Below are 57,671 nucleotides of genomic sequence, written 5' to 3'. Positions count from 1 at the left end.
AAAACGTTTTGGGCTTTGCCGGTTCGGGCCATCTTTCCTCGCCGAGCAGCTGCCGTATATTGATTTCTATGGTGCGTGCAATGGTCGTAACCGGAATATCGCTCGGCCGGTTCCGGAACGGATCCTGCAAGTTATAGGCCGTCTTGTCCGCTAAGAAAAACAAAGCCGAAATCAATACCAGCAGGGGAATTTCAAATACCGCATGCACATCCTGTATGGCGATGGAAAGGGTAATGAGAAACAGGTAAATCGCCGCATGCAGGAACAGCCGGTACGTCACCGGAAACACCGTGGTATTGATGCGTTCGGCGCGCCCCATGGAGTCTACCAACCGAACCAGCGTTTTGTCGAGCTGTACACGGCAGAACACGTCCAATGCCCCCGCCTCGGCCAATTTCTTAATGGACAGCGCCTGTTGTTGGATGATTGCCAACGCCTTGTTCTGATGGTGTACAAGCTGGTCGATGTCTTCCTGCCGTAAACAGCCGGTATTGCGCGTTAACGGATTCAAGCCACGCAAGGAATCGCCCAACGCGTAGCACCAGGCAATTTGCCGGTGTCCCATTTCCGTAATCACCGCTTGGTGTTCGGCGCCCAGGTAGCTTTGCAATTGCACCACCAACGTCCGGGAGTCGTTCACGATGGAACCCCATATTTTTCGCGCCTCCCACCATCGTTCATACGATTGGCTCATTTTAAACGAAAGCAAAATCGAAATGGCCGTCCCCAGAAATGCCGGAACCCCTAAAGGCATTTCAGGTAGCCGTTCCGATAATAAGTGGGTAAATGCGTTAAATGCTAATCCGATAATAAAAACCAGTCCTACTTCAAGCCGGACCTTCTTAAACATGTAACGAAATGGTATGCCTCTGGTTTTTATCAGCATAAGCGATTCGGGTTTTTCTGACAACTATCCCGTTAACAACATTCGGGCCAGAATGTTTTCCCGCTGTAAGCGCATAAAAAAGCCCCGAAACGGGGAGAATCGGGGCTTCCAAACTAACCAATTATAAACCTAAATTATGAAAAGACAACTTTAACTACTGTCACTATGATAACGGACGATTATCCGGTTAATTATGCAGTAATTGTCAAAATTCTGTTATATAAGATTTCCGACCGCCGCTTGTTTATCTCGGCATGCATGACCATTTGGTCAGGCGCCGAGTCAGAAACTCTTCCCTGCATCGAAATACTCAATTAGTCCGTATACACGGTTGTTCAGCATTTTCATTTGCGCCAGCAGCGGCAGATAGGGATTATAACGGCTGTCTACGATTCCTTTGTTTGAGTCCCGGTTTGATGGATCCGTCGTCAGATCTTGGGGGTCATTATCCTGGTAGGTAAACCAATGCCAGCCCACGCACGCTTTGCTTTTGATTAGTTCCAAGGCAAAATTCTGGTAAAAGTACCCACGGTCTGCTTGCGTGGGTACATTCCAGCCCGCGCCGGTACGGTTGGGCAGGCCGGAGTCTTCGCCTTTGGTGTACCATTCGGTGATTAGAAAGGGCTTGCCCGACCAGGCTTCCCAATTAGCCATTTGCGTTTGGTCCGGCTCCCACTTCCGGTAATGGTTAATGGAGATCACGTCCATGTACTTGCCCGCTACCTTAAAAATTTCCGGGCTGCTCAGTTCTTCTTTTTCCTGGTTAAAGCGGCATCCCAGATACAGGTGGTTGGGGTCGTATTTACGGATAGCCCGGGTTACCTTCTGCATGTAGGTTTCAAAATAAAAGGCATTGAAAGCGGCGCGGTCTTCGTCTGTAATATCAGCCACGGTCGCATTCTTGCCCCTGCGTCGGTCGAACCATTCCCGGGCCGCTCGGTAACCAGGTTCTTCGGTTCCAAGCTTGGTGAGATGCCGGTCCAACGCATCGTTCTTCCAGGGCAGTTCATTGTCTGTATAATAGCCCAGCAGGTACTTATCCTCGGCGTATTCAGCTATAGGCTTTATCGCGTCTTCCACATAACGGTCAAATTCGGGGTCAAATACCATTACCAGGTCAAACCGGTAACCCTGCCATCCGGCCTCCTCATATTTGCCGCCGAATTTCTTCAGGTGGTCGGCTTTATAGCTGCCCATGGGGTTAACGATGATGGTATATACCAAAGGAATTTGCTGCTCCCGCAGAAGCCCGTGGTCGGACCAAGCGCCTGTACCGTTAAAACCGTGGCTGATAAGCAACTGGCTTTCCTGGTTGGCCCACTGTGCCCGGATCCCGTATTTGGCTACCAGCGACGATTGCTGGGTCACCGATCTACCGGGCCGGAATACGGCCACGCCGCGGTGGATAAACGGATACCCTTCAGGGTCCACCAGCCACCAACGATTCCCTTTTTTCTCCACCCTGAAAAATCCGGTGCCTTGCGAAGTTGCTATTTTCCATCCACCGAAAACACCGGTCTCGGGATTTTCCTTGATGATGGCCGGCAGCCGGTCTACGGTTTTTGCGGTGTATTCGATCCATTGCATACTGTCTGCGTTGGGCCGTGCTTTTACCATGCGATAGCGAGGACCGTCCGCTTGTTCGCTTCGAGAAGCCGTACAGGATGCCAGGCCAATCAGGCCTAGAAAGAAGCCGGCCATAACGGCCGGTCTTGAAGGTATGTGCTTGATCATTGTTGTTTCAGCTCCACTTTTTCAGACATGAAAACGTGGTCTACATAAAAGGTATAATTATCGTAATTCCGTACATCCCCAGGAGCGCTCCTGATTAACAGGAAGTCCGTAATTTTAGCCAGATTCAGGGTGTTAGCCTGATCCCTTGCCATAATGTCGGCTACCGGAATAGAAACCAGGTGCCAACGGCCGTCGCGCTTGAACCCATATTCTTCGCCCCCTGCGGTAAACTCCAAAACAGCGTTGCCGCCGTCGGCACAACGTATGCGCAGTAGGATGTTCGCTTGGCTCTCGGATTTGAGCGCGACGTTGTAAAAGCCGTTTTCGAAGGCCGACAGGTCGATGTTCCGTCCGCTACCTTCCTGCAATGCGGCCATCGCCCAATCGGATTCCCCAGAAGCTTCAAATTTATAGGCTTGCACCCCTTCCAGCGCTTCGGGAATAACCGTGGGCGCAAAGTGGTTCATGTTGATGGCCCGCACGGAATTGATGCGGCCGGCGGTGGTTTCCATTTCGGTGAACAGCCCAAAGGTGGCGCCGAAATCATATTCCGGAATCACCAAATCCGGGTCTTTTTCCACCTCTACGTCAAATACGTATTGTCCCCGCTGATTATCGATAAACACGATATTGAGTACTGCCTTGAAGCTGCCGCCCCGGGGGTAGGTCACTGTAACCACTGAGTCAGATGAAGTTGCCGGATCGCCGCCTTCAAAAGTCCAGTTACGGCGGTGCACTTTGGTAGACAAATCCGTAAACGTAATGCTTTCTCCAAACTTGATGCCGGTGGCAGAGGCCGTAGCATCTGCCACGCCCGGCTCGTGTAGCACCACGCGGTACTGATCGGCCTTTTCGCAGCCGCCCAAGAGAAGGAGCGCCATGCCGAACAGGGCGTTGGTAACCCGCAAGTTCAATTTATTGAAACCTTTCATAATTCTCCAATTGTGTTAGTTATTTTTCAAGCCTGCGAGGAAACCGCGGTAGGCTTCTTTTTCTTGATAGTGCTGATCAAAAAGCAGGGGATATTCCTTGGCATGCCAGTAGTCGGTTAGCCAAGTGTATTTGTCGGTAACCCCCCAAGTGGTGATGGCAAATTTCTGGTCAGCCGGCAGGCTTTCGTACGACTCAACGATAAACCGGTACATGTCCGCCTGCTTTTGAGCCTCCGCCTGGGTAAACGCATAGCTTTCCGACTGCTGTACGTTCACGATGATATCCAGTTCCGAAAGATGTATCAACAGGCCTGTAGACGCCATGTCTGTCAATCCGTTTTTAATGGTGTTTTTGTCGGTCGTTACCCGGTAGTGGAACTGGTCGCCGATACCGTGAATCGGGATGCCTTCATTTTTGAACCGGCTAACCATGCGCTTGATGGCGCTTCGCTTCGCAGATGCCAGCACTACGCTGTAGTCATTGTAAAACAATTTGGCGTCGGGGTCTGCTTCGTGCGCATATTTAAAGCACCGGCCATAGAAACCGATAGGATCGTTGAACGTGGCAAACACCGGGCAATCGGTCGATCGCAGCGTACCGTTGTCGTTGAAGATTTCGTTGGCCACATCCCAGCTTTTTACCCGGCCCTTGTACCGGCCTACGGTGGTTTGGATGTAGGCCCTCACCCGGTCTTCAAACGCCGTGGAATCGTAACCGGCGTTTTTGAACCATCCAGGGAACGATTTATACCATACCAGCGTGTGGCCATGCACCTCCAGGTCGTTGTCCTTGGCGAAGTCAACTACCCGGTCGGCGTTACTCCAGTTATACCCGGTAGCTGATGACCAGATGAGTTCCATCTTCATTTCCCATTCAGCGGTCACTTGACTGAAGTGGCTCTTCACGGTATTCGCATAGGCAAGTTCAGCTAAGTGGGCCGTTTTGATGGCGGCTCCGATGCCGAAATTTGCCTTTTCTTTCAAGATAGATGGGCCCGGTTGCTCTTCGGGCGGTTCGGTATCCGGGCGTGGACCGTCGCCCTTGTCGCTGCAAGCGGCCTGTGCCATCATCAGTAGCAGGAGCGTACATGCTCGCATGGAAAGTAAAAAAAGTCTCTTGTTCATGGCGCTTATGTTTTTAGTCGTAAAAGTCGTTTTGAGGAAATACGCGCATCAGGTCTATCTGCGATTGGGGGATAGGCAAGCGCACCATGTGCGGAGCCATCGGGTAGATCGCCACATTGCCGGAGTTGGAGCCCATCTGATAGTATTTGTTCACCCGTTCCACCAGCACGCCAAGGCGCTTCAGCAGGAACCAGCGATTATTTTCGAAAGCTAGCTCACGCGCAGACTCCTCCAGATAGTTGTCCAGGTTGAACGACTCGAAGGGAGGTACATTGGCGCGTTCCCGCACTTGGTTAACATACTCCAGCGCCTTATGGTTAAATGGATCTTGGCCGCTTCGCCGCCAATGCGCTTCGGCCCCCAGCAGCAAGGTTTCTGCATACCGGTAATATACGATGCTCTTGTAGCTGTTGTTGGTGCCCACCCGTTTCTCTTCGTCATGGTATTTTTTCAAGCTCCAGTGGTAGCGCCTGAAATCGTCTTCATACAACGCTGGGTCCAGCGGCTGGCCGAAGTTGGGCGAATTTGGGTTGTTAACGATAAGCCGCAGCGGATAATAGTACGTGTGGAAGCGGAGGTCGTTTTCCTCGTCATAGAGCGAACGCAAATAGTCATTGGGGTATGACCATCCGAGGGCTTCACCGCCGTATTCCACCGACCGGATCATTTCACCGCTGGAGAGTTCATACACACGGCTGGTAAACATGCTGCTTATCCATGTGGGGCCGCCGCCCGGCAGGTCGTCGTTGCCGCCGGTTTGCTCGTCGCGCACATATACAAACAGCGATTCCTTGTGGTTCGGGTTCTGGCCAAACACGTCGGCAATCTGGTTGCGCGGCAGCAGATCGTGTGTCGTGTTCTGGATAACGGCATCGAAATTCAGGACCGCTTCGTCCCACTTTCCCTGCCACATGGCGCTCTTGCCGCGGAGGTGGTGGGCAACACCCTTCCCATACCGCCCGAACTCCACTGCCCAGTCCAGGTGCTGCACGGCAAAGTCAAGATCCGCATCAATGAGTTTGAATACCTCCACCGGGTCGGCGGGCTTGTATTCCTTTTCGTCAAACGCGTTTTCCGGCGTGGTGGCAATGGTGTCCAGCAGGATATTGTCATACATCCTAATAAGGTCAAAATACAGTTCGGCACGCACTATCCGGGCCTGTGCGAGAATTTGATTACGCCGCGCCGTTGCCATATCTACCTTTGGCGCGTTCGTGATAATCGCATTGGCGCGGTCAATGATTTGGTAACCCATGGTCCACTTGCGGCCGGGGAACCCTATCGGCGTGTGGTTCGGGCCGTACGGTGTATGCCAGGTTCTGTTGAGACCCAGGTCTGTTGCGACCAGAAAGAAGGCTACCGATTGCAGCGCCGAACCTTCGCCCTCGGGCAAATTGTAGCTTCTCATGCGGTTATACAGCGCATTAACACCGCTTTCAAGTCCTTCAGGCGTCTGGTAAATATGGTCGATTGACACCTCGGTGATGGGTGCCTCGCTAAGGAAGTCGTTGCAGGAAGTGAGCAACGCTATCCCCAGCAGTTGTATGGTTAATAATCTAAGCGTCTTCATCCGTATAATAGGTTTGCTGTTAGAAATTCACTTGAATACCGCCCACAATGGAAATGGCTTCAGGGTAATCGTTCGGGTTTTTCTCTGGGCTGTATGACTTAAAGTCTGTCAACGTAATCAAATTGTGGCCTGTGCAGTAGATGCGCAGGTTGCTCAGCTTCATTCGGGAAAGCACTGGCCTGCTGAATGTATATCCCAACGTGGCTGTGTGGAGCCTTACGTATGATGCGTCTTGCAAGCCCATTGTCCAGATATAAGGCCGGTCGTTTGATTCCTGTGGTCTAGGCCAGGTACCCGTTGGGTTTTCCGGTGTCCAGTAATCCACTTTCACGCCGTTGAGGATACCCCGTAGTGATCCCCCCATGCTGTAATCAAACAGAAACTGGTTGTTGCGTGTTACGCCCTGCACCGTTACCACGTCGGCAGATACGTCGAAGCCTTTGTAGCGTACTTCAACGTTAAACGTTCCAAACCAGCTGGGGTCGCGGTCCACGATAACACGATCAGCATCCGTGAGCCTCCCGTCGCCATTAGTGTCCCGTATCTTTACATCGCCGGGCTGCGCATTTGGCATGTGGCTGTTTACGATGTCTTCGCCAATCTGCCATATCCCCTCAGGGAGATACTGGTAATATACATTTTTCGAGCGGCCGATAAACCAGCCATTGGCCACATCATCTACCTCCTTGCCGTGCTCATCGCGTTCGCCATATAGGCTAATAATTTTATTCCGGTTTCTGGAAAACGATACACCGGCGTTGACGGTCAAGTCGCTTTTATCCACCACGATGCCGTTCATCGTTAGTTCCACGCCTTGGTTTTCCACCTCGCCGATGTTGCGCAGCATTCGCGAATAGCCAACGTCCGCTTTCAACGACAGCTGCGCCAGCAGATCGGTGGTACGCGTGTTATAGAACTCAAATGTGCCGGCAAGCCTGTTTTTGAAAAAACCGAAGTCAAGGGCAGTATTCACCGTTGTCGAGGTTTCCCACTTCAGGTTCGGATTAGGCAAGAAATCGCCAGGCACATAGCCAATGCGTTTCACGCCATTGAAAAGGTAGTCGCGTTGCACCGCGGTGCTCAGGCTCTGATAAGTGCTTATCGCCTCGTTGCCCACGCTGCCGTAGCTGGCCCGTAGCTTCAGGTTGGTAATTTCCGGAATGGCTTCAATGAACGACTCGCGATAAAGGTTCCACCCCACGGCCACGGCTGGGAAATAGGCCCACTTATTGTTTGCTCCAAAAACCGTAGATCCGTCGGCGCGGGCCGATGCGGTCGCATAATATTTGCCGTCATAATCGTATTGCAAACGCGCGACGAACGATACGAGTCCTCGGTCATTTGCCCCCACGGTAGGCAGGTTGCGTTCAGCAGTGGGCAAACCATAGATATCCAGCAAGTCGTTGGGGATGTTGCTGGCGTCGTTCCTGAACCGTCTGTATTTCCGCTGGCTAATGCTATGCACCAAGGTGCCCCCCAGGTTGTGCTTTTGGATGTCGGTATTGTAACTCACAATATTTTCCAACTGCCACTCCATTTCGTCTTCATATTGAATCGCCCCGTTGCCCATGCCTCCCCGGCGGTAGCCCAGCAGGGATTCAGCAGTCGAATAGTTCAATGTTTTGCGGTTCCATGACCGCCGGCTGGCGTTGATCCGGTAGTTTAGTCCACTGAAGGGAGTAATGTCCGCGAAAATGTTCATGATATCGTTCCGGTCGTGGCGGGTGTTTGACACCTCCGCCAAATCCAGCAGTGGATTCACGCTTTCCTGTACACCGGTGGGGTAGATGCGGTACGTACCGTCGTCGTTGTATATTTTGCCCAGTGGCGACGTGGTGATAGAACGGAGCAAGGTTTCGCCTGTGCCGGGGTTATTGTTTTTAGACAGTTGCCACGACGTGTTGGCCCCCAGTTTCAGCCATCCGTTAATGGTCTGATCTACGTTAAGGCGGATGGTGCCGCGCTGGAAATCGGTTCCCGGCACCACCCCTTCACGCATGGAATAGTTAAACCCCGAATAGAGTTGGGTTTTATCTGTTCCGGTGGATACGCTCAGGTTGTGGTTCTGGGTAGATGCCACGCGCAGTAGCTCTTTTTCCCAATCTACAAACGCGCCACTCTCGAGCACTTCCCGCTCGATAGTGGTAAATATAGCTTCGTCAGGCAGGTAATTGTTGTTGTTATCCGCTCGGTAAGCCTCGCGTTTCAGTTGAGCAAACTCTTCGCCGCTATACACATCAAAGTTGCGCCTTACGGTTTGTGCGCCGTAGAAGCTGTTCAGTGCCACCACCGCCTTGCCCGCACTGCCCCGCTTGGTAGTAATCAGGATAACGCCGTTGGATGCCCGTGCACCATATATGGCCTGCGCGGCCGCGTCCTTCAGGATCTCGATGGAGGCGATGTCATTGGGGTTGATGTCATTAATACCGCCGATAGGCACCCCATCTGCGATGACAATGGGCGCATTGCCGGCGGTCAGCGATCGGCTTCCGCGGATAAGGATGTTGGACGAGCTGCCCGGTGCGGCATCCGCCACCGTTACATATACCCCCGCTGCTTTACCCCGGAGCATCTCGCCCAGGTCATTGGAGGGCACTTTGTTTACGCTTTCGGTATTCGCCGATACCACCGAGCTGATCACATCGCTTTTCTTCTGAACACCATAGCCCACCACCACTACCTCGTCCATATCAATGGCGGATGACGGTTGCAGCCGGACATCTACAAGCGTCCTGCCGTTTACCGGCACTTCTTGGGTTTCCATGCCCATGAAGGAAAACACCAAAACCGCTTGGTCAGTTGCAACCGCAATGCGGTAGTTGCCCGTGCCATCAGAAACCGTCTGGTTGGACGTTCCCTTTTCCAGGATGCTAACGCCCGATACGCCGTGCCCGTCACCATCGGTAACCCTGCCGGAAACCGTGAAGGTCTGGGCGGGCAGGATATGTCCGATGAGCAGCGAACCCAGGAGAATAAAAAAATGTTTCATCATAATTTGTTTAACTTGCACTTAGTTGGTTACACTCAAGTTATGGCACACAACTCCGCTGGCAATAACTTGCTTAGGGTACAAGGCCATAATTGGTTTGGCAAAGGTAAATAGGCAAGAATCCGCGAACGAAAAATCATGTAACAACTAAGCCATGCTGATGTAACAAGGGTAAAAAAAAGGTGATAAAGCCTATTCGGCCGTATTTACGCGGTCGGTGGATTGATGATTTGTCCGCTGGTAGTCTGACGGTAGCAAGCCGAATTGTTCTTTGAAACATTTCCTGAAGTGGTCGGCATTTTCGAAGCCCACCAAGGCCATGGTTTCCTTTACGCTCACGTTGTTATCCCTAAGGATAGCGGCAGCCTTTTTTATGCGCATTATGCGTACAAACTCCGCCGGCGAAAGGCCGGTGAGTGCTTTTATCTTCCGGTGAAAATGCATCCGGCTCAACCCTACTTCGCGGCTCATCTGTTCAATGGTGAAGGAGCTGTCGGCCATATGCCGTTCAACGTATTCCTTGGCTTTCCGCAAGATTTGGTCGTCCAGCGAATTGACAAGCACCGTGCCCGGGTCGAACAGCGATGCCCGTTGCAGTTGCGCACGTATGGCTTCACGCTGCTGGATAAGGTTTTTTATCCGCAGCAGCAGGTAATTGCTGCTGAACGGTTTAGTAATATAAGCATCAGCGCCGGTCTCATACCCCTCATATTTATGCGCAAAAGTTGCCCTGGCCGTGAGTAGCACCACGGGGATGTGGCTGGTGCGGACATCCGTTTTCAGTCGGCGGCACAGTTCAATGCCGTCCATCACGGGCATCATGATATCGCTGATAATCAGGTCTGGAATGGTCCGTAGCGCCAGTTCCCATCCCTTCTGGCCGTCAGCAGCCATTTCAATGCGGTAGTGGTCGTCCAGCAAGCTCCTGATTAACCCGCGCACCTCATCGTTATCCTCCACAATCAGCAGCCGCTGCTGTTCACCTTTAGGCTGTCCGGCTATTATGGCCGGCGGGAGGGACGTCTTTTCGGCCTGCAATGGCAACGTACGGTCAACCGTTACGCCCGCTGTTCCAAGTCTGCGCAGCGGTAGTACCACGGCAAATCGGTTGATGCCGTCGGCGCAGGCAACCTCCATATAGCCGTTGTGCAGCTCAACCATCCGCTTACTCAGCTCCAAGCCGATGCCGATGCCTTCCGGATACTGGTTGTCAGCCCTTTCAGTTTTCGAATAGTAGCGTTCAAACAACCGGTTGGCAACCGATGGCGGGATTGGAGCTCCCGAATTGCTCACTTCAATCCGTACGGAGCGGTCCGTTGCATCCGCAGCAGGTGTTACGCCGGTTGCTGCGCTAATAAGTCGCATATGTACCGACACCTGGCCCCCTTCAGCAGTGAACTTAAACGCGTTTGACAGCAGGTTGTACATTACTATCTCCAGCTTGCTGGAATCAAATGCGGTGATGAGCCGTTCCGGTTCCGAGGCATAATCAAAGCGGATGCGCCGGGCTATGGCCAGCGGCTTAAATGTCAGTACCACCTCTTTCAAGAAAACCGCCAAATCGTCATCCGCCGCCTCCAACTGCACGTGTGCTTCCGTTTCCAGTCGACGCAGGTTCAGCACCTGGTTCACCATCTCCATCATCCGCTGTCCGTTGCGCCGGATCATCGCCAGTTGATTGCTCAGCCCTTCGGGGAGGCCGCGCTGGTGCATCAGCCGGTCCAGCGGAGTCAGGATGAGGGTGAGCGGTGTTCGTAATTCATGCGAGATATCCGTAAAAAACTCCAGTTTCGATGCCAGCATGCGCTGTTCCTTTTCGCGCATCAGCTTTTCCACATAAAGCTGGTTTTTCCATTTCGCGCGCCGATGAAAAAACAAGAAGACGGCGTAACTCAACGACAGCGCGAGCAAAGCATAGACCACGTAGGCCGTTTTAGTAAGCCACCAGGGTGGAAGCACCACAATCTCCAGCACGGCAAACTGATCTCCCCATGCCAAGGGATCCGTGCTGGCCTGTATCTTTACCTCATGCGTGCCAATGGGCAGATAAGTGAAGTTAATGGAGCGCTGTTTGCCCAAATCTACCCAGCCGTGTTCCAGACTGCTCAGGGAATACCGGTAAATGGTGGCCTCCGGATTGACGAAGTTAACACCCGAAAAGGCAATGGATACGTTCCGTTGATCATACCGTAACGTGATGGCCGAATCCGGATACCGGGTCATATCCCCCAGGGCGATGCTCGCCGCCGCCGGGTTTTTTGAGTGGATCTCAAAACGGGTAAAAAGCACATCGGGGAAGTAAGGCTGCTTTGTTATCATTTCCGGCGAAAAAATGTTGAAGCCATTGATTCCGCCGAAAAGCAACTGCCCCGAAGCCGTTTTCAGTGCGCAGCCCGGGTTGAACTGTGCGCCTTGCAGTCCGTGGATTTCCGAAAAGTCGGTCGAAATGAGCGTCGGTTGGCCTGTTGCATTTTCCCGGTACTCCACCTTGGAGAGCCCCGCGTTCGTAGCGATCCAGAAATCACCGTTATCATCTTCCAAAACCGCGTTAATGGTATTGCTAGCCAGGCCGTTGCGCTGCCCGAACCAATAAAGCCGGTTATCCTTAACCAAAAAAAGCCCTGAACTTTGGGTGCCTATCCACAGCCGTTTTCCCGTGTCTTCAATAATCCAGTTTACAAACAACAGTTCCTGTTCAAACCCTTTCAAAAGCTTACTGAGGTCTATGGGTTTTCGGGTCACACGGTCGATGCATTTCAGTCCCGAACGTGTGCCAATCCACAGATGGCCCTTGCTGTCTTCATGGATGTAGCTGACGATGTTTCCTACCCCCGGCACATCCGTGAATATGCCGGTAGCTGGATCGAACACCTGCAATTCCCCCATGTTCATGCCAATCCACAGGAGGCCATCGCCGTCCATATACAATGCATGAACCTGATTTTGGTTCAGGGAATTTCGCCCCGGTTCATGGAAATACCGATAGAATTTTTTTGCACGGATATCGTAGTAATTCAGCCCGTGATAGGTGCCAATCCAAAGATTGCCCCGCTTATCGGTCACCATGGCCTTGATAATTCGGTTTGATAAACCCGACGCTTCCGTGGTTCCATAATGCGAAAAAAGCCCGCTTGCCCGGTTGAAATGATTAAGTCCCCTGCCTGTTGAAATCCAGATATTGCCTTCGGCATCCTCCAAAAAACCATTGACATCGTTCTCGCTCAGGCCATCGTCACGTCCAGCGCTGCGTTTATGGTGTTCAAACAGGTTGTGCTGGGGGTGGTAATAGTTCAATCCGCCGCTGTACGTTGCTATCCAATATCCGCCAAACCGATCTTTAATCACGTCATGGATGGAGCCGCGGCTGATGCCTTCCGGCTTTTGGATGGAATACCGGATATTGGTAAACGTTTCGTCGGCCACATCAAAAATCGATAGGCCGCTCAGCGTGGCTAGCCACAACTTTCCCTTATCGGCAAACAACTTCCTCACCTGGTTGGAAAGGATTGTGGAATTGCCCGTATGGAAGTGTTTCCCGATGCTGAACACCCCGCCGGCATACCGGAACGCATAAATACCGTGTTGCTCGGTAGCCACCCAGTACGTGCCTGACGCATCCTGCCTGATATCCCTTATCTCAAATGTATCGCCCTGCTTTTCAAGTGCCGGATCCACCAGAATGCGCCTGAACCAGCCGCTTTCCCAGACATACAAACCACCCTTCGTGCCCAGCCAGATCAGCCCATCGGCATCCCGGAATAGCGCGATGATATTATTCGGATTGCCGTTGGCATCAGACAGGTAAACATGCCGAAAAGCCCCGCTATCCGTATCAAAAACCGTCAGTCCGTTAGAAGTGCCTATCCATAAGCTGCCATCGGTGTCCTCCACCATCGCCTTCACATAGTTGTTGCTTAAGCCCGTTGCATCCGGCGGAGCCGAGTACGATCGGAAGCCCTGCGTCGCGGGGTTATACCGGTTCAGCCCGTTGGCCGTGCCCACCCAGATTTCTCCCGCATTGCTTTCAAAAATCACATTGATGTGGCTGTTTGATAAACTTAGCGAGTCATTCGGGCTATGTCTGAACGTTTCGAACTGGTAGCCGTCGTACCGATTCAGCCCTTCTCGCGTGCCTACCCACAGCATGCCCCGTGAATCTTCCAGCAGGCACATCACCGAGTTGAATGACAGGCCATGGCTCATGTCCAGTTTATGAAATGGAAGATCGGCTGATGGACGGTTAGTGGCGCGGGCGGTTGCATAACCAGCACACAAACCTAAAACCAGCAGAAGCCAAGCGGCAAAATCATATAGGTTTTTCAGCATTGGTCTTGTAATCGACCGCTAATTTACGAAAATATGCACAAACCCCTGAGTCCGCCGTACCGGGCCCCGAACAGCTAAGTTAAAATGAGGAAAGCGACATTCGATCTGCATCGTCAGTATGCTCTTGGTGAGCCAGCATGGTCTCCGCGCCGACACCATCTTTCAATATTTTACTGTTGGCCATGTACGCATCGTTATCCGCATAGATAAAGAGCAGGGAGCCGTTTTTAATGGTATCTATAATGGGTTTATTTAATGCCCGGGGCAATGCGGGGCAGCCATAGCTTCTGCCTAACCTGCCGGTGGCCCGTATCACGCTTTCACTGCAATAATCGGCACCGTGGATAACCACGGCCCTGGCCATGGCTTGGTCATTAATGCCCGGCTCCAGACCCGCCAGCCGGAGGGAATAGCCATTGCCTCCTTGATACGTGGCATCGGTCAGGTAAAAACCTAACGAACTCTGGTATGAGCCGTGTTTATTGGAGAATCGGGTAGCATATTTCTCTCCGCTATTCCGACCGTGCGACACGATGGTATGAAACAGCAATTTCTTGTTTTTCATATCCAGCACATACATCCTTTTCTCAGTAGAAGGGAGCGTAAAATCAATAACCGTCAGTATATTCTTGTTTTTAGCCGGGATGGTTTTATAACCTACCATGGCCTGCTCAAACGCTTCATATTTGAGTACCGATTCAAGCTGTAAACTATCGTAGAGTTTTTGGGTTTCGGATACTTCCGGTAACGGGTTGATGGTATCTGGTTGTTGGGTGTTAACCCGCTTGTTTTCTGTTTGTTCCGTAGTGGGGTATTGGTAAAAGCCCAAGCCTGTCAGGACCGCGACAATCACCACCGTCAATAACTTATTCATACACACATTCCTTTGCTTCAATTACAAAGGTAAGGATAATAATGTGATTATCAAAATGTTGGAAAACTGTCAGTCAATGACAATGATTAGCGACTGCAGCGTTTTCGCCCAATCATAGATAAATTTGGCGTGAGACGATGCATTGCGCACACACATGTGCGACCGCGGTATGGTACCCAACGTCGCGCTGTATTCTATGATGGGGGCTTCCGGATGGTTGGTAGGTACCCCATGGATGTATCCTCCGTTGTTAAACCGGCTGGCGTGCGGCGCATAGCCTTTGATAACGCTGGTGCCGTCCTTCACATAATACATTTTCGGTTTCTTTTCCTGGAGGACAAATATGCCTAACGGCGTTTCCATGGAATAAGGCGGCTTATGCACCCCTGTTGTGGCAGGGTTCATGCTCAGCACCCGCCACGATTCCGGCTCCGTACGTTCAATGGTGCAGATGTTCTGGTTGGTTACGTCCACCACCACAACCTGGTCAAACTGTACGCTGTCGCCCAAGGTCTTCACATACCGTTTAGGCACTTCCCAGGTGCCTTCAAATGAGATGCCGGCTATCTTCACCATCGGAATCGTGTCGCTGCTCAGCAGTTCCACGAGCGATCCGTCACGTCCATAGATGGCCGGTCGCTCATGGCGGCCTTCTTCGTATAAGGGAGCAGATTGGTAGCGTTCGTTGCCTGCCGTGTCTGAAACCCGCTTATAAGCGTTACGCACAAAGTTGGCTACAACGGGTGCCTCGCCGTTCCGGTTCTTGTAATTCTGTAATATGGCGTAGCGCTTTTTCCCCCGCTGGAAGTTCTCCACATAGGCCAGTTGCTCCTTGATTTTTTCCCATTGGAACACGCGTACCGTGTCCTTATAGGGATATTCATCTTCCAACGCATATTTTTCAAACGCAATGGCCTTGGTAAGGTCAATGTCTTTGGCTGTCCGCGGACGTTTGCGTTCTTCCTCTTCGGCTTTCCTTACCTGTTCCAAAGAATCCGCCCGGCGTTTTTCGGCTTCATCCTCCAGGTTGGTGGCTTTCTCTTTGCAGGAGTAAACAAATGGTATAACAAGTAAAACGATCAGAAAATATAAAAGCTGTCTCATATAGTGCGATTAACAGGTTAGCGATGATTGTGTTTAGACCAAGGCAAAGTTTAGCTGCATAGCATTGCTGTTGAATTAATTAAACCGAACCGGCAACGCCTGCAAACTGGGTCGGTTACCAAAAATACAAAATAAACCGTTTTGTTTCGTATATTGTGTCACTAAGTGGTCAATATGGCAGGCATAACAGGTCAAGGAAGCTTATTTCCCGTTGAGCGCCCGGGGCCGCACGGATTTTCCTATGAGGCAGGTTTCCTGTCGGAAGCCGAAGAGGAGGGACTGCTGGAAACTATCGCGCACATCGCGGTGCGCCCCCTGGTTTTTCAAGGCTTTGAAGCCAAGCGCAAGGTGAAGAGCTTCGGTTATGACTATCACTTCGACAGCCGTACCATTACCCAAGGGCGGCCAATCTCCCAAGCGTTCGCACCGTTGTTGGAGAAGGTTTCGGCGCATCTACAGCTGCCGGTTGAAGACCTGAAAGAGCTGTTGGTTACGGAGTATCCGCCGGGGTCGGTAATCAACTGGCACCGGGATGCGCCGCCGTTTGATGTCGTCATCGGTGTTTCCCTGCTGTCAGACTGCCAGTTCCGGTTCCGGCCGTACGCTAAAAGCGAACAACGGCGCTCAAACATTATTGCCGTTCCCGTCATGCGGCGATCACTTTATGTGATACGCGGGGAGGCCCGCAGCGAGCGGGAGCACAGCATCGCGCCGGTGCAAGAAAAACGCTATTCGTTAACGTTGCGTACGCTGAAGGCAATATAACGCGTTGCCGCATATGCTGGTGCTTTATTTTCATTCCCGCTTAAATTCGATGGCGTAGGTAAAGCTTTCGGCGCGATAATAGCCAATATTGTACTCTACCGGCAGGGAGGATTTGTCGTAAACCCGCCGCTTTCGGACCAAGATGGGGGCTCCCTCGTTTATACTCAGCTTTTCGGCGATGAAGGCTGATGCGCTCTGGGCCGATATTTCTTCTTTGGAGGTTTCCACTGTGATGCCGAAATCTTTTTCCAGTAACTCATACAGGGGGGTATTGAAGTTTTCATTTCCGGTAAGGCCTATACTGGGATTGAAATAGGAAACAAAATAGACAAACGGATTGTCTACGCTGCCCCGCAGCCGCTCCACGCATAAAATCCGGCTGCCTTCTTCCAAATCAAAAAATTGGCTCACTTGGCTGGGCGGCGACTGCTTCCGCGATACGTGCAGCTCGTAATTGCAGACTTCCAGTCCCTGGGCTTTCATCTCCTGGGAGAAACTCATCCAGTTGCGCGCATTGCTGAGCACCACTTTGGGAGCCACAATGGTGCCGTAACCCCGTTTCCGAACAAGGACGCCTTCGTAGACCAGCCGGTTAATCGCTTGCCGCAGCGTGTTCCTCGAAATATGGAGCGTTTTGGCTAGCTCTATCTCTTTGGGTAGTAGTTTCCCGTCTTCGTATTCTTTGGAAGATACCAGTTTCCTTAGCTGAGTCTCCGCTTGGACATGCAGCGGTATATTGCTTTTGCGATCAAGTTTTTGCACCATGGTTAAGTAACTGATTAATGCGATGGTTGTATTATGTACTTACAAATGTACGATTTTCACCGTACATATAGTCGCCCGATTAACATCCTGCAAGCTTAACGGACACTATTTGGTAGAATGAATAAATTAATATGTATATACATATAAAGGAGATTGCTGACGGATGATATGCTTTTTCATCGGTTTTTTTGAAAATTTTTTGGAGAATTGACAATTATTCCTGTACATTTGTTCATACATACTTTTCCAAACAATACGGAAGATATGAGGGCCAATTGTTTGCTATTGCATTAAATATCAATTTTTAGGGTTGATTAACTACTGATTGCTGTCAGGATTATACCAAATAACGCAATGTTTGTTGATTGTTTTAATTTATGTATATACATATAAACTTTTTACTGAATAACTATGTCAATTGAATTAAAGGGGGTCGTTGAGTCACCAGCGACAACAGGGCTGCCGAGTACTACAGCGTTGCGGAACACGAAGCAGGAGATCATGCCGGCCCGACTCGGGCCGAGGGGCGTGAATGGCTATGATATCTATCCGGCGCACGCCTTAGGCAGCGGGAAGATCCACGAGGGTTATGGCACGTTGGCGGAATGGGTGATTAACCAGAAAACGGTAGTGATTGATGGTTATGTGGGTAATTTTTGGGATCGTATAGCGACCGGCTTAACCGCTGAGCTGGAAAAGCGGGGTGCGAAAGTAAACCTGTGCCTGATGGACGATTTCCTGAAACCGGAGGCGGATATCGAACGGTTGGTGAAACCGTATCTCGGTAGCAACGACTCGGTGTGGGGTACCAAAACCTCGCTCCACCTGAAGGATTTTTACCGGTGGGATGCGCTGGCCGGTATCCGGCCGAATCCAGACTGCACCGTCAACATCGTGATGGGTACGGGGGCAGCGTTGACAGGGTGGGACGTACCGTTGATTTATATTGACCTGCCGAAAAATGAATTGCAGCACCGCATGAATGCGGGCGCAATCACGAATCTGGGCAAGTCGTCGCCCGATAAGCCGGCGGCGATGTACAAACGATTTTATTTCGTGGACTGGGTGGTTTGCAACCGGCATAAGGAGTCGTTGCTGCACCGCGTGGATATACTGGCGGATGGCCAGGGAATCGATTGGATAACTTGGGCGCACGCCCCGGCGGTTTTCAGCGGCTTGAAATCGCTTGCCCATACAGTGCTCAGGCCGCGCCCGTGGTTTACACCGGGGTCATGGGGCGGCCAGTGGATAAAAAGGCACATCCCGCAGGTTAACCAGGATGAGCCGAACTATGCGTGGTCGTTTGAACTCATCGCTCCGGAAAATGGGCTGGTGTTCGAGAGCGATGGTTTCCTGCTGGAAGTGTCGTTCGACTGCTTGATGATTCTTGCGGGAGGGGAAGTACTGGGTAAGCACCGCGCGCGCTTCGGTAATGAGTTTCCCATCCGGTTCGATTTCCTCGATACGTTTGATGGCGGCAACCTGTCCATCCAGTGTCACCCGTCGTTGCCGTACATCCGTGAGCACTTCGGCGAGGCAATTACGCAAGACGAGACCTACTACATCCTGGACTGTGCGCCAGATGCGAAGGTGTACCTTGGTTTCCAAGAGGATATCGATCCCGATGCATTCCGGCGGGAACTGGAAAATAGCCTCAGGAACAATACGGAAGTGGCCATCGAGAAGTACGTGCAGACGTTTCCGGCGGCAAAGCATGATCTGTTCTTGATTCCCAACGGTACGGTGCATAGCTCAGGGAAAAATAACCTGGTCCTTGAAATCAGTGCAACGCCGTATATCTTCACGTTCAAGATGTACGACTGGTTAAGTAAAGACCTGAATGGCAATCCGCGTCCTATCAATATCGAACATGCGTTCCATAACCTGCGGTTCGACCGGAAAGGGCGGCGCGTGCAGCAGGAGCATGTCTCCAAGCCGTATGTGCTGGAAGAAGGAGAAGGCTGGAAGACCATCCACCTGCCTACGCATGAGGCGCATTTTTATGATGTGCACCGCATCGAATTTATAGACGAGGCGACCGTTGAAACCCGGCAGGCTTGTCACGTGATGATGCTGGTGGAAGGCACGGAGGTGCTGGTGCGGATAGGCGACCATACCACGGCGTTCCGGTATGCGGAAACCTTCGTTATCCCCGCGGCGGTTCCGCGGTACACGCTGGTGAATGCCGGGGGAGGCACGGCCAAAGTAGTGAAAGCGTTTGTCAAGGACAGTTATGGGCCAGCAACATAAACTTCCGGACGTCCTGTGGTTCGCATGTGCCGTAGCGGCACTGGGAGGCTTTTTGTTTGGGTTCGACATGGCGGTGGTCTCCGGAACATTGCCATTGGTTACCGAACAGTTCTCGCTTTCGGCGTTCCAGCAGGGTTGGTTTGTCTCCTCGGCGCTGGTGGGCTGCATTGTGGGGGTGGCGGTATCTGGTGAGCTGGGCGACCGGTATGGCCGGCGGCGGGCGCTTCTACTTGCTGCGGTGTTGTTTTTAGTGTCTGCCGTGGGCTCCGGATTGTTGCCCAGCTTTTCGTCGATAGTCTGGGCCCGGCTGTTGGGCGGCGTGGGTGTGGGCATTGCGTCCAGCATGGTTCCGCTATATATTTCTGAAATTGCCCCGGCCCGCATCAGGGGCCGGCTGGTAACGTATTACCAGTTGGCCGTTACCTTCGGAATCCTGATGGCTTACTTGAGCAACGCGTTCTTGCTGCACCGTACATACGATACGGGCGCCCAGGCATCCGGATGGCTCGGCGTGGCGTTTGACGAAGAGGTATGGCGGGGTATGTTTATGGTAGAGGCGCTGCCCGCGTTGGTGTTTCTGCTGGGGCTGATGGCCATCCCGGAGAGTCCGCGATGGCTCATACAGCAGGGGCATACGGCCGCCGGGATGGCGCTGCTCGGCCGGTTTGTGGGCGAGGCGGAGGCGCAGGCCGATGCGGAAAGCAGGCAACGGCAAAGCCGGCAGCGGCAGGCGGCTTACCGAGAATTGTTTGCGCCGAAATGGCGCGGCGCACTATTGCTGGGATTACTCCTGCCGCTGTTTTCGCAGTTCTGCGGGATCAATGCAATCATTTACTATGGCCCCAGTATACTAAAGGCAACAGGTGTAAGCTTAACGAACTCGTTGCAGAGCCAGATCGTTTTTGGCGTGGCTAACCTGCTGTTTACACTGGTAGCGGTCTGGAAGGTGGATAAGTTGGGAAGGAGGCCGCTTTACTTGGCCGGTACGGTGGCGGCGGCATTGAGCCTGATGGTTGTGGGGGCCTGCCTGCATGCGGAGCTTACGGGCGGGCTGCTGCTGGGCGCCGTCATCGTCTTCCTGGCAAGTTTTGCTTTTTCGATAGGGCCGCTGAAGTTCGTCGTGGCTGCCGAGATTTTTCCTGCCGCCATCCGGGGAAGGGCCATGGCGCTCAGCATCATGGTGATGTGGGTAGCCGATACCATTATTGGGCAGCTCACGCCGGTATTGCTGGAGGGTATCGGCACTGCCTTTACGTTCTGGTTCTTCGCTTTATGGTGTGTGCTCGCCTTCATCACTGTATATCGACTCTTGCCGGAAACCAAGGGCAAATCACTGGAAGATATCGAAAGGCGGTGGCTTGAAAACCGATAATAACCGAAGAAAACCAAATGAACCATTAAAAACCAAATTAAAACCATTATGATAGTTAACATTCGTTTTTGCAGGATCAGCTTTTCCATTATGGCGATCTGCTTCCATGTGGTTGCGGCTTACGCCCAGCAGCCAGAAGGAAGGCAAGTGCAAGGGGTGGTCCTCGATGAAAGGCGGCAGCCGGTGCCTGGGGCATCGGTAACCGTAAAGGGTGGAGATGCACGCGGCACATCCACAGACGATGGCGGGCGGTTCAGCCTCAGCCTGTCGCCAGGAGCACAAATCTTGGTGATCCACAGTGTCGGGTTTGAAACGCAAGAAGTTCAGGTATCCGCCGGACAAACATCCGTAACCGTGCAGCTGCAACCTGCCCTGTCTGACCTCGATGAGGTGGTGGTGGTCGGATACGGCACCCAGCGAAAAGTAAACCTCACGGGGGCTGTTTCTTCCGTCGATATGAAAAACCTGGAAAGCAGACCGGTGGTCAATGTCGTGGAAGCATTGCAAGGCACAACACCGGGATTAACCATCCAGCAAAGTAATTCGCAGCCCGGTAGCCGCCCGTCTATTCACATCCGCGGCATAAACACCCTGAATAATAATGATCCGATGGTTATCGTAGATGGCATCATTGCCGATATTCAAAATGTAAATATCAATGACATTGAAAGCATATCGGTTCTGAAAGATGCCGCATCAGCGGCAATCTATGGCTCGCGTGCATCGAATGGTGTTATTCTCATTACCACCAAACGGGGAAGCAAGGGTGCCGCACGCGTAGGATACGATTATCAGTATGCCGTCCAAACGCCAACCTTTATGCCACAGATTGTGGATTCGTGGGTTTATGCTGAATTGCGGAACGAAGCATTGTTCAATTCTGGTCGGCCGCTTCAGTTTTCTGCTGAGCAAATAAGCGGTTTCCGAACAAACGGGCCTAACGCCAATTGGATGAAAGAAATATATCGCCCAAGTTCACCTCAACAGATGCATAACCTTTCCCTGTCTGGAGGCAACGAGAAGACCACTTATTTGGTCTCGGGTGCTTTTACTGATCAGGAAAGCATGCTCCAGGGGCCTGATTACGGACTCAAGCGTGTTAATTTCCGCGCCAATATAGAAACGGAGGTATCCGAACGCTTTAAATTCAGCGTGCTGGCAGCTTATGCCCGCAATACATTAAGTGACCATGCCTATTGGACCGAATGGATTATTGAGCAAGCAACGCGTATGCCATCGATATATCCTATCAGAGATGCTGATGGCAATTATACTTATCCCAGTGGCAGTAATTCCAATTCCCTGGCCCGATTGGAACAGGGGGGTAGGCGCACCAGCTGGAACGACGATTTGTCCAGCATTTTAAACGCTGAATTGAAAATCATCGATGGATTGAAGTTGCGGGGCATGGCGGGAGCCCAGCTGTATTATAACCGGCTGAAAGAAAACCGCAAAGCGATACCGGGGTCAGGGGATCAGGAGAACCGGATGACAAACAGCTCCCAGCGTATCCAGAATATCACGGCCAACCTCCTCTTATCGTATGACAAAACATGGGGCAACCATACGTTTAACGGGGTCGGGGGATATGCTTATGAAGGAGGGGCTGATAATCGCTTCGAAACCTTCCGGCTTGTGGATGAATCAACGTATGATATCATGGGCGGATCGCAGACTTCCAACACCGGAAATCAGGAGTGGCAAACGGAATGGTCTATTTACTCGGCATTTTTCCGTGCGAATTATGATTTCGCTGACAAATACCTGTTGGAATTCAACCTGCGTAACGATATTTCATCCAAGTTCCGGAGCGGTAACCGGTCGGCGTGGTTTCCTTCCTTATCGGCCGGATGGAAAGTCTCCGAAGAGGGCTTTTACCCGGAAAGCTTCAAAGCTGTCCTGCCTTTTGCGAAGATCAGGACATCCTGGGGGCTTGTTGGCAATAACCGCATCGCCGATTATCAATACCAGGCCACGGTGAATGTTTCACAAGGATATAATTTCGGGGAGACTATCTATCCGGTAGCTTCCTTTGGCGTAGCGAATGCCGATCTGCGGTGGGAAACGACACGAATGTTCAATATCGGGGCAGATTTGGGCTTCCTGAACAATGCGCTAACCTTTTCGGGCGAATATTATGTAAATGATACCTACGACATCCTGATCAATATCCCTGTCCCGGGCGTATTTGGCGGTGGCGCCCCTATCCAGAATGCCGGACGCGTACAGAATAAAGGGTGGGAGTTATCGGCACGGTATCAGTTGCAAACGGGACAAGTGAATCATACCATCTCCGGTAATTTTTCAGACAGCAGAAACAAGGTTATTGATTTGAAAGGCACCTATTGGATCAATGGCTCTGATGTGAACACGATTGTACAGGAGGGGTATCCCATAGATTCTTACTATGCTTTCCGGTGGGATGGTTTTTTCCACACAGCAGAAGAAGTAAGCCAGGGGCCTCATCTGGACGGGATTACCCCCAAACCGGGAGACATACGCTATCTTGACAAAAATGGGGATGGTCTTATCAAGGAAGATGACGACCGCTTCGTACTGGGCAATCGGTTCCCCCGCTTTTTATATGGGTTTAATTATGCCGCACAATGGAAAGGTCTTGACTTTTCGATGTTTTGGCAGGGGGTGGGCCGACGCATGGTATGGCTGAGGGGAGAGTCGGTGGAAGCCTTTCACAACAACAATGAGGGGCCGGTGTTCGATTTCCATATCAACCGCTGGACGCCGAATAACCCTAATGCAACTTATCCACGTTTGACCGTAGGGGCAGAATCGGCAAACAATGCAGCTAAATCAAATTTTTGGATTGAAGATGCCGCTTACCTGCGCCTCAAGAACATACAGCTTGGCTACACCTTACCGGTACGGTTGACCGAGAAATTATCCGTAAACCGGTTCCGTATCTATGCAAGTGTCCATAACGCGCTGACCCTTTCGAATATGCGGGTAGGCTGGGATCCCGAAACGGCTGATGGATCAGGGCGCATCTATCCGGTAAACCGGACGTATTCGGTTGGACTGAATGTTAACTTTTAAAAAGTAATCACATGAAAAGGTATTTATTTCGCTATACCATAGCAACTGCTATCACAGGCATATTTTTAATATCCTGTCATGATCTTGACCTTTCTCCATACGATAGAGAAACGGATATCGATTACTGGAACAAGCCGGAATCGGCGCTCTATATGGTCAACAAGTGCTATCAAGGACTGAATAATGCCGAAGAGCTGCTGTATTCCGATGCGATGACGGATAACGCCTATACCAAAGTGTCAAATTCGCACAACCAGGCAATAGGCAATGGAACTTATTCTACCGCCGACAACTATGTCCGTTCGGTGTGGGACTACCGGTATTCCGGCATCCGCGATTGCAATTTATTGTTAAACAATATCCAGTCGGTGCCCGGACTGACCGATGAGCTGCGCAACCGTTATATCGGAGAGGCTACGGTTATCAGAGCCTATCATTATTTTGAACTGTATTCCAAATTCGGCGATATCCCTTATTTCACGGAGGTCATTTCCATTGATGAATCACGAACCATAAGGCGCACGCCTAAGTCGGAAGTGGTTAACCATGTACTGAACGACTTATCTGCGGTTATTGACAATAACTATCTGCCTCCTTCATACGGCGCGAACGATGTGGGGCGAATAACCCGCTGGGCGGCCATGGGGCTTAAAGCTCGCATACTGCTGTTCGAAGGCGCATCGAGGTATCCGGAGGTTGTCTCCATCACCAACCGGATTATCACGGAGGGCGGTTTCTCACTGTTGGAAAATTACGGCGATCTGTTCACGGTTCAACATGAAAATAATCCCGAAGTGATCCTGGATGTGCAATACAAGGCAGTAGACCGCGAGCATTCGGTGCAGTACCATTTTCTGCCACCATCATTAGGCGGATATTCACAGCTCTCTCCGCTTCAGGCGTTGGTTGACAATTACATCACGCTCGATGGGTATACCATACCAAATGCCCCGGCAACGAGCTATGACCCGAACAATCCCTTTGCCAACCGGGATCCGCGGCTGGCGGCAACCATTGTTTACACAGGAAATTCGTACACGCTGGCCAACGGCGCCACCCATGTCGTGGATAGCCGCAAAGGTGTAGCGCCAGATGGTTTTGACTTCTCTTCGGATGCTTCAGCCACAGGATACTATATCAAAAAATACTGGGACAATACCTACCGGGCTAATCTCATGTCGGGCCTTAACATCATACTGATACGCTATGCGGATATTTTATTGATGCATGCCGAAGCCTTGGCGGAGCTGGGCCAGCTTGATGCAGCAGCATGGGATCGTACCATACGGTTGATCCGCAGCCGGGCCGGATTTACTGATCCCAGGGCGCTGGATTTCCCGGCAACAGGCAACCTGGTAGATATCGTTCGCCGCGAACGCCGGAGCGAACTGGCGCTCGAAGGGTTGCGGCATAAAGATATTATACGTTGGAGAACCGCAGAACAGGTGCTCAATGGCTGGTGCCATGGTCTTTACACCGGAGATGCGGCCGGCACAGACAACGGTTATGTGCGTGTTGAAAACCGGACGTTCGATCCAGCAAAGCATTACTTGTGGCCCATCCCTCAAAACGAACGGGATTTGAATAGAAACCTCACCCAAAATCCAGAGTGGTAACCTTAAATGAACATATTATGAAATACGTATCATTAGCAATCAAAGCAGTGGTCCTGCTTTTCTGCAGCAGCTGTTCAGACGACTATCAGCTTGCTACAGACTTCGCGGTTCCGACTGAATTGTCGTCGCCGCAAAAAGTTGAAATAGACGTAGCATCGCCAAACCATATCGTGCTGTCATGGAACGGAGGGGGAGCCCATGACGGTTCTTATGTAATATACGAGGTCCTCTTCGCGAAAAAAGGCAACAGTTTCTCCGAGCCTGTGGAGCGGTTACAAAGCGATTTCGGCGCAAAACCTCAGCTAACGCTAACACATGCCGTACTCAATGCTATTGCCCGTAAAGCAGGGATACCCTCAGGCGAAACGGGCGAGATTTCGTGGACCGTGCTTACCTCGAAAGGCGGAGATGTCAAAACCGTCGATCTGAAAAAGGATATCGAGGTGACCCGCGGCGAGGGAATAGATAATATGCCTGATCAGCTATACCTCTACGGTCCGGGAAATGAGAGTAATGGCGCCGAAGGGTCGTTATTCCGCAAAGCATCGGATGGCGTTTACATCATCTATACCCAGGTATCAGGCAGCGGAGACCTTGAACTGAAAGGAAAAATCGGGAACGAGGAGTTTGGGTACCACCTGGACGGCCAGAAGCTGCGCGATGGTGCCGGAACCATTCGTATAGCGCCCAATGCAAACCCATACCGGATAACGGTCAACTTCAACACGCTATCCGTCAAAACAGAAACCATATCAAATGTCCGGTGTATTTGGGGGGCAACGTTCAACGTCATCGGCAATTTATCCTATGTTGGCAACGGCAAGTTTTCAGCAGCTGATTGTGCTATCCGATTCCTTGATCCGAGTAAACCTGAAACGAATCCGCCAAGCTGGCTGGGCTGGATAGAAGAACGGTACTATTTTATTGCTACCGTAGACGGCGGGGATAGATGCTGGGGGAGAATGGATGGCGTAAGCCCTGAACGGCCTACCGGAGGGGAACCGTTATCGTTCTATGAACTCGGAGAATTTTCATGGAGTCAATGGGAGCACCTTTGGAAAATGAAAGGCGATCTCGATAATAAAAGGGCTACGATAACCATACATACCAACAAGGAAAACCTGAAGGTACATGAATTTACAAACATAACCAACCTTTAAAGGCATATGAAACAACTACGAGTGCTATTGATGACCGCGTTTATCGCATCATCATGCGGTGATGATATAGAAGCTTATGTGAAACCCGACAACGGCGGCCCGCGGCCCGGAGAAACGGTCTATGCACATCGGCGAGCCAAGGAAATATTCGATCTCATTAACCAATACTATAAAGCAGGTGATCTATTTAAAGAAAATTACCCTGCACAACCCGGAGACGGAACCTATTCGTACCTATGGCCCTATGATGCCGTGGTAAGCGGTGCATCCCAACTGCATATCCTGGGATATAATGTCAGGTACAGCCATATTCTGGACGGCTTCGAAAAGTACTTCCGCCAGTCTGCGCATGGCAATAATATCGGTGCATATGGTTCTTCCACCAACGGAAGTGTTGGCGGAGGAACCCGCTTTTACGATGACAATGCCATCGTCGGCATCAACTTGATAGAAGCGTACCACGCCACACAAGATGTAACATATATCGAGCGTGCGGCCAGGATTGTGCCTTTTCTTGAAAGCGGCATTGACAGCCACTTGGGCGGTGCCCTGTGGTGGAATGAAGATTATCGGTATAATCCCGCAGCGCCCGATGCCAACAAACCCACCTGTTCAAACGGATATGCCACGCTTTTCCTGCTAAAGTATCATGAGGTATGTCCGGAAGCAGAGAAGACCCGGGTACTCAACCTCGCCACGACGTTGTATAGTTGGCTGCGGGCGAATTTATATGACCCGGCTACCAAATGCTATTGGAATGACAAGGCCGCAAATGGCACGGTCAATACGCGATTGTGGACCTATAACGCAGCCGTAATGATACAAAATGGGATACGGTTATACGAGATTACGGGAAACAGCCAATATTTGGATGAAGCAAAAACAACAGCGCGGGGCGCTTACGATGAGTTCGTCAAAACCCGCAACGGCGTCCTTGCGTATACCGATCACGATCCCTGGTTCAATACCAAATTATTGAGGGCCTATATCGACTTGGATGCTCACGACGAAAACGCTAAAAATTACATTGAGACGTACTACAATTTTATTAACAATGGTTATAACAAAGCCCGCACAACTGATGGCTTTTTCTATGAAGACTGGACCGGGGCAAATCCCGGCAGATATTACTCGCTGCTTATGCAGGGTGCAGTCGTCGAATCTTACGGAGCTTTGGCAATCTACCGGAAAGAAACCATAAATTGAACATGCAAATCATGAGACCGAGATTAACCTGTCTGGGGCTATGGACCCTGAGCTTACTGGCCGCATCTTGCGGCACCGCACAAAAAAAGCAGCTTTCTGACTATGTCGATCCGAATATCGGCACGGCACATTCACGCTGGTTTTTTTATACGCCGGCAGCGGTTCCGTTCGGGATGGCCAAAGTAGGTCCCTCCACCAACGGCCATTACGGCAATGAACACGGTTGGGAAGCCGTGGGCTACGATTTCCGGCATGAGTCAATTGAAGGCTTCGCCAATTTCCATGAATTTCAGGTGGGGGGCGTGGTGCTGGCTCCGCTGGTCGGTACGCTGAAGACGACGCCGGGAAAGCTGGAGAATCCGGACGAAGGCTACCGGTCGAGGTTTGACAAAGCCGACGAATACGCCACGTCAGGCTTTTACTCAGTGCTGCTGAAAGACTATGGGGTCCGGGCAGAATTGACGGCCACGCCGCGCGTGGGTTACCACCGGTATGTATTCCCTAAGTCGGACGACGCCCATATCCTGTTCGACATCGGCAACCGGCAAGGCGAAAGCGGCGCGGTAAAAACCGCCCAGGTGACGTTGACTGACGACGGCCGGGTAGAAGGTTACGTAATTACCACACCCGAGTATGTCAAGAAATACCAGGCGGGAGCAGAAGTAGCCATGTATTTCGCTGCGGTGCTGGACAAGGCACCCGCAGCGTGGGGCGCTTTCAACGGCGATTCGGTCCGTTCCGGAGCGAAGCAGGCCACCGGTCGGGGTGCGGGATTATACCTTACCTTTAACACCGAGGAAGATGAAGCCGTCACGGTTAAAGTGGGTCTTTCCTATACCTCAATAGCCAACGCGCGCCTTAACCTGGCTTCCGAAGCCGAGGAGCTTGATTTCGATGCGGCAAAGCAACAGGCGTTAGACACATGGAACGACTACCTCGGCCGCATCACGGTCGAAGGAACGAACGAAGACGATAAGCGGAAGTTTTATACCGGCCTGTTCCATGCCCTGTTGGGGCGGGGTCTGGCCAGCGACGTAAATGGAGCTTACCCGAAGAACGACGGGAGTGTCGGCCAGATACCGTTGGATGCCAGCGGAAAGCCTGAACACCATCACTACAACACCGATGCCATCTGGGGAGGGTTCTGGAACCTGACCCAATTGTGGGCGATGGCCTATCCGGCATATTATGCCGACTGGATACAAAGCCAGTTACTTGTGTATCAGGACGCCGGCTGGCTGGGCGACGGTATCGCCAATAGCAAGTACGTGTCCGGTGTCGGAACCAACTTCACGGGGCTGGCCATCGCCGCGGCCTACCAGGCGGGCATACGCGGATTTGACGTGGAAACTGCCTATGCCGCCGCCCGGAAAAACGAACTCTCTTGGGAAGGCCGCCTGGAGGGGGCCGGAAAAATGGACGTACGTCAGTTCGTGCAGCGCGGTTATGCGCCCTATGTCGAGCAACTCGGCTTTGATACGTCAGATGAAGGTTCGGGCTTCGGTGCATCCCACACGCTGGAATACGCCTTCAGCGCACATGCCGTAGCCCAGTTTGCCAAGGCCCTGGGTAAAGAGGCCGATTACCTCCAGCTTACAGCGCTTGCCCAGGGTTGGCGGCACCTGTTTGACGAAGAAACCGGATTTATACGGCCACGTGACGCATCGGGGCAGTTCATCGCCGATTTCGATCCTTCGCAGCCGTGGCGGGGCTTTCAGGAAGGCAACGCCTGGCAATACACGTTTTACGTGCCTCACGATCCGGCCGGGCTCATCGAAGCCCTCGGCGAAGATGTCTTCAACAACCGTTTAGACAGCATATTTGAAGTGTCCCGGGCCAATATATTCGGTGGCGGAAAGACGATTGATGCCTTCGCCGGTTTATCGGGCCTATATAATCACGGCAACCAGCCCAACCTGCACATCAGTTGGTTGTTCAACTTCTCCGGTAAGCCTTGGTTAACCCAGAAATGGACGCGCGCCATCAGCTCCGAGTTTTATGGCGTGGAGCCTATACACGGCTATGGGTTTGGCCAGGATGAAGACCAGGGGCAGCTTGGCGCATGGTACGTCATGGCGGCATTGGGCCTGTTTGATGTAAAAGGGTTAACCGATGCCGAGCCAACCCTGCAGTTCGGCAGCCCCGTGTTTGACCGCGCCACCATCAAACTGGCGAGCGGAAAAACGCTGGTCATCGAAACGAAAGGCAACAGTGCCGATAACCTGTATGTGCAGGCGCTCCAGTTCAACGGGCGCCCCTACGATAAAAACTGGATATATTGGCGAGATCTGATGGAGGGAGGTACCTTAACTTTTGACATGGGCGACAGTCCTAATACCACTTGGGGAACCAGTGAACGGCCGCCTTCGGCGTACGCTGATCGCTCACCGCTAAAAGAACCACGATAGCTGTACGCTGCCGGCAAACCGATCGGCACCCGGCAGGGAAGGAGCCGCCAGCGCGTGGCCGGAAAGGCCGCCGCGCCGCTGGTAATTGGCTGAAACGGAGACATCCCACCGGGAGCCTTTCCCGTTGGGGAAGGCGTAGCCGCAGGAGAGGCCATACGTAAGGGCCGATGCCGTACGGTACAGGAAATCATGGTACACCACGTGTTTGGAAAAAGGTGTTTCGGCCAGTGCCGGAAACACCAGGTCGTTCCCCAGCGCATGGCGGTACTGCACGGCAACGCCGGTACGGAGTATGCGGCTGCCGCCGAGCAACAGCCGGCGTTCGGCATACCCGCTGGCCAGCAGGCCGCCGGCGGTGCTGATTACGCCCGCCACCCCGTCCCGCTGGTCGGTCGCCTCAACCCCCCCGCGGGCACCGTACTGCCAGCGTTCACTGACGATGCGTGCGCCCGCATCGGCAAACACCCGGCTGTAGGTATAGTTCTTGGCTTGGTAAATGGGCTCAAAGTCGCTCCCTGCATGCAAGGTCACCCGGGCATCGGCCTGGATGGTGCGGTTTTCGCCCAGCTGCCGCACCGCCGTCAGTACGCCCCGCCATTGGCTGAGCGTATAGGTATTCAGCAGGGTATAGGTCTGTATGGTGCCATCCAGCCGCTTGAAGCGCTGCTGTTCCTGGAGCCAGCCGACATCGGCCGACCAATACCCGTTGCCCGTTTGCCGGCGCACATGGCCGCCCGCACCCATCCGCCGGAAGCCGTCGTCATACTGCCGCTGCGGGTTGCTGATCCGTTGGCTGGCATTGCCGTAGCCGTTCATGTACCAGTTGATATACAGCGGGTTTTCGGTATTCTGGGTATATTTCACGTTTTTGAACCCCACCTGCACCCGCTCGCGGCCATAGCCGTACCGGGCGGAGAGGTGGTATTCCCACGGGCCTTGGCGGTAGCCCACGCCACCCAGCAGGTTCAGCTGAAAATCGCTGATGGCCCCGCGGGGGTCGTTGTTGGAAAAGTGCTCGCCTATGCGGTAGTCCAGCGCCAGGGTCACGGGCAAGTTGCCGGGCAGGGCATCCCGCTGCCCGGCAACGGCAAAGGTATACACCGATCGCTCATAGTGGTTGTACCGGAGGGAGCCGAAATAAACCGGCGCCGACGGGTTGATGCGGGTCTGGTGGCGCAGGCGGGTGCTGTCTTCCAGCACGCGGTCGTAGGCAAAGCGGCCGTAAAGCCGGGTGCCTTTCCACGAGGTCTTGCCTTCGGCGGCCGTCCGGTAGTGCTGCGTTTGTGTGCTGCCCTGCGCGGGGATAAACGCGCCCTTATCGAAGGCGGCGCTTACGGTAATCCGGTTATAGCCGTCGTCAACCGACGGCAGCCACACCGGATTATCCCGTACGCCCTGCAGCCGGAAGGCCGAAAGGCTGTCCACCCCCAAGGGTAATGCCCGGGCGTTACCCACGGTATCCATGGCGGGCTGGGCCTGTGCCGCCCACGCCCAGGCCAACGCCAATGCGGTGATCAATCGCGCCTTCATTCCCCCTTATTCCGCAAAACCCCGCGGATTGGCCTTGATGCTTACGAAATCAGCACTGGAATTGTTCGCGTCCTGCAAAACCTTGCGGCCGTTTACCGTTTCCTTTACCCGGCGCATCACGGCTTGCGAAGAATACGCGCCGCCCGTCACGAACGTATAGCCCGCATCATGTTGGGGTTGCAGCTTTTTCGGTATCCGGTCTTCCATCGGCGTGGGCTGCACCTCCACGGCGTCCATGATGTAAGAAATGGGCAACTGGATGTACGTGTTCGCCGACTGATTGGGCTCATTCAGCGATGGCGCGAAGTATTCAGGCAGCGCGGTAACGTCCAGTCCGTTTTCCGCGCGGAAGATCACATAACTGTCGCGGCCGTTGTTATCGAGTATCCAGTCGTTGCCAGTGTGCTTGATGACGACCATGTTGGGCACCGAAGGGTTGTCAATGTCTGAGTTGAACGGCGTCCGTCCGGGCAGGTCTCCGTAATACACCTCAAAGTCAGCTCCGCTGAGGTCCACCGTCAGGTCCGGATTCCGCACCGATATTTCCCGGCCGTTATGGCCCGTATAGGGTGTTTTATGGTTTAGCGCGTTCTGGGCGATGATGATGCTTTCGCCCGGCTGTACGGGGTACGTGTTTCCATCCCCCGGGATGCGGAGCAAGTCGCGCAGGTACACGTAGTCACGGTTCGCGTCAAGATGAGCGGGCATATCCTTTGAGCGGCTCCAATCAAACTGCCCGTTGGCCTGGAAATGGTGGCCGTCGGTGTCCGGCCGTTGCCGGCCCCATAAGCGTGCGATGTACAGCCCATCGGCATACAGCACCTCGCCGGTGTTGTTGTAAATTTCGACGAACTGATCGCGGAAGAGGGCCCCGTCGCGGTTATCCGACCCGCCATAGTAGATTTGCTTCAGTACAAAAGCCCCCTGCGTTCCGGAAATCAGTTCCAGTTCAATGGTGTTCGCAAACCCGACGCTGATTTCCTGTTGCAGGACCGAAGCGTTCAGCGACACATCCGCTCCCGGGTCTATCCCGGTAAGCTGCAGGTAATCCGCCTGCCGGAGGGTCACCGCGGCCGTCACGTCATAACGCCCCACGGGGATTGCGGCAAAGGTAACCTGGCCGTTGTTCCCCACCTGTTGCGTGGTTTCCGAGCCGTTCTGCAGGTTCCGGATGGTCACGGCTACTTGTTCATACGGGAATGCGTTTTGTTCCGTTAAAGACAAGCTGTGGGTTACCTGCACAGTCAGGTTAACCGGCACCACATCGGGGTTGTCTCTTTTGCAGGCCATGAATCCTGCGGCAGCAATCAAGAATAAAGCTATTTGTTTCATATTGGAGTGATTTTTATGAATAACGATTAAAACTTATACGAAATCTCTGCGCCGAACGACGGTTTTCCGTTGGGCGTTACTATGCCTGACATCCCTTCGCGGTAATAGCGCGGTTGGTAATCCAGGAAGTTAAATACGTTGAATGATAGCCGCAGCCGCTTGCCGAGTTCCTTGGCCACCGCCATATGGAAGTTGGCCGACACAAAATTCGACTGCGCGTTAGACTCCCGGTGCTTTGTCCGGATAACGTCCAGCAGCATCGCATAGGCCGGGTGGTCCGAGCCAGCGTTCTGGAGGCTGTGCCACTGCAAATCACGGGTCATGTAGGCCGTCGGCCGGATGTCCCACGAGCGGGTAGCAGCATAGTTCAACAGCCGGAAATCAGCCGTCAGCTGCACCACCAGCTTCAGGCGGGGCAGGTGCGTGGCCGAGCCCACCCGCCCGTGGCTGCTGTAAGACACAAAAGGCCGCGGCGTATACATACCGCGTACGATATCCGTCGGTGCCGTCCCCGAAGGGGTGAGGCCATCCTCATAGCTCGGCGTATTGGTAAAGCTATACGTGCGGTACAGTCCGCCGCTTGCCGAGAAGCTGGTCGCCAGGGCCGCCACCCGCGGGCTGCTGTACATGAGCTCAATGCCCCGGTCGTTAGATACCAGCCTGTTCAGCATCACGTTACGGGATAACTCATACTCCCTTTCGCCCACTACCGTTACGGTAGGCCGTTGCCCCGGTACCGGTGTGGCCTCAAACACGGGCAGGGTGACGTATTCGTGCCGCGTAAGGGTCGTAATCCCATGGCGGTTGCCCCGGTGGTACAGGTTGGCGCCAAGGCGGTGCCCCTTCCGCTGCCAGGCCACCGTCAGTTCGAGGGTCTGGCTTCGGCTGGCGCGCAGGTGGCCGTTGTCCGGATCAAAGCGGTCCACATACAGCAGCGCCAGGCTTTCCGCCGCTTTCCCGTTGTAAGCATTGAGCAGTGTCACATCATTGAACACCGGCCCCGGGTACAGGTGAGCCAGTCCCGGCGCCTTGAATGACAAGCCATATGCCAGACCCACATTCACCGCCTCGGACCACCGGTAGTTCAGGTTGGTCCGCGGAGAAAACGACGCATGGCCGTTCTGCATATCCCAGCGCACGCCGAGCGCCCCGTTCAGCGGCCGCCCCCCAAGCGTTGCCTGCAGCCGGTCTTCCGCATACGCCCCCAGGTTCCATACCGGCACCACCAGGCCGAAATCGTAATACCGGTCCGTATAATTCCCGCCCAGGGCCCGGTACGGTTTTGACGGGTCGGCCAGTCGCCCCAGGCCCTTGTTGGCCGAATAGTCGGCCGTGGCTCCCACGTTCAATGTATGGCTCATCCGTCCCGTATGCCAGGGCGCATACGCTTCCAGGCGCACGGACGCATTCACCGGCCGGCCATCCACATGGTCTATCGCCGTGTACTGGCCGGTATCGTATTGCCCCTCCACCAACCCTGATTCCACGGCATCGGTGTAGAGCACAAATCCAATATTATAATGATACTCCCGGTAGGTCACCTGGTGGCCGGTACCATAGCTTACGTTCAGCCCATAGCGCTGAAAAAAGCCCGCTGAAGGGCGGAAGCTCCACCGGCTGCTCAACCCCAGGTTCCAGTTGTCGTACTTCACCACGGTCGAAAGCGGGTCATCCGGATCTTTGCGCACGCCATCGATGTGTTTCCCGTAGTTCGCTGAGAGCGTATGCTTCCAGCGGTTCTCGCTGCCGAAGGAGTTTGTCCAGATCAGCGAACCGTTCACGCGGTTGTATTGCTTCACCTTATCGCGGTTATCCGCATACGAATTCACGTAATTCAGGTTCACGTTAACATCGCCCCACCGTTCGCCCATCGAAAAACCATCGGAAAAACCATAGGAAGTCGCATTGTTGCGGAGCTGCACCCGCAGGAAAGCCGGCGTGCGGCCCGCCTGTCGGTCCACGATAACCGCCCCCGCCGTCAGGTCGCCATACCGCACCGACGGCACCCCGGTAATCACCTCGATGCGTTCAATGTTTTCCGTCGGAATCTGCCGGAGGTCAATACCTCCGAAAGTCGTTTCACCGCTGTATCCCCCCGCTGTCGAAGCGGAGCCGCTCAAGCCGTATTCGTTCGGCAGCACACCGATGTTCGCCCGTTGGATCCCCAGGCCCGCTCCCGGGTTCCGGCCCTGCATCGTGGCATTGTTGCTCAGCGCCACATCGTCCACAATCACCGCCACGCCGAACGCATTGTTCAACTGCTGCGGATTCCGCGCATTGCCGGCAGACCCCTGGAACGCCGCACGGAGGGTCACGTTCTGCATTTCCTGCACCGACGGCGCCATGATGGGCCGGTTGGGCAGGTGGTTCAGTAAATCATTCAAGCTCAGGGATGGGTAGCGTTCAATCACGTCGCGGTCGATAACCACCGACGAATTCGTGCTGCCCGCGTTTAGCCGCGCCGAAACGTTGATTTCGTCCAACGCCAGCGAATGATCCCGCAGCACCACCACCGGCAGTCCGGCCGGTCCGCTAGGGCGAACCGTGATTTCCTCCGGCCGTTTTCCCACATAAGAAAACACCAGCATGCAGGAGTCCGCGGCGAAGTATTCCCCCGGCAACACATAAACGCCCCGCGCATCGGTCGTCGTTTCCAGCGCGGTGTGTTTTGCGCGCACCGATACGTTGGCCAACGGCTTTTGCGCTTCATCCACCACGCGGCCACGTAACGCCTTTTCCTGGCAGAATCCCGGAAGAGCAGCAAAGACACAGAGGCAGCCCACGGCCCAGTTATAACACATGTTGATAAATTTATTTAGACTTATTCCAAACTTTGCAAAGGTATAAAAAAAGAATACGCTACAAAATCCTTAGTTTTGTTTCCAAAATTTTTCGTTATGCGGTATTGTGTGTTTGTTGTACTCGGTATCATCTTTTCCTTACAGGCTGCTTTCCGCAGTGGCGACGCCACGGGCCGTTCGCTCACCGACAGCATAGCCACGCTGTACCGTAAGCCGTTGTCGGCATGGCCGCTGCCGGCGATAGATTCAGGGGTACAGTGGCAGGAATTTGCCGCCCTGCCCGGTGTGGACACGGCTTATTTTACGCTGATGGAGCAGCCGGATGTGGTATTGGGCAAGTACCTGTTTTTTGATCCCCTGCTTTCGGGCTCCAATCAGATCTCGTGCAGCAGTTGCCACAATCCCCAGACCTCCTGGGCCGACAAGCTGAACACGCCGATAGGCCACGACCACCAGACCGGGCGGCGCAACACGCTTTCGCTGCTCAACGTCAGCGAGCGGAAAACCCTGTTCTGGGACGGCCGCGCCACCACGCTGGAAGAACAGGCCCTCGCACCGATATCCGCCCATGACGAGATGGCGATGGACGCCCGGCAACTGCCCGCCAAGCTGCAGCAGTATCGCGGCTACCGGGAGCTCTTCCGCGCGGCCTATGGCAGCGACACCGTCACGTTCCACCGCATCACCGGCGCCCTGGCCGCCTTCCAGCGCACGCTCACCAGCCGCCGTAGCCGGTTCGACCGTTTCCTTGACGGCGAATACAACCGGCTCACCGATCAGGAGATTTACGGCATGCACCTGTTCCGCACCAAGGCCCGGTGCATGAACTGCCACCATGGACCCCATTTCACCGACGAAGATTTCCATAACATCGGACTTACCTATTACCAGCGGAAATACGAAGACCTGGGGCGCTACCTCGTTACCGGCAATCCGGACGACGTCGGCAAATTCCGGACCCCTTCGCTGCGTGATGTGATGAACACCAACCCGTGGATGCACAACGGCCTGTTTGACAACATCACCGGCGTACTCAATCTATACAACAGCGGCATGCAGATGAATTCCGCGACGCCCGAGCAGAAAGCCGCAGACCCGCTTTATCCCGTTACCGATCCGCTGATGAAAAAGCTGGACTTATCGAAAGCAGAGATCCAGGCACTGGAAGCATTTCTGGAATCAATCACCGCCACCCAGTACAAGATGCGGCGACCCGAGACGCTGCCGCGTTAGCGTTTTAACGGTCTGGAAGCCTTGTCGGCCGGTTCCCGCTATCGGCTTGCCCGCCCTTTAGTGCCTGTTTAAGTCAACCCTCAAAGAAATCCATATCAAAACTAATACTGATATAGGCCTTTAACAATAGAAAAACGTTATTTTAATGTATTTTCATCGTATTTAATACGATGAAAATACGATAAATTTACGATGAAAATACGATGAAACGTTAGCCAGGTGTTAGGTTACTATCGGCTTTCTATAGGGTTATTATGGAGACGTTCTACCATGGAGGTTAAACCGCAGGATAATACGACGCCTACGGGCATTCAGCGCACAAACTTCCGGATGAGATAGCGTTTTACTACCACATATACCAATCCGAGTCCGCCCAGTATCCCGGCCGCAAACCAGAGCTGCGTGGCTACAGGAGCATCCGCCAGGCGGACAACCATCCAGCCGATAAGCACCTGCAATACACCGTAAGCGGCCGATACACCCAGCCGGTTTACCCGCGCCTCGTTGGCCAGGTATTGGTAGAGATGGCTCCGGTGCGCCTCAAAAATATTTTCCCGTTTCAGCAACCGATGGACAATGGTCAGCACGCTATCCACCCCATATACCGCAAAAAACAGGATGAAGATGACGTTGCCGGAGGCGAAAATCAGGCTAAGTGTGGCAAAAAGCAGGATAAAACACATGCTCACGCTTCCCACATCGCCGGCAAAACATTTAGCGCGCTGGCGGAAGTTAAAGAACGCGAACACGCCATTCGCGATGGCCGTGCAATACAGCAGGCGGTCGTCTATAAACCCCCACTGCCGGTTGGCCAGCCAGAGGGAGAGCAACACCGCAAAGCTGTAGCTGACCGTGATGCCATTGATGCCGTCCATAAAGTTATAGGCATTGATGGTGCCGATGATGATAATGAGTGCGGCGGGCAGCACATACCACGGCAGCTCAAAAGCCCCCAGTTGGTAAACCATCAACAGCACCGACACGAGGTGCACGGTCAGGCGCAAGCGGTTAGACAGCGTAAACACGTCATCCAGGAAGCTAATCACCGTAATGGCGGTGAGGCCCGCGAAAAACCACGGATAGGCAAAGCCCGACCAACAGAACCAAGCCAGCGCTCCGAGGTAGAAAACCACGCCGCCGCCGCGGATAGTGATGATGGTATGGCTGCTGCGCTGATTGGGTTTATCGATGATGTTGTACCGGTCGGCAATGCGGAAGTAGAGGAACATCGCTGCAACAAGCAAAACAGCAATGACTATATAAGGAAGTAGCATAAGTTATTTTTCAATGATTTGTCCAGCACGAATTTCTGTATGCGGAGCCACTTTCGCAAACCGCATAATCACCACATTCGGGTTTACGATGGCACCATGCCCCACCACGGCATCAAAGCCCACGTACACGCCGGGATAGGTCGTCACAAAATCTTCCACTGTCGCGTCATGGTCAACGGTCGCGTTCGCGTTGATTATCACATGGCGCCCTACTTTGGCGCCTGACTGCACTACCGCTCCAGCCAGCACCACCGCACCCTCGCCGATGATCGCATCGCTCGCCACCGAAGCCAACGGATGGATGAAGGTACCGAAGCGGTGGCTTACCCGTTCAGCGAGGCGTTCGCGGACATCCGGCTTGCCGATGCCGAGCAGCAACGGTATATCCGGAAAACGTTCCGAAACATAAGCCAATACCGGTATGCCATCAATTTCTTTCGGCTGGTCGCCATCGTTAAAGAACGCATGGACCACTCCAGGGCCAAATTGCTTACGGATGCCGTCCAACAACACCCGCGCATGGCCACCGGCACCGTAGATGAGGAAGTGTTCGCTATCCATCAAAAGTTCCTTATTGTTGTCAGTAGACCCTCCCGTGCAGACACCGGCATGTTATCAATTTTCAGGGCCGCTTTTATTTTAACATTATTTACCACATAGCTTTCCGTGAGCTTTTTGAGCCGTTCACTGTTCAGCGGCAGCCTCAGCGCGTCCCCTAATATAGCAGCTCCTTTGATGAGACCAGGCGGTATCCTCCACAGCGCGGCGTTGCTGCCGCGAGCTTCACCGATAAGCTTAATCAATTCATTGGTAGAAAGCGCCTCATCGTCAGCCAGGTTATACGTTCCCCCCGGAATATCCGGGTTTTTGAGCAACCATTTAATCACAAACTGCAGGTTGGCTATCGACAAGAACGAGCGCCGGTTATCGAAGGCAGCCAGCGGGTAGGGGATGCCTTTGCTCACCACCTGATAGAGCAAGTTCAGGTTGCCCTTATTCCCGGGGCCATGAATCATGCACGGCCGCAGGATAAACAACCGTTTTCCGGTAGGCAGCGGTAAGCTGTTGAGGTACTGCTCTGCCGCCCATTTGGATTGGCCGTAGGGTGTTTGGGGGTTAGGCTTAACCGACTCGTCCAGTACGCCCACCACCGTATCGGCAGCGGCTTTTACACTGCTGAAGTAAATAAAATCGCGGGCCTCGCTTTGCAGGAAACGGTCAAACAGCTGTTTCGTTAATTCGGTGTTCACGGCAAAATACTCCTGCGCTGCACTTGTATTCTTGGTGTCATGGGCTTTACCGGCAAGGTGGATGATGGCATCGTAATGCGGGGGAAGCTGGGCCTGCCAGTCGCCCCGGAGTGAAATAGGCAGCACGTCAAAGCCTTTTTCCGTCAGAAAAGGCTGGAGATTCTGGCCGACGAAGCCAGAGGAGCCAGTTAACAGAATTTTCATAAGTATTCCCTTATAGAAGCCGCCATCTTTTCGTTAACCGATTCCCGCTTAAAATTGTTCAGGAAGTCTGTCCTCACTATATTTTCATATTTGTACTTTTCTAATTGGCTAACCATACTATCCACATCACCAGGAAGAAACAAGATGCGATTAGGGATATTCTTATCGATAAATTCGTTTGCGAAACCTGCGACACCTGCAATGATTGGTTTATCGTAAGCCCCTAATTCAAAGATTTTTGAAGGTAATACTTTCTTGAACGCGTCGTAGTCGTTGAGGTGTAGAAACAAGAAGTCAGCTTCACGGTAGATTTCCAATAATTCAGCACGTTTTACAGGTTGGCGCAGCTCCACGTTGTTCACTTGAAGTCGGTCAATAGCTGTTATGAGCTTACCTTTAGCCCCACCGTCACCGATAATTAAAAACCTGTACCTATCCCCCAATCGCTTCGCTGCTTTGGGTACGATGATATGAAGCCCCTGACCTTCGCCAATATTTCCGGCATACACAATGGTTTTGGAGGTGTTTCGGCTAGGCGTAGATATCGGCAGATTTAAGAATTCAGGATCGATTCCATTGGGAAACTCAGAGTAAATTGGTCTCGTATACCTCCTGAAATACGGCTTAAACCCTCCACTGATCAGATTAATGTGTTTCGCATAATTGAATACCCTTCGTTCGATCTGATTTAGTACCGGCAAAACTGCCGCTTTAACGACTGTACTCTTCAGCACATCCTTCATCGTATCGGTAAAAATATCCCGGATGTCTAAATATAAAGGTATACGCTGTTTTTTAGCAATGGTATAACCGAGGTAAGCGGTAAATAAACGAGAAGAAGAAGCGACCACCAAATCATATTTCTTTCCGTCGATCAGTCGCTTGGTTTCCGAAAAATATCGCGTAAACGATTTAATCTGATCTCGCATTCCACTTTGATGCTTGGGGATGGCGATCCGATTTATCTTGTAATTACCACGGTCTTCGTATTGAGGAGCATCGGCAGCAAACGTACTGTAGCGATTGGGTAATGTCGTAATAACATCAATTTCTGCCTCACTGCCCACCTGCTCAGCAAGTTCTTTAACTAAGGGCGAATTGCGAAACGACCCCGCACAGAGGTCGGGCTCGAAATAAAATGTAAGGTATAGTATGCGCTTCATCAGTTGCTTGTTTCGAATGAAATAGTAGTTTTAAGCTCATTTTTAAAGGAGACTATAAGCTTTTTGCCACTCAGGTATCGATTGTAACCGTTCGCCATATAATAATTTTGAATTACTACTTCTACGCCCGGCTTAAACGTAACCGTTATACCGTTAGACAATACGACGTTTTGGCTGCTATCTATTCTTGTCCTAATTCCAGGATAAATATGCAAATGAAATTCCTTAGAAAGTTGGTCATTGCCTGATACTTCGTCAACTATTTCAATCCTATTTTTATCAAAATTGAAGGTTCGTTTGTGTGTTACGCCCAATTTCCGGTATCCATTATGTTTCCCGCAAATACGGTTTTCCCTATCTTCAACAATTTTTACTATCGCCCGCTCGGCAACTCGGAAACCGCCCCACACATTTGACTGATTCCGTTTGTCAACTACCACGGTATTATGTGCTTCAGTCGAACGCTCACGCTCTCGTACGTCACCAACTTGATAGGTTGATGTACCCTGTTCTACAAAAAGTGGTTGGCCCTTGTAATAAAGAACAAAGCTGAGGGCATCTGCGTGAGCATGTCCCGGCTGATAACTGGGCCCTAATTGTGCACAATCAATTTTACACTCGTAATTGCCCATCATGACACTTCGATACCCTGATTCACCTAGCCGAAGCCCACTCTCACGAATAGAAAGCTCGTCTGCATAGGTCATCAGCCAATGTGTCGCGTAGGCAATCCCGCTCGCACTGTCGTTAAAATGGGGAATATCTCCATTTTGAAAGCTGATATTTTTTAACCAAGCTCTCATGGCAATTGCTTTGGCCTTCAGGAAATCTTCAAACTCCAGCTCCTTGTCTTTCCATTTGGAATACCAATCGATCAGTTCAAGCAATCGGAAAAAAATGATTTGATGATACATCGGGCTAAGCTCGAAATGTGCTCCATCCGCTAATACCTGTTCTTCCAGTTCTGCTTTTAAAATTTTCTTGCCGGTCTTTACCCAATTCGTTTTGGAAAAAAAGCCCCCACCCATCAGCAGCGCGAAGGCGTTTTCTAATAGGTGATTCCCCAATAAATGGTATTCCAGCCGTTGGGACAGAAAATTCAGTTCCGCGTAAACATTTTTTTCGAGATCCGGTCTATTTACATCGCTTAAGGAAAGCCAACGGATCATGTTTATGGATCGCAAGGATACTGGATAGGGCTCTAACGGAAGTCTTCCGTCAGACAACCAAGCATATAGCTCGGTTACCAGTTGTTCTTTCTCTTTATCATCAGGAGCTTCTTGGAGCAAATAATTCGCGTATTGCAGGTTGTAATTCCATAGCTTACCGTTCTTCTGAAAATTCCAATTTACCCCACCTTCGAATGTTACGTCAATGTTCAGAAAACTAAATTTCCCTTTGCCCTGCCAAGACACAACCATAGGTGGGTAGTACATAAATCGAAGTGGCTGGATATTAATATTTGAAGAAATATATCCATACATTTTCAATGGGCCCGGTTTGATCAATCGGTATTTGACTTGATAGATTATCTGCCTTACCTTAAGGTGCCTTACAGTTTGAAAAAGCAGGTCAAATTTTTTAAGCATAATTTCGAAATGCCTATTCTTAATCACATAAATAATTGATTAAATACTAACCCAACAACGGGCTTTCAAACTCTCAATAGCCGCAAAAGAGGCCTTCGTTGTATTAATGAGTTCGTCAAGCGGAATTAATGGATCTCCACCACGTTGAACACGCTGTATTAGCCGAGCAAATTGATTTTTATGCCCTTTATCCAATTGTGTCTTCAATTTGGAAAAGTTTCTAAAGCCATAGCCCTTGGTCCTCCGGAAGTTATCCATAATCAGCGTGCGTTCTTGGGAATAGACCTCTACACGTTCTTTGGAATATGCTTTGGAGCCGTTGGCAAAATAGTTAACAACTCCAGTACTACCGTTTTCATAACGCAACAGGATGGAGGCATTATCCGTTGACTCATCCGGATTAACCCCCATTGCGTTCATACAAACTGCCTTAACTCTGCTTCCAGTCAAATATGTAATCAAATCGATAAAATGGCATGCTTCCCCAATGATACGGCCTCCCCCCACTTTCAGATCATGTACCCAAACGTTAGGAGCGATAAAACCTGCGTTCATAGTGGCGATTACATTCATTGGCGCATCGCCCACCAAACTTTTCATCTTCTCAGCATGAGGCGAAAAGCGTCTATTAAATCCTACGGATATAGTTTTGCCTGATGCCTGTTGAGCAGCCACAACTGCATCCAGCTCTTCATTATTGAGCGCCAGCGGCTTCTCAACAAAAACATGCTTACCAGCATTCAATGTTTCAATGACCATTTGCGCATGTTGATTATGACGAGTAGTAATCAACACTAAGTCCACTTCTTGGTCATTCAATATTGCCGTATAGTCAGTGGTTGAATGTGAAAAACCATGTTTCTGGGCTAGAGCTGTGCCGCTAACTCCCCCTTGACTCGCTATATATTTGAACTGAGCACCACTTCCCTTTAATGCAGGAAGCATGGTCATCTTGGTAAAGTTTCCTGCCCCGATAATGCCGATAATCCCTTTGGACGCAGAGAAGGAAGGCGTTCCAATTTCGACCGTGTGTGTCGGCGCTTCGCTACTATCTTTATATGTTAAAATTGAAGCTATTGATTTGCTTGATCCAATATTACCATAGATATTGAGGTAATTATCCAATGGTACCAGTTCCGTTATCAGTTCTTTGACTTGCAACTTACCTGAGCGAATTGCTTGGAGTACGGCCTCAAAATTCCTTTTCTCGGTCCAGCGTACGAAAGGTAACGGATAATCTATTCCTTTCTGTTCGTAATTATCATCGTACCGACCCGGTCCATATGAGCAGGAAACCTGGAATGTCAATTCCTTTTCGTAGAACTCTGCTCTGCTCAATTCTAAGCCAATCACCCCGACAAGAATAATGCGTCCCCTTTTTCGCGACATACGTGCCGCTTGGGATATGACTTCATTGTTCTTCGTCGACGCAGTAATAACTACCCCGTCAGTGCCTATGCCATTTGTTTCTCCCTCCACAAATTTTACCACATCACCGCTTTTTGGATTGAAGGGGATTACACCCCATTGTTTGGCTAGCGACAATTTATGGTCATCAATATCCACGCCGATTACACGGCATCCATTAGCAGTCAAAAGCTGAGCAGTAATTAATCCAATGAGTCCTAAACCTATCACTACGACCGTCTCTCCCAATGTGGGGTTTAGTAGGCGGATACCTTGAAGTCCAATAGATCCTATGACCGTAAAAGTCGCTTCCTCGTCCGAAACTTCTTCGGGTATCGGCGCAACTAAGTTTTTGGGTACACAAACGAATTCTGCATGATGTCCATTCGAAGCAACCCGATCACCCACCTTGAATTCACTGACGCCATCGCCAATAGCAACTACTCTCCCTACATTACAATAACCTAATGGTAAAGGCTCGCCCAGTTTATTGAACACAGCTTCCAGCGTGGGCATTAACCCCTCGGTTTTGATTTTATCTAATACTTGCTTAACCTTGTCTGGCTGCTGTCGTGCTTTTTGAATAAGGTTTGATTTACCAAACTCAACGAGCATGCGTTCGGTCCCCAGTGATACTAAGCTGCGGGTAGTTTGAATCAATACCGCTCCCCTTCTAACTTGGGGAGCTGGTACTTCTTCTAATATCGTTTCTCCTGTTTTGAAGGATTGGATGATTTGTTTCATATAGTCGGTTGAGATACTTAATTATTTTATCTGATTTATTCTTTCTTTACGGAATATCCATAATGTCAATTTCATTATTTTGACTTTGAGGATGAACTTGTATTAGCAGGCCAAAATTGCTTGCTTCTATTCTTTTTACTACGTGATGATGTCCTGCTCTAATTTTCAGCATTGTTCCTACTTCTTTATTACTATCAAGGTCTATACGCCAATTTAACACTTGATTTCGTTTTCCACCATTGATTCGATTTATGACAGAGCTCTTAAAAACCTTCGGCAAAAAAATGTGTACATTTTTTATAACATTTTCTTGCCCGTCTATCGATATTGCGTGTACACTTCCTGTAGCGCTTTTATGTATAAACAAACTATCGATTGTATTATTATAACTGCCTAATTTACCTCGTTGGAAATAAAAACTATAGTTGGGAGACGTGTCTAATATTGAACGAATTTTTTGCAAAGTATTATTTTTACAATCAATAATGGAAACTATACCGCTACAACTTTCGGCATTTAAGTTATATATAAATGAGTTGTTCAACATTCGAAATTGAAATGCCGCGCCCGAGTTAATATTATTTGCGTAGCAATTTTTAATTATTGCCCTCTCAGTTTTCCCGCCAACATAAACCAAATGAGAAGGGTGCAGTTTTTGGGATTGTTCACAGGTTCCGTAAATATTTTCTATTTCTAAATCTATTTGTCCTGTAATTAGAACGCCAAAATCCACTTTATTAACATTGATGTCTCTAACTATGTTATTCTTGGCTAGGGTTTGGAAGCTATTTGTATTGTCTAAATTATAGTTAGTTAAAAATACTCCACAAACGAATCCCTCAATATTGACATTATTTATTGCTGAATTGTGTCCATTCAAATACACACCCGCGCAATATGAACTTTTGTTATTCCCACGATAGCCCCCTGAAATATTTAATCTATTACCTTCATACTTAATCAGAAGGTTTTCGATTAAGCAAGAATCTTCATTATAGATTTCGAAAGCGGGCATTCCCCAAGTAGTTTGTATTATTTTGGAACCAGTATCACTTTCTCCTTTAATGGAAGTGCTTGATTTCAATAATAGCGGTTTCTTGATCAGGTAATGATTTTTCGAAATAGGAAAGAAAACAATTTTTCCCTGTGCCCTATTTAGAATGTGTTGGATTGAATCGGTATCATCAGTAATTCCATCTCCAACCACGCCATAGTCTTTGACATTTATTACTTCCACCTTAGATATAGACAACGCATTAGCATTGAAGTTCGACATTGCTACACACCCGTATAGTGTTAAGGCTAAAATTTTAGTGGTTTTTCGATAGATTATTCTTCTGCTACTATTAGCGCACTTTATCATTATTCCGTAATTCGTTTTTTCTCGGTAATATGGCTCCAAGTCCTGTTTGTTTATTTTTAAAAAGCATTTATTGACAATCTTTTATGTCGCCGGCTTTGAAAGTGACTGGATACCGAAAAGGAACTTTTCAAAATTCTGTTGATTTTCGTTAGAAAAATATACTTCTGCATATTCAAAGGCTTGATTGCGATAGGGCAAATACGAAAAGCTACTTAAAGATGCAGCATATTTAAGAACTTCAAAGGCCCTGGCGTTTTCATTTAAACTGAATATCCAGCCACAGCCCTTTTGTTCAAGGTCTTCCCACGGAGTTTGGTCGCTTATTAAAACGGGACAACCGAATGCAAGAGATTCGATAATTACATGGCCAAAATTCTCGCCATTAGTAGGGAAGTAAAAAATATCATTAGAAGTGAATACTCGCCAAATATCTCTATTATCAACCGCCCCCCAGTAGTTGATTTTGACATTTGGCGCCGCTTTCATAATTAAGTTTTGGCAAAGATCCCAATAATTTTTATCTTCAGGAGGGCCGTATATGTTAAGTGTTATGTCTTGCTGCAGGTTGTTAAACATCAATACTGTTTCTATGGCGTAATGCAAGTTTTTTTTAGGAACGATGCGAGAAATAAAGCATATTTTCAACGAATTCTCTCTTTTTTTTGCAAATTGGTCTACCAATTTTTCGAAAGGGATAAGCTTCATTGTTTTGATATTGCTTGCTATAAAATAGCTTTTGCGCTCTACCCAATCAACGGTCTTATAAAAGAACTTTCTTTCTTGTTCATTGGTGAAATGAAAGCAGACGTTTTCTAACAGATTTAACTTTCTTATAATAAATAAGACAATCGACTTCTTTTTACGCTTTAAATTAAGTGCCCCGGGTGAAAATTCTCCTCTTGGCGCTAACAGTACCTTATATCCAATTTTTTGGGTTAGAGTAGTCTTTGATATTAGCAACACGAATAGCGTAAACCATGGATTAAAAAAACTGTTTAAATAAATAACATTAGGTTTGATTTCAATAATCCACTTATAGATGGCTAAACATTTATTGAATATTCCCGGTTTAACATAGATTACGTCGTAGCCATTTATGGGATTACGCGCATTAGTTCGGATATTTGGGTAAGCTGACTCACTTAAGGTGTCTCTATCGTTTGTAATAACTGTAACGATATAATCTTTGGAAAGGAGATCCGCAAGGCAAGAGATGGATTGAACTGGCCCGCCGGACTTGAATCCCGGTAAGTACGAGTTGACAGTTATTAATATCTTTGGTTTTCCCATTTGACAAATTAGTTAAGGAAGAACTTTAAAGCTGTTTATACAGGTCGTTGTATCGCTTAGAAATTTGTTGAGGGCTAAACCTTTCTAGATTTTGGAAACCTTTAGCCACCAGTTCATCCCTGTAGATATCATCTTGTATTATTTTTAGAAATCCCGCTCTGATACTTTCTATGTCAAAGGGGTTCACATAGCATGCCGCATCACCAGCGATTTCTGGCATCGAACAGACATTGCTCGTTATTACGACCCGGCCAGCTTTATGAGCTTCTAAAATAGGCATCCCGAAACCCTCATAAATAGATGGGAAGCTAACGATATCACATTTTTTATAAGCCTCAACTATTTCGTCGAAACTTACATCAAAAGAGCTTTCGTATTCGATGTTGTGTGCTTGTAGCTCACGCAGTAGATCGACGGAGAGCCTGCCAATAATTAATAATTTGCAAGGTATTCCCTCTAGTGATTTTATAACCCTAAATAAGTTTTTATTTGTTTTTGTGCCGACATGAAGAATAACCGGCTTTTCTTTGTCGAAACCCTTAGCTTTGAACTCGATTAGCTCATTATAGGGATTGTGAATAACTACGATTTTATGCCGTGAGAAAGGCACTAATTTTATCAATTGCTTTTTAGTAAATTCTGATATTACTGTAATTTTTTTTACAATTAAACAAGGAATCCAAAACCATATTAACTTTTTAATCAATTTTGTAGCTAAATTACCGTCTTTTAAAGTCGATTCAATATCATGAATTGTTAAAACAGTTCGTTTGCCTGTAGCCAATGCTATATAATGAACGTCTCCAGAGATGTGATTGACATATCCCTTTTTTCGATATGCAAAACGGAGATTGGACAATATGCTAGTTCCTTTTTTTGGCATCTCATATATTTTTTCTACACATAGATATGATTTTAGCGACGAGAAAACTTCCTCTATACTGTTTTTCCCTTTTTCCTTTTTTCTATTGAACAATATTACTTGACTCATGCTCTTACTTTATTCGAATCCATAAACTATTTATAGTGCTCGCTAGAAAATGATATAAATCATATATTGTTAAAGCAAAACGAACGCTTAAATTAATTTTTATATAACCTTGCATTGGAGGTATTTGGAAGTCGTTATTATTCATTAATTCTGGGATTTGGATAAATGGATAGCTTGCCAAGCTAACTAATTGAGAAAACCTAAAACTATCATGATTATACTTTTGATATAAGCTACTTACTTTTGGTGCATATACAATTGGTACAACAGGAATACCAATTTTCTGCCAAATGATATTTGCATGGAACCTACTGGCAATAGCAAATGTCACAGTAGTTAGATTCTCGTAGAATAATTTATGGTCCATTTCTCCATATACGTATAATTCACATTTTATATCGCGAAGATTGTTTATTTCATTAATCAGGATCTCGGCATACTCTTTCTCTTCAGGACTCTGGTTTTGATGTTCGAAAACAAAGAATTTTATCTTTCCGATTGATTCTTGACTGACTAATCTTACTATATATTCTGTTAAAGAGTGTAAATTTATATCGGGCCACTTCCTAATACTGCACCCTAAAATTTTTTCATTTGTCGCGACGTAGCTATCTTTATTAAAAAATGCCGGAAGGGGAGACCCTTCAACAATGTCCGTGCTTAAGTGGATAGGTGACTTTACGCCAATTGATCGCAACAAATTTAACGAATCAACATCGCGGACTTGTATTGTTAACTTTGGCGAGTTTAAGATTATTTTTAAATATATTTTATTAAGCCGGAACTTTAATGGACCGACACCGATTCCCATTAAAGCCACTCGCTTTTTAGCATACTTAATATATCTAAGATATTTATGTACTGTAAAGCTGTAGTGAGTATCCTGTAACAGCCCTCCACCTCCTATAACGAGTAAGTCCACATCTTTTAAGAAAGCTTTGATTGAACGCAATCGTACGAAGAAGTTAGAAAAACTCCTCTTATTTGGCCGTTTAAATATTTCAATTTTTGTCCCCTTAATGTCATAATGAACCGGACATTCTCCGGTTAAAATACCGATGATGCTAGGGTTGAATCGATCGACTAATTGTTTAACTAGTATTTGCGATATCAAGTCGTCTCCTAAGTTCGCTGAACCAGGCATTCCAACAATAAAAATCTTCATCGTTTAGAAGTAATCAATATGTAAATTAAATATATTGTAATAAAAGATTGTAATAGGCCAACAAATAGCATCCAAGGCTCCTGAGGTAATAGAACCAGTTTCGGCAGTAAAATTAGATAAATAGGGACATATTTGGGAATAAACAGATACCTAACAAAAATTGCTTGTACACATCCGATTAATAAAAATCCGAATATGACAGACCAAACCCCCCCCGCCAAATATAATATGCCTTGGAAAGTCGCCCCTATGTTGTTATCCTCGGTAGAACCATAGACATTCAATGAAAACCACCTGCCAAAAGTTACTTCTGGCTTATTTGGATTAATAAATCTAGGAATAAAAGCATTAACTGGACTTGTAATTACATACTCCCATAGATTGCTCACTGCTGGTGGTAAGTGCCCATGATAGTTGACAGCTAGAACTAAAGGAGGAATATATGTCACTCTATATAGCATATCCATTGCGGCTGACGATACAGAGCTAAGTTGTGTTTCGTTCGAAAGAGCAGAATTGTAGCTAATGTTTGCCTTTGATTCTCGAAGCATCTCTCTCACTGGCCCAATAATAATAAAAGACGATAAAAATATCAAACCTCCTATAACAAGCTTTTTACTGAAAATTATTCCAGTCATGTAATAGTGAATTAGGATTATGTAGATAAAAGGTAGTGCAATTTGATACTTTGAACCCGCAAGAACGCCTAATAAGGCCAGACTCCCTATTAAAATTACAAGATAACGGTCTACTTGTTTATTAAGTCTTACAAAATTGTGGGCGTAGTATAATAGTAAAACAAGGAAAGCTCCTCGCTGAAACAAACTTATAAAGTTAGAAAAAGATCCAACGCTGTCTTCATCTTTTGCATACCCAACGAACCCTGAGGATACGCCGTAAAGATATAGTGAAACGCAAAAAAACACTAGAAAATTTGCTCGCTGTTTTAACAATTTTCTTCCTTCAGACGGGGTTTCGAGAGGACGGGTTTTATGAAAGATCTTTTTACTAAAAAGGAGATACGAAAACCAAAGTGTTGATATTGATATTGACGTTATAAAGAAAGCGTTATTTAGGTTTTCGTCGTCGAAAAGTCTATGACTAAATCTTGGAAAGAAAAGAGTTCCGCTCCAGATAAGTAAACCACCTAACCAAATGAATATGAACATTGTAAATGTAAACAGCACAGGTGGTAGTAACCATGCCATCTTGACGCGTCTTACAAAGAAAAGGTAAATTAAAAGAAAATGTAGCGCCGTAAGTACGAGCGAAACCTCAAAGGGAACGAGTTCTGAAGCGTTCGAGAATAATAAAGCAAAAGCCAATACGCTTATCGCGTGAAACAACATGTTCTCTTTATTTAATTTGTAATTTGTGACTTCTATTTCATAAAAGGAATGATTTTAAAAACCAATTTTATGTTTAATATAAAGCAAAGGAAACTTTAAATGCATGATGTTCCACCCATAAGCAAAACTTGTTTTAAACATTTTTAAGAAGCCTTTGTGCCTTCTTTTCAATAGCTGTAGAGTGAAGCCTAGACATTTTCTTATGAATTTTTGAATTAGTATTTTTCTAACTTTCGGCATTTTGATATATTCTATCATACTATTGATGCCATAAAGACTCATCTCCATTCGTTTCACAAGCTCTTCTCCACTCCATATTCCTCCTCTATGAACCCTGTACACTCCCATGGAGACATTAAACTGTTTTACTAACCCAAATTGGGCGATATAAACAAACAAAAAATTAGTGAATTGTCCATTAAGAGCGATTTTAGACTCTTCGTTATTTATAATTGCTCGTCTAAAAACAACGGAGAGAGTAATAAAGTCAATTTGTTTTGCTAAATCATAAATGGATAAAACTTCTTTATATCTTTTGTGATTTTTTATCAACTTTCCATCTATTAATTTATCATGTTTATGTGCGCATAAAACGAAGTTATCATGAGTTTCTAGAAAGTCAACTTGTTTCTGAAGCTTTAATGGATCGGTCCAATAGTCGTCCCCCTCACATAGAGCAATATATTTTCCCTTGGCTCTAGGGAAATTATATTTCAGATTCATACCTCTGACCCCCTTCGAATATTGATTTTCTTTTTGTATTATCGGTTTAATAATTGCAGGATACATCTGCTGATATTCATCGATAATCTGGGCAGTATTATCACTGGATGCGTCGTCGTATATCAATATCTCAAACGGGAACGTTGTTCTTTGCATCACAAAGCTCTCTAAGCACTGTCGAATAAACTCTTCGTGATTATATGTTATGCAGCATATGCTAACCAATGGCTCTTTCATTTAACAATATTTACTATTTTTTTAAATGCATCATCGGTAACTTCTAATAGGCTTTGGTTAATGATTTTGTAATTTTCTCTCAATTGCTCGTGTTTAGCCTCCAATTTAGAAATTGTTGCCAATAAAGTATTTGTAAAATCCTCATCGTTAACCTTAACGTTGTAAGCCACTAAATTTAACTCTTTCATCAAGCCCCCGTGTTTGGGATGGTTCTCTAACGCGATAACGGGAGTATTAAAACAAATAGGTACAATCTGCCCATGCCCACGCATTGCGATAGCAAATTCCGCATATTTATAGAATGCAACAGCCTGATCCGCGTGATCGAATGCATAACGTCCAAAATCCCATACAGACGCATTGGAAATCCCGTCAGCGATCTCCTTACTAAGAGCTACGTCAGCCAATACGTGTGGTGCAAAAATCACTTTATAGTCTTTAGCTAATTTTTGAGTGACGGTCCGCATGGCTTTGACAAACGATTTAATAGCTTCTTCGCTACCAAATCGACTCAGCGGTTTGTCATTCGCAACTTGAATCAGTACGTAAGGGGCCTTTTCTCTCCGCTCATATTCGGTATTAATATCTACATGGAAACCGGGGTCTGGTACCACTGGCGCTTCAATGCCGGTTTGCTTTAAAATTCTTCCGGCGCTACCATCATTACGGACGGAAAAGTGACGTGCATATTTGATGGTTTCTTTTAAATGTATAATTCCTCTCTCTGGAATACCCCCTTCCTCTTCCCAATAGTTGTAGCCTACGCCATAGACGATAAATGGAATTTTAATGGTTTTTATTAGCTCTTTATCAATCAGCCAAAACCATCCATTTGGCCAATGTTTACCATGAATAATTCCACCGCCACCAATCACTAATAGGTCATAACGCTTGTTGACTACCTCATTGATATAGTATTCATTGAATTCCCTTCCCTGAATATTGGTGTCACCAATTAAATCAACTTTCAAATATTTCCTTAACAAATTCTTTAAACCAAAGCCCAGGGCATAATCTCCAATATTGTAATTTAAGCAATAAGAGTGTAGTATACGCATAATTTTTATGATTTATTTTTAAATTTAATTTATTCAAAAAGGCATTCTATAGTATCCGGTGAGAATACGGGTATACCAAGATATTTATACACTGATCTGCGTTCGGCATGCGAATCATCGATGAAAATGGCGTCATTAGTATCTATATACTTATATTTGTCATCCTCTTTTGTCAGGTGAATAATTCGGTCAAACAAATCGGCAAGCCGATATATGGATAATGTTTCGTTTATGTCTTTTTCATGTTTAGTGATCAAAACAATTCTTTTGCCAGCATTTCGAAATTGAAAAATTAGTTTGACCATGTCCGCATTTACTTTGTTTCCTAGCAATAGACAGTCATCAAAGTCAAAGTAGGCAACACTAAAGTCAATTGATGTTCTGTATTTATTGTCCAAGGCCCTATCCATTTCGATGTCGTACGTGTTAGAGAACACCTCGACATCGTAATTGAAAGTGTCGAAAACACTTAACAACGCAAAGTTTATTCCCAAATTGCGGTACAATGAAGAAGACCCCCCCAATCTAGATGCCACCTCCAAAAGAAAAAAATTGCCAAGATGGTCCTCTTTAATCTGAAAAAACCAAGCACCTCGCGGATTCAGCCGCTGGTTGATTGATGAAGCGATAGCCTGAAATTCTGAGCGCCTTTCTTTATACGGGTATGTATGCACACTTATACCATTCATTGTCCTGCTGCGGACTCGGGGTCCGACGAATCGGAGCTCTCCGTGCCTATCGCTAAAGCAATCCACGGTATACTCTGGCCCAGGCAGGTAATCCATAATAATAGATGTTGGATATTGCTTTAAATGAAGTATCGCTTCTTCAACATTGTGTACAATCCGTGCACCACGAGATCCATATCCAATATCCGGTTTCATAAATATTGGGAACTTTGAGACTTGGTCTATTGCGTCGTATATTTTTGCTATTGGAGCGTAGTCTTTCAAAGCTGCATAAGTCTTTGTTTTCGATAGACAAATCTCGGTAGTTTCTCGAGAAGAGGCAATTACCTTACATCCTAACATTTCTTCATGCTTGGTCAATATAGTGATTACGGAATCCATTGCAGGATATATTGCGTCAATAGTATTCTCTTTAACTATTTTTGCTAAAGCAGGGACAAAGTCTGGTGAGTTCACGAATGGGACGTTATCTATATAGCGTTCGAACACGAAACGACCATGATCAGAAACGCTGTTCGCTCCAATTAAATTGACGTGTGTGGAATACTTCAGAGAACGGTAAATCTCTAATGCTATTTCTGAGCCACATGGAAAAATCAATATGTTTAATTTAGATTTCATCTTTAATTATTCTGAACACGTAATAACAGGCGACAAATCAAATCTACTTCTTCTACGGTTAAATCGTAGTATAAAGGCAAGCATAGTATCCGAGAGGAAACATCGTCTGTAATCGGCAAATTCTTTGATTTTAAATAAGGTAATGTTTTAGCTAGTGAAGGATAAAAATATCTTCGGGTCCCGATCTCATTGCGTTGTAACAGTGTAATGCAATCCATCATAAGCTCTTGCCGCTCAAATATTAGTGGGTAATATGCATAGTTAAGTGTAGCCGCCTCGTGCCATGTGGGTTTAACTGCTTTCAAGTCTTCGAGATTTTGATCATATCTTTCTGTAAGAGTTTTACGCTTACTATGTATGGCCTCGATATAGTTTAGATTAGCAAGTCCCATGGCAGCATGGAACTCTGAATTTTTACCATTAATACCTAGTTCGACAAAAGCCTCGGGGCCATTAAATCCAAAATTACGCATAAAAGCAAGCTTTTTTAGAAGGTTCGCTTCTTTAGTTATGATTAACCCGCCTTCAATGGAATGATAGAGTTTTGTAGCATGTAAGCTACATATTGATATATCTCCATATTCGAATATAGATTTTCCATTAACAACTACCCCGAACGCGTGGGCGGCGTCATAGATTATTTTTAGTTTGTGCTCTTTTGCAATTGCTGTAATACGCTCAATATCACATGGATTACCATATACATGAGTTGCTAAAATGGCCGTCGTCCTTTTTGTAATTGCAGCCTCGATTTTGGAGGCATCGATATTTAAAGACTGAGGATCGATATCTACGAACACCGGTTGACAGCCTTCCCAAACGATACTGCTGGTTGTGGCGATAAAGCTAAAAGGGGTAGTTATGATTTCACCCTTCAACTCCAGTGCTTTTATAGCTAATTGTAATGCTACCGTTCCATTAGTTACGAAAAGTAGGTGATTGACTCTCAGCCAGCGTTTTAAGGAAATTTCTAACTCGCTAGACAACGGTCCCATGTTAGTAAGCCATTGGCGTTTCCATACGCCTTCAAGCAATGCTTGGTATTCAGGCAGTGGGGGTAAGAAAGGTTTTGTAACAGGTATCATCGTTTTAAGATAAAATTTTTGAAATCTCGAACCGCTGCTATTCCAAAGAGATAGCTTGTCAAGAAATATAAACATAAATAAACGAATCCAACGATCGATATTACTAAATAGTCAGGTAAACTTAACTGATGTACTATGTTCTCATTGATCCAGCCGATTCCGCAGCCTATGGTAGCCGCAATTATGAAAATAGGAGCTATGTCTAGTAATTGCGTAAGTGTATTATAGGCGATTAAGCGGCCGCTGTAATAGGTGTTAATGAAAAAGGACAATATAGAACTGACGATTTGAAAGTATATTAATCCGAATATCCCAAACGGAATCGCGCAAATTACGCCAATGACTACAATGATCTTTTTTATAATTTCCAAGCGCAAGAACAAATCACTTCGTCCTTTGATATTTAAAATATTCAAATTATAAGCATGGATGGGGTAAAGTAATCCCGCTAAGCAAAGTAGCTGAAAGTATGGCGCGGCAGGCAGCCATTTGTCAGTGAGTAAAAGGCGAAATAATGGTTCTGCCACTATAACCAAAATTGCCATTACAGGAGCTAGCCAAAACAACACTTGCTTCATCAGTATACTGTATGCTGATCTTAGTTTGGCGTCGTCATCTTGGATAGATGCAAACATTGGATAGGTTACTTTGTTGAGCGCTGTGGCCAAGTTTTGGATAGGAAACATTCGCAAGGTATCTGCCCGATTATAAAATCCTAATTGTGCAGCGGAGTAATAGCGCCCAATAACGATATTATATACATTGTTAAAAAGTGTATTAAGTAGGCTGGACAATGTCAGTTTATACCCGAAATTTAAATGCGCTTTTAACTTTTCGAGGCTAAATATTAACGAGGGATGCCAATCTGATCTTAGCCAAAGCTGAAGGGAGGAAACGCTAGTCTGCATTAAAGCCATCCATACTAAAGCCCAAACCCCCAATCCTTTATAGGCCATAATAATCCCACCAATACCGGCTATGATAACCGACGGTATTTGTACAGTCATCTGTAGCCTAAATTGCATTTCCTTTGTAAGTTTCGTTTGCTGAACTTGCGAGAAAGCACGGATGATAAATGTTGTAGTATAAAGTCTGATTACGTCGGTGAGAATTGGTTGTTTGAAAAATTTGGCAATCAGAGGCGCACAAAAAAAGACAATAAGATAAATACCGATACTGGCTGATAGATTCATGAAAAACACAGTGGAATAGTCTGCCTGATCTGCGTCCTTGGTACGGATTAAGGAAGAAGTCAGCCCATTGTCCACTAAGGTATTGCCAATAGCTATAAAAACAGAAAGCATTGCGATAATGCCAAAATCTTCTGGTACAAGTAATCGGGCAAGTATAAGTTGCACCACGAAGTTAATAGCCTGCACAGAAAACTGCTGGGTAAATGTCCAGAATAAGCCGGATACGGTTTTCTTCCTCAAACTACTCATCTGCTATTTGACAATACCTTTCAAATATTCGTAATAACTGCTCTTTTTATCATTTACAAGCGCCTGGACGTAGTCGCTGGACAGCCAACCTTTTCGCCATGCAATTTCTTCTAAACAGGATATTTTTAAGCCTTGTCGTTTTTCAATGGCATGAACAAACTGCGTGGCCTCACTTAATGCTTCGTGTGTGCCCGTGTCTAGCCAAGCAAACCCTCGCCCCAACACCTGAATGGATAGCTTCTGCCGTTGAAGGTACACTTGATTTACACTTGTAATTTCTAATTCTCCCCGGGCAGAGGGTTTGATTGTCTTAGTTACTTGAATAACATCGTTTGGATAAAAATATAAGCCAACCACTGCATAATTCGATTTCGGATTTTCGGGTTTTTCTTCAATAGAAATTACGTTTTTATTTTTATCAAACTCTGCTACGCCGTATCGGTGGGGGTCCCTGACATAGTATCCAAATACTGTAGCTTTCCGTTCATCAGTAACAGTTTGTACGGCCGAAGAAAGATAGCCTGACAAACCGTGCCCATAAAACAGGTTATCGCCTAATATTAGACAAACATCATTGTCTCCTATGAACTCTTCACCGATAATAAACGCTTGTGCCAAACCATCTGGAGAAGGTTGTTCCGCATATTGTAAGTTTACACCGAACCGGCTTCCGGTTCCTAATAATTTTCGAAACAGATGTAAGTCATGCGGTGTAGAAATAATTAAGATATCACGAATATTCGCTAGCATTAGCGTAGATAGCGGATAATAGATCATAGGCTTATCGTGCACCGGCAACAGTTGTTTAGAAACCACTTGTGTGAGTGGATGCAGTCTTGTCCCCGAACCTCCTGCTAGTACGATTCCTTTCATAAGTTATTGTGTTCCATATTGTTTTGTGTAGTACTGCTGATAGTGCCCTGAAGTGACATCCTGCAGCCACTCTTCATTGGCAAGATACCAGTCCACCGTCCTCTCCAACCCTTCCTCAAATT

General features: G+C 48.6%; 39 protein-coding genes and 1 pseudogene (1 of these 40 running past the window's edge). 9 read left to right on the top strand and 31 right to left on the bottom strand.

Annotated features, from left to right (window positions below; translation table 11 throughout):
• The 9 genes from BM030_RS11565 to BM030_RS11525 all read right to left on the bottom strand — a co-directional run.
• Positions 1–850, bottom strand: partial view of a bestrophin family protein gene (locus BM030_RS11565; protein WP_244518878.1) — the 5' portion only. 11 nt of this gene lie to the left of the window's left edge; 850 of the gene's 861 nt are visible here — the first part of the coding sequence; it begins with the start codon at positions 848–850; its stop codon lies beyond the left edge, outside the window.
• 318 nt (positions 851–1,168) lie between these two features.
• On the bottom strand, positions 1,169–2,620 hold the full coding sequence (locus tag BM030_RS11560; RefSeq protein ID WP_211657587.1) for a hypothetical protein: 1,452 nt from the start codon (positions 2,618–2,620) through the stop codon (positions 1,169–1,171).
• The gene (locus BM030_RS11555) at positions 2,617–3,552 is read right to left on the bottom strand and encodes a PKD domain-containing protein (protein ID WP_090973763.1); all 936 of its coding nucleotides are present in this window, start codon (positions 3,550–3,552) and stop codon (positions 2,617–2,619) included. Before BM030_RS11555 ends, BM030_RS11560 begins: the two co-directional genes overlap by 4 nt.
• Positions 3,553–3,567: 15 nt before the next feature.
• Positions 3,568–4,677: an endo-1,4-beta-xylanase gene (locus BM030_RS11550; protein WP_211657586.1), complete on the bottom strand. Its 1,110-nt coding sequence runs from the start codon at positions 4,675–4,677 to the stop codon at positions 3,568–3,570.
• 13 nt (positions 4,678–4,690) lie between these two features.
• Positions 4,691–6,247, bottom strand: coding sequence for a RagB/SusD family nutrient uptake outer membrane protein (locus BM030_RS11545; RefSeq protein WP_090973761.1), 1,557 nt, complete (start codon positions 6,245–6,247; stop codon positions 4,691–4,693).
• 19 nt (positions 6,248–6,266) lie between these two features.
• On the bottom strand, positions 6,267–9,239 hold the full coding sequence (locus tag BM030_RS11540; RefSeq protein WP_211657585.1) for a SusC/RagA family TonB-linked outer membrane protein: 2,973 nt from the start codon (positions 9,237–9,239) through the stop codon (positions 6,267–6,269).
• Positions 9,240–9,428: 189 nt separating this feature from the next.
• Positions 9,429–13,562, bottom strand: coding sequence for a two-component regulator propeller domain-containing protein (locus tag BM030_RS11535; RefSeq protein WP_090973759.1), 4,134 nt, complete (start codon positions 13,560–13,562; stop codon positions 9,429–9,431).
• Between the two features lie 79 nt (positions 13,563–13,641).
• Entirely contained in the window at positions 13,642–14,436 is a 795-nt protein-coding gene (locus BM030_RS11530) for a murein L,D-transpeptidase catalytic domain family protein (protein WP_090973758.1), read from the bottom strand.
• Between the two features lie 69 nt (positions 14,437–14,505).
• The gene (locus BM030_RS11525; protein ID WP_090973757.1) at positions 14,506–15,540 is read right to left on the bottom strand and encodes a L,D-transpeptidase; all 1,035 of its coding nucleotides are present in this window, start codon (positions 15,538–15,540) and stop codon (positions 14,506–14,508) included.
• 174 nt (positions 15,541–15,714) lie between these two features.
• On the opposite strand from BM030_RS11525, the gene BM030_RS11520 reads away from it, so the two are divergent.
• Positions 15,715–16,305 carry an alpha-ketoglutarate-dependent dioxygenase AlkB gene (locus BM030_RS11520; RefSeq protein WP_090973756.1) on the top strand — a complete coding sequence of 197 codons (591 nt, stop codon included), beginning with the start codon at positions 15,715–15,717 and terminating at the stop codon, positions 16,303–16,305.
• 30 nt (positions 16,306–16,335) lie between these two features.
• On the opposite strand, the gene BM030_RS11515 is transcribed toward BM030_RS11520, so the two are convergent.
• Positions 16,336–17,070, bottom strand: coding sequence for a GntR family transcriptional regulator (locus tag BM030_RS11515; protein WP_090973755.1), 735 nt, complete (start codon positions 17,068–17,070; stop codon positions 16,336–16,338).
• 411 nt (positions 17,071–17,481) lie between these two features.
• Here BM030_RS11515 and BM030_RS11510 point away from each other — a divergent pair, with 411 nt between their 5' ends.
• From BM030_RS11510 to BM030_RS11480, 7 genes are all read left to right on the top strand, one after another.
• Positions 17,482–19,320, top strand: coding sequence for a class I mannose-6-phosphate isomerase (locus BM030_RS11510; protein WP_244518876.1), 1,839 nt, complete (start codon positions 17,482–17,484; stop codon positions 19,318–19,320).
• Complete coding sequence (locus tag BM030_RS11505) at positions 19,289–20,692, top strand: sugar porter family MFS transporter (protein ID WP_244518874.1); 1,404 nt, start codon at positions 19,289–19,291, stop codon at positions 20,690–20,692. Before BM030_RS11510 ends, BM030_RS11505 begins: the two co-directional genes overlap by 32 nt.
• A gap of 90 nt (positions 20,693–20,782) precedes the next feature.
• The gene (locus BM030_RS11500) at positions 20,783–23,746 is read left to right on the top strand and encodes a SusC/RagA family TonB-linked outer membrane protein (protein ID WP_090973752.1); all 2,964 of its coding nucleotides are present in this window, start codon (positions 20,783–20,785) and stop codon (positions 23,744–23,746) included.
• Positions 23,747–23,757: 11 nt separating this feature from the next.
• Positions 23,758–25,362, top strand: coding sequence for a RagB/SusD family nutrient uptake outer membrane protein (locus BM030_RS11495; RefSeq protein WP_090973751.1), 1,605 nt, complete (start codon positions 23,758–23,760; stop codon positions 25,360–25,362).
• Between the two features lie 17 nt (positions 25,363–25,379).
• Entirely contained in the window at positions 25,380–26,522 is a 1,143-nt protein-coding gene (locus BM030_RS11490) for a SusE domain-containing protein (RefSeq protein WP_090973837.1), read from the top strand.
• Between the two features lie 6 nt (positions 26,523–26,528).
• Complete coding sequence (locus BM030_RS11485; protein ID WP_090973750.1) at positions 26,529–27,728, top strand: glycoside hydrolase family 76 protein; 1,200 nt, start codon at positions 26,529–26,531, stop codon at positions 27,726–27,728.
• A gap of 11 nt (positions 27,729–27,739) precedes the next feature.
• On the top strand, positions 27,740–30,136 hold the full coding sequence (locus tag BM030_RS11480; protein WP_090973836.1) for a GH92 family glycosyl hydrolase: 2,397 nt from the start codon (positions 27,740–27,742) through the stop codon (positions 30,134–30,136).
• Here BM030_RS11480 and BM030_RS11475 read toward each other — a convergent pair.
• The 3 genes from BM030_RS11475 to BM030_RS11465 are packed head-to-tail and all read right to left on the bottom strand — an operon-like array spanning position 30,119 to position 35,799.
• A complete protein-coding gene (locus tag BM030_RS11475) occupies positions 30,119–31,666 on the bottom strand; it encodes a DUF6850 family outer membrane beta-barrel protein (protein ID WP_090973749.1) in 1,548 nt (515 codons plus the stop codon). The two genes, BM030_RS11480 and BM030_RS11475, sit on opposite strands and share 18 nt — an antisense overlap.
• A 6-nt stretch (positions 31,667–31,672) precedes the next feature.
• Positions 31,673–32,998, bottom strand: coding sequence for a DUF4876 domain-containing protein (locus BM030_RS11470; protein ID WP_090973748.1), 1,326 nt, complete (start codon positions 32,996–32,998; stop codon positions 31,673–31,675).
• A gap of 26 nt (positions 32,999–33,024) precedes the next feature.
• Complete coding sequence (locus BM030_RS11465; RefSeq protein WP_090973747.1) at positions 33,025–35,799, bottom strand: TonB-dependent receptor domain-containing protein; 2,775 nt, start codon at positions 35,797–35,799, stop codon at positions 33,025–33,027.
• Between the two features lie 75 nt (positions 35,800–35,874).
• On the opposite strand from BM030_RS11465, the gene BM030_RS11460 reads away from it, so the two are divergent.
• Positions 35,875–37,032 (top strand): cytochrome-c peroxidase, encoded by a 1,158-nt coding sequence (locus BM030_RS11460; protein WP_244518872.1) that lies wholly within the window; start codon positions 35,875–35,877, stop codon positions 37,030–37,032.
• A gap of 311 nt (positions 37,033–37,343) precedes the next feature.
• Here BM030_RS11460 and BM030_RS11455 read toward each other — a convergent pair whose 3' ends face one another.
• From BM030_RS11455 to BM030_RS20195, 18 genes and pseudogenes are all read right to left on the bottom strand, one after another.
• Positions 37,344–38,306, bottom strand: a complete 963-nt coding sequence (locus BM030_RS11455) for an MraY family glycosyltransferase (protein WP_090973745.1) — start codon at positions 38,304–38,306, stop codon at positions 37,344–37,346.
• Positions 38,307–38,309: 3 nt separating this feature from the next.
• On the bottom strand, positions 38,310–38,867 hold the full coding sequence (locus tag BM030_RS11450; RefSeq protein WP_090973744.1) for a PglD-related sugar-binding protein: 558 nt from the start codon (positions 38,865–38,867) through the stop codon (positions 38,310–38,312).
• Positions 38,867–39,760, bottom strand: a complete 894-nt coding sequence (locus BM030_RS11445) for an NAD-dependent epimerase/dehydratase family protein (protein ID WP_090973743.1) — start codon at positions 39,758–39,760, stop codon at positions 38,867–38,869. The genes BM030_RS11450 and BM030_RS11445 overlap by 1 nt, the downstream gene beginning before the upstream one ends.
• Complete coding sequence (locus BM030_RS11440) at positions 39,757–40,923, bottom strand: glycosyltransferase family 4 protein (RefSeq protein WP_090973742.1); 1,167 nt, start codon at positions 40,921–40,923, stop codon at positions 39,757–39,759. Before BM030_RS11440 ends, BM030_RS11445 begins: the two co-directional genes overlap by 4 nt.
• Complete coding sequence (locus BM030_RS11435; RefSeq protein WP_211657584.1) at positions 40,923–42,539, bottom strand: alginate lyase family protein; 1,617 nt, start codon at positions 42,537–42,539, stop codon at positions 40,923–40,925. The genes BM030_RS11440 and BM030_RS11435 overlap by 1 nt, the downstream gene beginning before the upstream one ends.
• A gap of 12 nt (positions 42,540–42,551) precedes the next feature.
• On the bottom strand, positions 42,552–44,663 hold the full coding sequence (locus BM030_RS11430; RefSeq protein ID WP_090973740.1) for a bi-domain-containing oxidoreductase: 2,112 nt from the start codon (positions 44,661–44,663) through the stop codon (positions 42,552–42,554).
• A gap of 46 nt (positions 44,664–44,709) precedes the next feature.
• Positions 44,710–45,939, bottom strand: coding sequence for a glycosyl hydrolase family 28-related protein (locus BM030_RS11425; protein ID WP_170845714.1), 1,230 nt, complete (start codon positions 45,937–45,939; stop codon positions 44,710–44,712).
• Between the two features lie 168 nt (positions 45,940–46,107).
• Positions 46,108–47,316 (bottom strand): glycosyltransferase, encoded by a 1,209-nt coding sequence (locus BM030_RS11420; RefSeq protein ID WP_090973738.1) that lies wholly within the window; start codon positions 47,314–47,316, stop codon positions 46,108–46,110.
• Between the two features lie 25 nt (positions 47,317–47,341).
• A complete protein-coding gene (locus tag BM030_RS11415; protein WP_090973737.1) occupies positions 47,342–48,307 on the bottom strand; it encodes a glycosyltransferase family 4 protein in 966 nt (321 codons plus the stop codon).
• Between the two features lie 4 nt (positions 48,308–48,311).
• Positions 48,312–49,472, bottom strand: a complete 1,161-nt coding sequence (locus BM030_RS11410; RefSeq protein ID WP_090973736.1) for a polysaccharide pyruvyl transferase family protein — start codon at positions 49,470–49,472, stop codon at positions 48,312–48,314.
• Positions 49,469–50,680: an O-antigen polymerase gene (locus BM030_RS11405; RefSeq protein WP_170845713.1), complete on the bottom strand. Its 1,212-nt coding sequence runs from the start codon at positions 50,678–50,680 to the stop codon at positions 49,469–49,471. The genes BM030_RS11410 and BM030_RS11405 overlap by 4 nt, the downstream gene beginning before the upstream one ends.
• Before the next feature lie 195 nt (positions 50,681–50,875).
• The gene (locus BM030_RS11400) at positions 50,876–51,781 is read right to left on the bottom strand and encodes a glycosyltransferase family 2 protein (RefSeq protein ID WP_090973734.1); all 906 of its coding nucleotides are present in this window, start codon (positions 51,779–51,781) and stop codon (positions 50,876–50,878) included.
• On the bottom strand, positions 51,778–52,839 hold the full coding sequence (locus BM030_RS11395) for a polysaccharide pyruvyl transferase family protein (protein ID WP_090973733.1): 1,062 nt from the start codon (positions 52,837–52,839) through the stop codon (positions 51,778–51,780). Before BM030_RS11395 ends, BM030_RS11400 begins: the two co-directional genes overlap by 4 nt.
• A gap of 29 nt (positions 52,840–52,868) precedes the next feature.
• Positions 52,869–54,149 carry an ATP-grasp domain-containing protein gene (locus BM030_RS11390; RefSeq protein ID WP_090973732.1) on the bottom strand — a complete coding sequence of 427 codons (1,281 nt, stop codon included), beginning with the start codon at positions 54,147–54,149 and terminating at the stop codon, positions 52,869–52,871.
• Between the two features lie 2 nt (positions 54,150–54,151).
• Positions 54,152–55,234 (bottom strand): DegT/DnrJ/EryC1/StrS family aminotransferase, encoded by a 1,083-nt coding sequence (locus BM030_RS11385; RefSeq protein WP_090973731.1) that lies wholly within the window; start codon positions 55,232–55,234, stop codon positions 54,152–54,154.
• On the bottom strand, positions 55,231–56,676 hold the full coding sequence (locus BM030_RS11380) for a lipopolysaccharide biosynthesis protein (RefSeq protein WP_090973730.1): 1,446 nt from the start codon (positions 56,674–56,676) through the stop codon (positions 55,231–55,233). Before BM030_RS11380 ends, BM030_RS11385 begins: the two co-directional genes overlap by 4 nt.
• Before the next feature lie 3 nt (positions 56,677–56,679).
• A complete protein-coding gene (gene rfbA, locus BM030_RS11375) occupies positions 56,680–57,549 on the bottom strand; it encodes a glucose-1-phosphate thymidylyltransferase RfbA (RefSeq protein WP_090973729.1) in 870 nt (289 codons plus the stop codon).
• 3 nt (positions 57,550–57,552) lie between these two features.
• Positions 57,553–57,671: pseudogene (locus tag BM030_RS20195) on the bottom strand (dTDP-glucose 4,6-dehydratase); the annotation flags it as partial.

Origin of the sequence: Parapedobacter composti, assembly GCF_900112315.1 — a bacterium.
GTDB classification, from domain to species: domain Bacteria; phylum Bacteroidota; class Bacteroidia; order Sphingobacteriales; family Sphingobacteriaceae; genus Parapedobacter; species Parapedobacter composti.
The sequence above is the reverse complement of the archived record's forward strand: the minus strand, read 5'-3'. Positions and strand labels throughout refer to the sequence as shown.

What these genes read in the sequence shown, in the direction of transcription:
- BM030_RS11425 (WP_170845714.1), bottom strand. Translation starts at nt 45,939, where the DNA reads ATGTCGAACTTCAATGCTAATGCGTTGTCTATATCTAAGGTGGAAGTA.
- BM030_RS11385 (WP_090973731.1), bottom strand. Translation starts at nt 55,234, where the DNA reads ATGATACCTGTTACAAAACCTTTCTTACCCCCACTGCCTGAATACCAA.
- BM030_RS11490 (WP_090973837.1), top strand. Translation starts at nt 25,380, where the DNA reads ATGAAATACGTATCATTAGCAATCAAAGCAGTGGTCCTGCTTTTCTGC.
- BM030_RS11560 (WP_211657587.1), bottom strand. Translation starts at nt 2,620, where the DNA reads ATGATCAAGCACATACCTTCAAGACCGGCCGTTATGGCCGGCTTCTTT.
- BM030_RS11520 (WP_090973756.1), top strand. Translation starts at nt 15,715, where the DNA reads ATGGCAGGCATAACAGGTCAAGGAAGCTTATTTCCCGTTGAGCGCCCG.
- BM030_RS11550 (WP_211657586.1), bottom strand. Translation starts at nt 4,677, where the DNA reads ATGAACAAGAGACTTTTTTTACTTTCCATGCGAGCATGTACGCTCCTG.
- BM030_RS11410 (WP_090973736.1), bottom strand. Translation starts at nt 49,472, where the DNA reads ATGAAGATTTTTATTGTTGGAATGCCTGGTTCAGCGAACTTAGGAGAC.
- BM030_RS11430 (WP_090973740.1), bottom strand. Translation starts at nt 44,663, where the DNA reads ATGAAACAAATCATCCAATCCTTCAAAACAGGAGAAACGATATTAGAA.
- BM030_RS11380 (WP_090973730.1), bottom strand. Translation starts at nt 56,676, where the DNA reads ATGAGTAGTTTGAGGAAGAAAACCGTATCCGGCTTATTCTGGACATTT.
- BM030_RS11510 (WP_244518876.1), top strand. Translation starts at nt 17,482, where the DNA reads ATGTCAATTGAATTAAAGGGGGTCGTTGAGTCACCAGCGACAACAGGG.
- BM030_RS11485 (WP_090973750.1), top strand. Translation starts at nt 26,529, where the DNA reads ATGAAACAACTACGAGTGCTATTGATGACCGCGTTTATCGCATCATCA.
- BM030_RS11515 (WP_090973755.1), bottom strand. Translation starts at nt 17,070, where the DNA reads ATGGTGCAAAAACTTGATCGCAAAAGCAATATACCGCTGCATGTCCAA.
- BM030_RS11525 (WP_090973757.1), bottom strand. Translation starts at nt 15,540, where the DNA reads ATGAGACAGCTTTTATATTTTCTGATCGTTTTACTTGTTATACCATTT.
- BM030_RS11500 (WP_090973752.1), top strand. Translation starts at nt 20,783, where the DNA reads ATGGCGATCTGCTTCCATGTGGTTGCGGCTTACGCCCAGCAGCCAGAA.
- BM030_RS11480 (WP_090973836.1), top strand. Translation starts at nt 27,740, where the DNA reads ATGAGACCGAGATTAACCTGTCTGGGGCTATGGACCCTGAGCTTACTG.
- BM030_RS11455 (WP_090973745.1), bottom strand. Translation starts at nt 38,306, where the DNA reads ATGCTACTTCCTTATATAGTCATTGCTGTTTTGCTTGTTGCAGCGATG.
- BM030_RS11470 (WP_090973748.1), bottom strand. Translation starts at nt 32,998, where the DNA reads ATGAAACAAATAGCTTTATTCTTGATTGCTGCCGCAGGATTCATGGCC.
- rfbA (WP_090973729.1), bottom strand. Translation starts at nt 57,549, where the DNA reads ATGAAAGGAATCGTACTAGCAGGAGGTTCGGGGACAAGACTGCATCCA.
- BM030_RS11440 (WP_090973742.1), bottom strand. Translation starts at nt 40,923, where the DNA reads ATGAAGCGCATACTATACCTTACATTTTATTTCGAGCCCGACCTCTGT.
- BM030_RS11540 (WP_211657585.1), bottom strand. Translation starts at nt 9,239, where the DNA reads ATGATGAAACATTTTTTTATTCTCCTGGGTTCGCTGCTCATCGGACAT.
- BM030_RS11465 (WP_090973747.1), bottom strand. Translation starts at nt 35,799, where the DNA reads ATGTGTTATAACTGGGCCGTGGGCTGCCTCTGTGTCTTTGCTGCTCTT.
- BM030_RS11555 (WP_090973763.1), bottom strand. Translation starts at nt 3,552, where the DNA reads ATGAAAGGTTTCAATAAATTGAACTTGCGGGTTACCAACGCCCTGTTC.
- BM030_RS11450 (WP_090973744.1), bottom strand. Translation starts at nt 38,867, where the DNA reads ATGGATAGCGAACACTTCCTCATCTACGGTGCCGGTGGCCATGCGCGG.
- BM030_RS11495 (WP_090973751.1), top strand. Translation starts at nt 23,758, where the DNA reads ATGAAAAGGTATTTATTTCGCTATACCATAGCAACTGCTATCACAGGC.
- BM030_RS11420 (WP_090973738.1), bottom strand. Translation starts at nt 47,316, where the DNA reads ATGGGAAAACCAAAGATATTAATAACTGTCAACTCGTACTTACCGGGA.
- BM030_RS11400 (WP_090973734.1), bottom strand. Translation starts at nt 51,781, where the DNA reads ATGAAAGAGCCATTGGTTAGCATATGCTGCATAACATATAATCACGAA.
- BM030_RS11415 (WP_090973737.1), bottom strand. Translation starts at nt 48,307, where the DNA reads ATGAGTCAAGTAATATTGTTCAATAGAAAAAAGGAAAAAGGGAAAAAC.
- BM030_RS11390 (WP_090973732.1), bottom strand. Translation starts at nt 54,149, where the DNA reads ATGAAATCTAAATTAAACATATTGATTTTTCCATGTGGCTCAGAAATA.
- BM030_RS11535 (WP_090973759.1), bottom strand. Translation starts at nt 13,562, where the DNA reads ATGCTGAAAAACCTATATGATTTTGCCGCTTGGCTTCTGCTGGTTTTA.
- BM030_RS11530 (WP_090973758.1), bottom strand. Translation starts at nt 14,436, where the DNA reads ATGAATAAGTTATTGACGGTGGTGATTGTCGCGGTCCTGACAGGCTTG.
- BM030_RS11445 (WP_090973743.1), bottom strand. Translation starts at nt 39,760, where the DNA reads ATGAAAATTCTGTTAACTGGCTCCTCTGGCTTCGTCGGCCAGAATCTC.
- BM030_RS11405 (WP_170845713.1), bottom strand. Translation starts at nt 50,680, where the DNA reads ATGGCATGGTTACTACCACCTGTGCTGTTTACATTTACAATGTTCATA.
- BM030_RS11545 (WP_090973761.1), bottom strand. Translation starts at nt 6,247, where the DNA reads ATGAAGACGCTTAGATTATTAACCATACAACTGCTGGGGATAGCGTTG.
- BM030_RS11475 (WP_090973749.1), bottom strand. Translation starts at nt 31,666, where the DNA reads ATGAAGGCGCGATTGATCACCGCATTGGCGTTGGCCTGGGCGTGGGCG.
- BM030_RS11395 (WP_090973733.1), bottom strand. Translation starts at nt 52,839, where the DNA reads ATGCGTATACTACACTCTTATTGCTTAAATTACAATATTGGAGATTAT.